Origin of the sequence: Terrimonas rubra, assembly GCF_042686025.1 — a bacterium.
Classification (GTDB): Bacteria; Bacteroidota; Bacteroidia; order Chitinophagales; family Chitinophagaceae; genus Terrimonas; species Terrimonas rubra.
The window spans coordinates 2,190,845-2,248,515 of sequence record NZ_JBHUOZ010000003.1 but is presented as its reverse complement, the minus strand read 5'-3'; the positions used below and the strand labels follow the sequence as shown (position 1 = coordinate 2,248,515).

Genomic DNA, 57,671 nt, shown 5'->3' with positions numbered 1-57,671 from the left:
AACACCTGCGATCAGCATGGGTAATACTACAGGCGAAAAACCACCTAAAATATCATCGCCGAAAGGAATCACGGTTTGCTGACCTAATACGATGGTTGCTAAAACAGTGGCTACATAAGAACCAAAAAGGTCGGCACCCATACCGGCCACGTCACCTACGTTATCACCTACGTTGTCGGCAATGGTAGCAGGGTTACGGGGATCATCCTCCGGAATACCGGCTTCTACCTTACCTACTAAATCCGCACCAACGTCAGCAGCCTTGGTATAAATACCACCGCCTACACGGGCAAACAGGGCAATGGATTCGGCACCTAATGAAAACCCGGTCAATACCTCGATGGTTTTCAGCATCTCATCGGAATTAACCGATGCACCGTTTGCAAATATTTGTTGAAATACAATGTATAAACCTCCTAAACCTAAAACAGCCAGGCCTGCCACACCTACACCCATTACAGCACCACCGGTAAAGCTTACATTCAGGGCTTTACTCAGGCTGCTGCGGGCTGCCTGTGCAGTACGTACATTCGCTTTGGTAGCGGCACGCATGCCTATATAACCGGCCAGTGCGCTTAATACGGCACCAATTACAAATGCAATGGCAATGCTCCAGTGCGAGTGGGGGTTAGCACCGGCCATTACGGCCAATAAAATGGCAACAATCACCACGAAATAACCTAATACTTTCCACTCGGCTTTCAGGAAAGCCATGGCGCCTTCGGCAATGTAATTACTGATCTCTTTCATACGGTCGCTACCGGCATCTTGCTTGGCAACCCAGTTAAATTTGGCTAAGGTGTACAGCAATCCTATAATTCCCATTGCCGGCACCAGGTAAATCAATTTGTCCATAAGTTGGTTGTCTTAACAAATTTTTAAAGGAGGGCAAAGATAGGGTTTGCCCCTCAGATTTTATATATAGGTATAATAATACATCGTTTATCGTAAAAAACAATACGTAATTATTCGTAATTAACTCATTTCCAGGCTTATCCGGTGCTTTGCAGGATATATCTGCATACTAATTCCTATATACTATTATCTAATATCTGCATACTATTGTCTAATATCTCCATACTACTATCTAAAATCTGCTTATTTATCAGGGGCTGTCAGCAGCAGTACAGGGCCCGGCAGCAGTCCCGGCTTTCCGCTGTACCCCTTTACTGCGTGCGGGGTGCCGCTGCAATCCGGCAGCCTTTCAACAATTGGCTAGGCTTCAGCAGGAAAGCAGTATGAAATGTAATAACCACTGAGTAACACTGAGGTATTTCACAGAGGTATGCGGAGAAAACCCTGTGAAACTCCGTGTTGTAACTTTGTGCCACTCTGTGGTAAAAGTGGGAGCTTATAAACACAAACCAATTTGCTTCGAAAGGCTGCATCCAAACCCTTCAAGGTAACATTAACTACTACAAAAAAAGCGACAGGCAAGGCCCATCGCTCTATAAAATCCTAAATCTTAAATCGAAAATCTTAAATATTAAATCAAAACCCTTTCTTCTCCGCCGACTTCAGCGCCGGTAATTTAAAATTATCCAAAGGCGATTTTTCACTCATCAGCTTTTCAATATCGGCAATGCTGCGCGGCGAAAAGATAGATAACAATTCATATCCGTCTTTGGTGATCAATGCATCATCTTCAATACGCACCGCAATGCTCCACCATTTTTTATCGCAATTGCTGCCCTGGGGTATATAAATACCCGGTTCAATTGTTATCACCATATTCTCTTTAATGGTACCGTATGATCCTTTATCATGCACATCCAGGCCAATATGATGGCCCAGGCCGTGCGGGTAATAACGGGCCGCGGTTCTTTCATCAGGCGCTACGCCTAACTTAACCAGTCCTTTTACAATTACCGATTGGGCGGCACTGCTGGCCTGTGCCCAGTTACTGCCATCTTTTAACGTAGCAAAAGCAGCTTCCTGCGCATCATACACCAGTTGATAAATTAACTTCTCTTCGTTGGAGAACTTTCCTTTTGCCGGTATGGTACGGGTTACATCGGCAGTATAACCATGGTACTCAGCACCTACATCCATCAATACCATCTCGTTGCCAATTTTTGTTTTGGTATTCTCTGTATAATGTAAAATACAACCGTTTTCACCGCCGCCGATAATAGAGCCGTAACCAATGCCTTCGGCACCATACCTTTTGTGTACGTACTCGTGAAGGCCCTGTATCTCCAGCTCGCTCATACCGGGGTGGGCGGCTTTCATTACTTCGTTCTGTGCCCGGCATGATATTTCCACGGCCTTACGCAGCAATACGATCTCTTCCGGGGTTTTTATTTCACGCAGGTCGGCTGTCAACTTATTAAAACCTCTTACATCAAAGCGGGGCTTGCTGGTATAATCAGCAGGTATATCGGCTTTCTTCTTAAAAGTTTGTATTAAGCCATAAAGGTCATCACCGGCACGGCCTTTTGCCGCAACATCATCAGAAAAGCGGTTAAATAAAATTTTATCCAGTTTGCTGAAATCAATGCTCAGGTTCTTGAAATCTTTGGCGTTAAAAGCATGCGTAAAGCCCAGTTTTTCTTTTGCACCTTCTACACCCAGGCGTTTACCGGTCCATTGTTCGGCCTGTGCGTTTCTTTGCTGTACATACAATATCTCGTTATAGGTATTGCCGGCACTATCCGTTTGTGGTTCTTTAAAAATGATCAGCAGGGAATTAGGCTCCTTATAACCCGAAAAATAATAGAGGTCGGGGTTCTGGTGATAATTATAATCCACATCGTTGGAAAAATTGCGCTCGGGATAAGCAAACACTACTAAGGCCGAATTAGCGGGCATTTTCTCGCGGGCTGCAGCGCGGCGGCCGGCATGAAATGCGGCACTCAGGTAATCGGTGGGCAGGTTCTCGCTGGTCTGCGACAATAATATATTAGCGGTGCCGGAAAGCAGGCATACCAACATTAAGAACCGGGCAAAGGATGACTTACGCATAAAGTTTAAATTATGTTGCGTAAAATAACCATTTTTGCATGTTTACAGGCTATAAAAATTGTAACTGGCAATATTTCAGGATAAATATTATGGTAACCGAAAAATCTCACGCCCATGTATTATGAAAATAAAGTGGTATTCATTACAGGTGCCAGCTCGGGTATAGGAAAAGAAATGGCAGTACAGCTGGCTAAACAAAAAGCTAAACTGGTACTTACTGCCCGCCGTGCCGATGTATTGGCGGAAGTACAACAACTTTGCCTGCAATACACCAGTCATTGCGATACCATTGTGTTCGACCTGTCAAAAACCGACCAGATAGGGCAGCTGGCTACAGAGGCGTTGGCCAAACACGGTTATATAGATGTACTGGTGAACAATGCAGGTGTAAGCCAGCGGTCATTAACTATTGATACCGATATATCGGTTGACAGGCGCATTATGGAGCTGGATTACTTTGCCACCATTACTTTAACCAAAGCCCTGTTACCGCAATTTGTACAGCGGGGACATGGACATATCATTGTTATCAGCAGTGTATCGGGTTTAATGGGTTTCCCCATGCGTTCGGCTTATGCCGCTGCTAAACATGCCCTGCATGGTTTTTTTGAAACCCTGCAAACCGAAAAGCCGGCCGAAAAATTATATGTTACCATCGCCTGTCCGGGCAGGGTCAATACACCTATCTCCATGTCGGCCTTAACCGGCGATGGCAAGCCACACCAGGTAATGGATGATGGACAGAAGAACGGTATACCGGTAGATACCTGTGTACGCAAAATTTTAACAGCCGCGCAAAATGGTAAACGGTTAATTAAAATTGCCAGGGCCGAGGGCCTGTTGTTATTTATTAAACGGATAGCACCCGGACTGTTTTTTAAAATTGCCCATAAAAAAGGAATGCAACCGCATTAGAAGGTGTAAGGGAGAAGGCATAAGGTATAAGGTAGAAGGTCAGGTTGCTGGCATTCCGCCTTAAGCATTCTGCTTTAAGCTTTTCGCTTTACGCTTTCTGCCTTCTGCTTTCAGCATTAACCTTTCCGCTTTCCTTCTAAATCTCTATTTTCGCAAAAAATCAAACAAGCATAAAATGTCACAGGCCCCTCATAAACAATGTATCACTGGTGTTCAGCAAATTGGCGTTGGTGTAAAAGACTTGCAGGTATCTAAACTATGGTATAAAAAATACCTGGGTATGGAAGTTCAGGTATTTGACGATAAAGCAGATGCTCCTTTAATGACACAATATACAGGCGGTACCATTCATTCACGCCATGCATTACTTACTTTAAATATTGCCGGGGGCGGTGGTATGGAAGTTTGGCAATATGTAAGCCGTACGCCGGTGCCTGCTGATTTTACTCCTGTATTTGGCGACCTGGGCATATTTGGTGCTAAAGTTAAAAGCGATGATGTAGCGGCTTCTTACGCGTTTCATAAGGCTGAAAAACTAAACGTATCGGAACTGTTAACCAATGCCAAAGGTGATAAACATTACTGGCTGGCCGATGCGCATGGTAACCTCTTTAATATAGTGCAGGGACATCAATGGTTCCGTGCGCCTAAAGCCGGTAACCATATGGGTGGTATTTATGGCGCTGTGGTAGGGGTGTCGGATATTGACAGGGCACTAAAACTATACCGCGATGTACTGGGCATTAACGAAGTGGTATATGATGTAAACGGCAAATTCACTGATACACCGGATACGCCGTCCGCACAAAACAATTACCGTAGGGTACTATTGCGTAAAGCAGGTACGGCACAGGGCGCTTTCAGTAAATTACTGGGTGGTGTGGAAATTGAACTGGTACAGGTACTGGACAGGACACCTAAAAAAATATTTGAGAACAGGTACTGGGGCGACCTGGGTTTTATCCACCTGTGTTTTGATGTTATTGATATGGATACGTTAAAAAAACAGGCCACCGCAGCAGGCTTTCCTTTTACCATTGACAGTGCCGACTCTTTCTCCATGGGCCAGGCTGCCGGCAGGTTTGCCTATCTCGAAGATCCTGACCAGGCTTTGATAGAGCTGGTAGAAACCCATAAAGTACCCATCCTTAAAAAACTGGGTTGGTACCTTGATCTGAAAAAACGCGGGGTAGAAAAGCCATTACCCAACTGGATGATCGGTTGCATGGCTTTAAGTAAAGTGAAATAATACAGAAAAATATAAAAAGAAAAGTGGACCCGAAGGTCCACTTTTTTATATATCCTGCTTCTTGCTCAATACTGTCTTTTTATTGCCTTTTCCTTTTTTACGCCGGCCTTTCCAGATAAGAAAACCGGTTACCGGCAGGGAGGCCGCGATAAGACTGGCAAAAAAGGCCAGTATCTTCCCGGTAATACCGCCAATGCTGCCAACATGAATATAATAATTCATCCGCCTGATCTGTTCACCATTACTATGATCGGCAAACTTATGTTCTCCTAATAGTTTACCGGTGAATTGATCGTAAACATATTCATCCGTTCTTAAATAATTGGATCCTTTTTTTGTTTCTATTTCAAAACGTAATACATCCTTTGCCGAGAAAGGTTTATATACCCTGATGCCATTTATACTGCCGGTGTTTGTAACATGCAGGGCAAAAACACTATCGATAACTTTATAATCAGGGCCCACCCATACATTACCGCTGAACCCGGTGGTGTCCGATTGTAGTTTTTCTTTTTTATAGGGAATGGTCTTGCCGCCGTTAGCTACCCATTGCACAGAATTATTCATCCATTCAAATGACCATACCAATCCTGTTAAGGCAATAAAAATGGCCACCCAGCTCATGTAAAAACCCAGCACATTATGCAGGTCATAATTCAACCGCTTGCCGGATGCGTTCCACTTAATGGTAAAGCGCTGTTTATACCCTTTTTTACTGGCCGGCTTCCATAATATAATACCGGTGATCATTAAAATAATAAAAATAAGGGTGGCATATTTTATCACTATTGTCCCCGGCTCACCTATACCCAGTGAAGTATGTAAATAAGTAACAACGGCAAAAAAAGAACTTTTATAAGCATAGTTACCTATTACCTGTCCACTATAAGGGTTTTGTAATACAGCGTGGTATTGACGCGATGAGTCCAGCGCCCAGAATGCATTTACCCTGGGTTTATTTACCGAAACAATATAATAAGCCCTCGCCACTTTTTTACCGGCCAGTGCTTTATCAGCAGTGCTAAAAACGGTGGAGGGTGGGGCATAGGGGGCTTCTTCTTTTTTTACCTGTTTAAAAACACCATAATCCAAAAGGGTACATATCTCTTCTTCAAAAACCAGCAGGCAACCAGTAATACCCAATACCAGTACAACCAGTCCCGATACCAGTCCCAGCCACAGATGAATTTTACCCGTTATTTTTTTAAGCTTCATATTTGTCTAGCGATGCAGTGTTGATATAAATAACATATTCCGCACCGTTTACAGTGCGGAATATGATAGAGAAAAATGGTAAATGTTTATAACGTATAACCTACACGGAACATGATATTCCTGGGTGCCCCGGTATAAAACCTTTCAGTCTGGCGCACAGCCCCTGTATAATATCTTTTATCAAAAATGTTATTGATATTCAGGTTGAACGTAACCTTGTTAATGCGGTACATAATGGCAGCATCTGCCACACCATAACCTGGGGTAGCTATGGCAGGAGCCTGCAACAAAGGCGTTTCGGAAGAAAAGCTGGCGCCAACACCAATACCCAGGCCGTTCCAGATACTGTTATTCACTATCTCGTATTTGGCCCATATATTACCCTGGTGTTTGGGCGACAGGCCCAGTCTTTCACCTACTTTAGCTTCATTAATATCATTGGTAATGCGGGCATGGTTATAATTATAAGCGGCACTCAGGGAAAATGATTGGCCTATCTGGCCGTTTGCTTCCACTTCCACACCTTCCGACGTAACTTCCCCTAACTGGCGGTATAACCTGTCTGCAGCATTAGGCACCGTTGGATTGATCAATTGGGTAAGGTTTTTCTTTTTTATCTGGTATACCGCTGCGGTTACCAATAAATTTTTATTGAACAGTTCCTGTTTTACACCTATTTCAAATTGATAACTGTTCTCGGCCTTAAACTTTCCTTCGCCTTCCAGTTTTCCAAAACCACCGGCCAGTATCCGGGACGATACCGGTTCAAAGCCCGTTACATAAGAAGCATAGATATAGGTGTCGCTGGGTAAATGATAGGTCAAACCAACCTTAGGTAACCATACGGATTGCGATACTTCATTCTCCGTTGGTGTTTTATAGGCCAGCCTGTAGGTATACTTTTCGTAACGTAAACCCAGCAATAATTTAAGTTGCGTCAGAATACTGATCTGGTCCTGGAAATAAATGCCATTGGCATAATCCCTTGTCTGGTTCGCCCTGTCGTAATTCGTAACGGTTAAATTATACAGGCTGCGGTCAAGGGTAGAACTTTTTGCAGGGTTATATACATTTACCACGCCAACACTGTCATTGTAACGGAAAGTTCCCCAGTTAAAAAGCGAAACATTAAAATCGTAACCCAGTAAAGCTTTATGTTTCAGGCGGCCGGTATTAAAATCGGCAGTAAAATAGCCGGTTATATTATCGGAGTTCATCCTGGTTTCCCATTCCGCATAACTTACACTAACAGCACTGTCCGACACCCAAGCCCTGTCGCCATAAAAGGTACTGGGATCATGCTTTCTTTCTTCCCAGCTTAAATTGTCTTTCAGGTACGACATATTGAAGGCAATATTTTTGGTAATGCGCTGGCTCAGGGAAAGATTTAGGGATGTGGTCGTGGTATTATTCCTGTCGCCGGCTTGCAGCACGGTAAAATGAATGGGTGTTTCGTCAATCGGTTTATTCCTGAAGGGGAAAATACCTACATTCTCCATCGTAGTAAGCCTGGTATGGTTCAGGTCAATATTGATACGTGTTCCTTCACGGGGTAAAAAAGAAATGGAAGGTGCAACGGTCAGTGCATTGTCTTTCATATTTTGCAGCCAGGTATCGCTTAACTGTCCAAAAATGTTCAGGCGGTATAATACGGTACCATCATCTGTCAGTTTACCGGTAAAATCCATATCACCACGCAGGGTATTAAAACTGCCGGCGCTAAAGGAGAGGGATTGTTTTTTATCGGCCAGTGGTTTCTTTGTAATGATATTTACCACACCACCGGGGCTCATATTTCCAAACATGGAGGAAGAAGGACCTTTCACTACTTCAAAACTTTCTACCACGGGCGTAATAGAAGAAAAGCGATAATTGGGCGACAGGGTGCGTAAGCCGTTAATTAATTTGGTACCGTTATCAAATCCACGGATAATGATGGAACGGCCGGTATTGGTTACTCTCACGTTGGTGTTGCGGGCCACTTCGTCAAAACGTACGGCCTGCCTGTCTTTTATCATCGATTGGGTGATAGTGGAAACGGTAGACGGAATCTCCACTACAGGAATGGCTATTTTAGTAGCCGCAAAAGAATAATTGGCTTTATAACCTTCTGTTCTGCGGCCGGTCACTTCTACGGTTTGCAGCTGGCTGGTTAGCGATGTAAGTACAATTTCTATATCAGTAGGCCTGGCGCTAACATATACAGTAATTGTTTTTGATTCATAGCCAATGGAGGATACTACCAGTTTTTGTTTGCCGGTGTTCACGCCTGTTATTTCAAACCTTCCCGCCTCTGATGAAACAACGGTTGTACCGTTTAAAGAAACAGAAGCATTGATAACGGGTGTGCCCGATTCATCTTTTATAATCCCCTGTATATTGACTTTTTCCTGTGCTGTAACGGTAAGCGAAAGACATAATAAAATGAAGATGCTTACCACCGGTTGTACGATCCTGGTTATCATTTCTGTTAGTTTTTTAGGGCGCAAAAATATTCGGAACAAACAAGGCTTTATTGCGAGATGAGGAAAAATGATTTACGATAAACGTCAATTACAGTAAGGCTTCCAGAAGAAAGTATGTTAGGATTGTCAGGGAATTGTAATATTTAAAATTTGTAATGATACATTACGGGTAAATAAATAACCAACCGGGTTTATTTTAAGCTATGCGGGCCGGTGATCTCACTACTTTACAGTTTGCTATTATCATCCTTTCTTTTTTTATTAGCGGGATGATGACAAATTCTCCTGCAGCAATTTTTGTACAATATGAATCGGTGAAATGTGTACAGGCTCCCTGTTGGTAAGAGCATAGTGATGAAAGGAGGTAATAAGCCGATATACAATGATATGCCGGCTACCAACAGTTGTTAGGGTTTAAAGATCAATGTTATCATATTATGTATTTATTAAAGTTAATACTGCGTTAACAAAAAGTTTACACAACGCTTCTACATTCGCACAGTCAAAAAATCACCAATTAATTTATTGCATTAACCTAAACGCGGTACAGTTATACACTGCCGGCGTAACAGGTATTTTATGCACTCACTACCAAAACTTTTCTTTAATGAAACGTTTATTGTTTTTCTGTATGGTGCTGCAACTGGGCAGTTACGCAAGCGGGGCTGATAAAGTGCCCGGCAAAAACGACCGGGATCGGATCACAAATAACCGGCCTGTTGAGGACATTGTCATCAGGGGTAAAGTAGTTAACGAAAACGGGGATGCCATTGCGGGTGTAAACGTTCAGGCGAAAGGATTTCCTAAGACAGTTATTACCGATAACAAGGGTAATTATATGCTGGTAGTACAATTGGATACGGCAGAAATTGTTTTCTCTTATGCAGGGTATGCAACACAAACGATTAAAGTGGAGAAAGCAAGGGTATTAAATGTAAAGCTGGTACCTGATGCAAGGGATATGGATGAAGTAGTAGTAACCGCTTTAGGTATTAAACGCGAACAGAGAGCTTTAGGTTATTCAGTTACTACAGTAAAGGGAGAAGAACTGACTGAAGCGTTATCCAACAACTGGATGGATGCTTTATCCGGTAAAGTAGCCGGTTTAAACCTGTTACGTTCCAACGCCGGCCCTGTTGGCGGTACAAAGATCATATTAAGAGGCGAGAATAATCTTACCGGCGAAAACGAAGCCCTGATCGTTGTGGATGGTGTGGTGATCAACTCCGGTTCCGGCCGCAGAACGGGCAGCAGCGCGGCATACGGAACAGGAAGTGATAATATGCCTGTGGATTATGGTTCCAGCATGGACGATATTAACCCGGAAGATATTGAGAACCTCACCGTTTTAAAAGGTCCGAGCGCTGCAGCCTTATATGGTTCACGTGCGGCCAATGGTGCTATTATCATCACCACCAAAGCGGGCAGTAAAAAAGGAAAAGGTATTGGTATTACCCTAAACTCAAACGCATCTTTTGAAAGTGTGAACCGCTGGCCTGACCTGCAATACGAATACGGCCAGGGCTTAAACGGTGCGGCACACTATTCCTATGGTACTACTGTTGACGGACCCAGCACCTCAGGTACTTCCTCGGCTTACGGACCAAAGTTTGACGGCCAGTATTTTTATCAATATGACCCTGCCAGGCAAAACGTAGGTACCGAACGTACATTATGGAAAGCTTATGATAATATCACTGACTTTTTTGAAACCGGCAGAACCTTAACCAATACTATCTCTATTGACGGTGGCAGTGATAAAACATCGGCCCGTTTTTCGGCTACCAATGTTAATAATACCTGGATCATGCCCAACACCGGTTATAAAAGAACCACGCTGGCATTATCGGTGAACTCAAAAGTAACTAACAAACTTACGGTATCGGCCAAAGTAAACTATGGCAACCGTAACAGCGATAACCTGCCCGGCGCCGGTTATGGCAACCAGTCATTGATGTACTGGTTTATTTTCTGGCAGCCGAATGCTGATTTAAACTGGTTAAAAAATTACTGGGTAAACGGGCAGGAGCAGAAAAAGATCGCTTACCCGTATTCTACTTACCCGGAAAATCCTTACGCCATTTCTTACGAGTTTATTAATGGCAATAACCGTCATACCATCAATGGTAATGCGCAGGTGAACTACCAGTTTACCAGGGAGTTTAATGCTATGGTGAGAGCTTCTATTGACCAGAGCAGTGAAGACCGCTACCAGGACCGTCCATGGGATGCAGGATCAAGATTACCGGAGGGCAGCCATCGTACACAGGATATTTTCTCAAGAGAAGCATCAGCCGATTTCTTATTAAAATATGCAAAGAATATCACTAAACATATTGATGTTTCTGCAACAGTGGGCGGCAGTACCTTAAGGAACCAGTACCGCATTACCAGCCTCATGTCAGATGGCCTCATGTTCCCCGGTGTGTACAATCATAACAACTCCAAATACGGCGTAAAAACAACCCAGGAGATCCAGAACTTTGAAACAAACAGTTTCTACTACCTGGTAACAGCGGGTTATAAAAACTTCTTATTCTTTGATATGACCGGTCGCTGGGATTGGTGGAGCACGCTGGCTTCACCCCAGTTCCCTGATAAAAAAGTATGGGGTTATTATCCTTCTTACAATGCCAGCTTTGTTTTATCGGAAGTAGTGAACCTGCCTTCAGTAATTGATTTTGTAAAACTCAGGGCTTCTGTGTCCGGTGTAGGTTCGGGTGTACAAAAGCCTTACCTCACACAAAACTACTATGAAAGTCCCAATACGCTGATCGGTGGTTCTTTAGCCAATAACAACTTATTATCAAACCCGCTGATCAACCCGCTGAGAACACGTTCTTTTGAAGTAGGAACTGATATCAGGTTATTTAAAAGCCGTGTAAGCCTGGATGTAGCCGCGTACAAAGGCAATACTTATAACCAGCATTTGCAAAGGATCATCGATGCTGCTACCGGTGCCCAGCGCAGGCTCACCAATATTGGTGAGGTGAGTAATACCGGTTTGGAAATAGGCTTGACCACCAAGCAACTGGTAAGCAAAAAAGGATTGAACTGGTCTACTACCTTTACCTTCTCTACCAACCGTAACCGTATAGAAGAACTGGCCGATTCATCCATTGTATTACAGCAACGTTCTATCGGTGCATCACAGATAGTAGGTAAAGTAGGTGGCAGTATGGGCGATATGTATGGTATAGGTTACCAGCGTGCCCCGGACGGACAAATCATTTACGATGCTGCAACCGGGTATGCCTTATTAACGGAAGAAGTGATCTACTTAGGCAATACTATTCCTAAAGGCAGGGCCAGTATCGGCAATACTTTCTCTTATAAAGGATTCCGTTTAAACTTCCTCTTCGATACACAATGGGGCGGGGTAGGGCATTCACAAACCAATCACAAATTATCAGAGCAGGGCAAACTTAAACAGACTTTACCCGGCCGTTACAGCGGTATCATTGGTGAAGGGGTGGTACGCACAGCTGATGGCAAATTTGTACCTAACACAACTATCGCTACCAATATTGATGAGTACTATCGTACACACTGGGGCAGTAACCAGGGCGAGGGTAATACCTTCCCAACCGACTTTATCAAATTCAGGGAAGCAAGGATCGATTACACATTTGAAAAGAAAGTGCTTGCCAAACTGGGCCTGCAAAAAGCTTCTGTTGGTATTTATGGCCGTAACCTCTTCATCTGGTCAAAATGGCCTGCATTTGATCCTGAGTTCGGCACACTGGACGGGTCGGACATTGTAAAAGGATTTGAAATAGCGCAATTCCCGTCTACCAGGAGCATCGGGGTGAATTTGATTGTTGGATTCTAAACTAAAATGACTTTGAAAATGAAAAAGATATTAATTCCCTGTCTTGCTGTTATTATGGCATTACAGGCCTGCGATAAAGGGTTTATAGATTTAAATACAGATCCTACCAAAACCACGAATGCTTACCCACAGCAGTTCCTGGCCAATGCGCTCATGAAATCGGTAGAGTATAATATGATACGTAACCGTAACCTGAATAATGAACTGATGCAGGTTACCGTTGATATAGGTGACGGCGATGGTAAGGTTTTTCGTTATGACTTCAGGAGAAACTGGGCCGATTATTTATGGAACGGGCATTTTACCAATATGTCCAATTACCGTGATATGTACCTAAAGGCAGTGGAGCCTATCAACTATAGCCGCGCCTACCAGGCCGTATCACTTATCTGCCAGACCTGGACCTATTCTATCCTGACAGATACCTATGGGGATATACCTTATTCACAGGCAACATTAGGCCGGGACTCCCTGATACTGGAACCAAAATTCGATAGCCAGAAAGATATCTATATTGATATGATCGCCAAGCTGGATTCGGCAAATACATTACTACGTTTATCACCTTCTACCGAGTTAATTGATGCGGAAGCCGACCTGGTGTATAAAGGCGATAAAACCAAGTGGAGAAAATTCGGTAATTCTTTAATGCTTCGTTTATTGCTGCGTATTGCACATAAGCCGGAGATGGCAGCTTACGTTACCAAAATGCAGGAGATGTTTACCACCAATGCTGCCAACTATCCTATCATGACCAGCAATGCGGATGCGGCCATACTGCGCTGGACAGGTATCGGGGCCTTTGTGTCACCCTACAGTTTATTAAGGGTACAGGACTTCAGGGCAGTATCCATTGCTTCTTTCTTTATCGACTTCCTGAGGGACTCTTATGATCCCAGGATGGATATTTCTTTGTACAATACTTTATACGGCACAACGGGCTCTTCTAACAACCGTTGGGGTATTTCTCCGGTGTCGGGTAACTATGTGGGCATACCTTCCGGTTATGCGCCCAATGGCGGTGAGTACACCAGGCAGTCTTACTTCTATTCGTCCGATCAAACGGCGGCGGTAAGTTTACAAACCGAACCCATGACCGGTATGATAATGAACTTTGCGGAAGTGGAATTCATCAAAGCAGAGTTAGCTTTAAAAGGCCTGCTGGCCGGTGATCCCAAAACTTTCTTTTACAGCGGGGCACAAAACAGTATCACATTATGGATGCCGGGTTGGACAAAACCTATACAGCAGCATTTATCAGAATCTGATATAGACTGGGATGATAACGATTCTTTCGAGGACAAGATGGAACGTATCCACAAACAAAAATACTTCGCTCTTTTCCTGGTCGATATGCAGCAATGGTTCGAGTATCGCCGTACAGGTCACCCTGTGCTGCCGAAAGGGAACGGTTTAAAAAACAATGGTGAGATGCCGGCCCGTTTATACTACCCGGTATATGTACAATCCTCAAACCCTACCAGTTATAAAAATGCGGTAAGACAGCAGGGGCCAGATGAAATTAACACAAAAGTGTGGTGGCAAAAACCATAACCAAAACTAAAAGTATTGTTATGAAGCATAATATCAACAAACTATTCGTATTGATCATAACGGCAGTAATATTTGCCGGTTGTTATAAATCAAAGCTAAATTACCCCGGTGGTAAAGTAAGTCCTTATATTGCTATTTATGATGTGCGTAACCTGTATAAGGGTAAACCTGTTGAACTGACAGAAGGTTCACTGGATGGTTCTTCTAAAATAGCCTGCGTGGTGGTTTCTGATCACAGGACAGACAATTTACCGGAAGGGTTACTGATTGTACAAAATAATCCACGCTTAAGTTTCTTAAGAGGCCTGGCTATTAAAATTGGTGACCAGGCAGCTAATTATTTTCCCGGCGATTCACTGGTGATTGACCTGGTGGGAAGCCGCCTGGAAAAAATAAACGGTACATTACAGGTAACCAATATTACCGAAAGTAAAATACAAAAAGTGGCCGGTGATAAGCCTATCGAAGTAAGCAGGGTAAATATTGATAAACTATTAGCCCGTCCTGACGATTACGAAAGTACACTGATCGCTATTGTAAAAGGAGGTTTTACTTACCAGCCGCAGAATGGCCAGGTAATGAGCGGTGAACAATCCATTAACGATGGCTTTGGTATTGTAAACGTGAATACCAATGTCAACTCTCCATTGGCGGCCTTACCGCAATACAAAATGGCTAACTACTACGGTATTGTGTTTGTGCGTGAAGCCGAAAACCTGCGTATTCCTTACCTGAAATTCAGGAATGCCAATGACCTGGTGGAATTAAAATCTGTATACAAAACACCCCGTATCATTATTTCCGGCTGGAACAATGACCCGCAGAATACGGATGCCAACAACGAATACATCCAGTTCCTTGCAACGGAGGATATTGACTTTTCGGTTACTCCTTTTTCGGTAGTAACTTCTAATAATGCCAATGCAGCTACCCCAACCGGCTTCCCCATCAATGGCTGGGCTACAGGGCAGGTACGTACGTATAAAATAAATATTACTTCGGGCTTTGCACCAAAAGGAACTTTCTTTTATGTAGGGGGCACCAATAAACTCATCAACAGTACTGGTTCTACGAGTATGGCTTCTTCCAATTGGGTGTCTACTTATGCTTACCATACGCTGGCAGGCCAGGGCTTTGGCACGGCCACCACCAACCTGTTGGCCAACTCAGGTAATGCTTATGGTGTAGCCATTTTTGAAACAACCACAGTTACAGCGGCTTCTATCCCTGAAGATGTGATGTTCTGTGCTTCCGGCGGATCCTTGGTTGGTAATGGCTATGGATACCGCATCTGTAATAACGATTACTATGATATCATTAACCCCTTGACATTGGAAGAGCAGCCTTTTTACCGTTCCGGTAACAATACAACGGCTATTACCTATAACACACCTTCCGATGCGGGTTTGTTTAATGTGCTGGGCGGTGAGTTCAATATGACATTGGGCCGCTGGACAAAAGCCCGTGCAAAGATCGCTTACCAGCTTACCAAGACCTCTGCGGTTGCCGAAATTGAAAACCCTGAGATTGCAACAAAACTGGTTTATTAATTCATCCGATCCATAACCCTCATAAAAAAGCCCCTCGTAAAATGATGCGAGGGGCTTTGCTTATCGTTATTGCTTTATGAGATAAATAAGAGTACTGTTATCATCGCCTGTTGCGGCCCGTACACTTATACTGCGCCAACATTATTCAGCAGGCTGCAATGTGGCAGGGGCGGCAGCGCGGTTAATGTTCAATAATAAAGCGGTTAACTCTTCCTGAACACCAAGTCCTTTATCTGCATTATACCAAAGCTGTAATTCAGTTTTTACCTTTTCAAAATCTGCTTTTTCTGCCGTTAGTCTGCTATATATTTCCTGGCAGGCAGCAGGGCGGGGGCCCCAGGTAGCCAGGTCTTTTCCTTTATCGTCTCTTATCACCAGTTTGGGTATTGATTTACCGCCATTGGTCAGGTAGTTGTTTATCCGGAACGGCTCGCTGTCTCTCAATTCATAACTCACGGTTAACAGCGGGTTCAACCGGCTGATCATTTCTAAAAAAGGCACACTATGGGCCGCATCACCACACCAGGGTTCTGTGATAATGATCCATTGCTGCGGACTGTCAATAGCTTTTATCGCTTCTGTCATGGCATCCGTTATCTTGCCGGTCTTTAACCAGCGGTTCATACGGCTCCAGTTTAATTTTGTATAATCAAAATAATCGGGATTATTGTAAGGTGCGGTTTGTTGTTCCGGGCTTTTCTGTATGATAGACTCAAAATATTGGTGGTACGCTTCAAATGTCATCAGGTGTGTTTTTTAGTTTCTGTAAAATCATCGCAAAGTAATAACAAAATGGGATAAGGATTGTTTACGAAGCAGTAACATCTGTGGTACTGTATATATGAAACGCTTATTTGTTTACTTTCGCAGGACTTTTATCAGTAATAATGGCGAAAATCCCGGAAATACGAACGGTTTCGGTTACACGTTATGTAACACCCCTGCGTGAGGGAGGGTCCCTGCCGGCCATTGCCGAAGCAGATGATGGTTTTTTGTATGCTTTAAAGTTCTTTGGTGCCGGGCAGGGGGTAAAGGCACTTGTTGCCGACCTGATAGGCGGGGAACTGGCCAGGCTCTTAGGCCTCAGGGTACCGGAAATAGTGTTTGCCAACCTCGATGAAGCATTTGGACGCAGTGAGGGGGATGAGGAGATCCAGGAGCTGTTGCGTAAAAGCGAAGGGTTGAACCTGGCCTTACATTATTTAAGCGGGGCGATTAGTTATGATCCCACCGTGGATAAAATTGATCCGCTTACGGCTTCCAAAATTGTATGGCTGGATAGTTTTATTACCAATGTAGACAGAACGGCAAGGAATGTAAACATGCTTAGCTGGAACAAACAACTCTGGCTGATAGATCATGGAGCGGCATTATACTTTCATCATTCCTGGCCCGACTGGGAGAAAGCAGCTGTACAGCCTTTTGCCGCCATTAAGGACCATGTATTATTACCGCTTGCCTCAGAACTGGACGCTATTACCCCGGTTATTAAAGCCATTCTCACCCCGGAAGTAATAAAAGATATTATTGACCTTATACCCAAAGTATGGCTGATGGACTATGCTTATACCACGGATATTGAGACCACCCGGAAGATATATTTTGATTTTTTAACCCATCGTCTTCACCATTCCGATATTTTTATAAAAGAAGCACAACATGCAAGAGCGTCACTTATATGAGTATGCGGTAATACGCATTGTGCCTCGTATAGAAAGAGAGGAATTCATTAACGTGGGGGTTATACTGTATTGCCCGAAACAAAAATTCCTGGGTACCAGGATCAGTTTCAATGCACAGCGTTTACAGGCATTATGTCCTTTAACCGATACCGCACTGGTAAAAATACACCTTGATGCATTTGAACAAATAGCAAACGGAACAGCAATTCATAGTCCTATTGCCAGGCTGGATATAGCTTCCCGCTTCCGTTGGCTGGCAGCCACACGCAGCACCATTATTCAAACTTCCAAAGTACACAGCGGATTATGTTTACAGGCGCAGGCCACTTTGGACCAGCTGCATGAACAACTTATTTTATAAGCTGGTCATTAATGCCCGTTCTGCGGCTTTTCCTTCATCTCCATACCGGCAGTTTTCATAATGGCTTCTAATATGCCTTTACAAATAAGGGTGAATATAGAACGGTTGGTATCACGGGTATAATCTATTTCTACTTCCCTTGCAGGTTTATTCTTTGTGGGGTTGTCACTTTTGATCAGTGTATTGGCGACCAGTGTCAACAGGGGCTTTTTCTTCATCTCTGTTTTATCCTCGTCCTGTTTTAATATGGCAACTTTGGCATCTTCGTATAATATTTTTAACTGCCCTTTAATTTTATAATCGTCTCCTTTTGTATTAAGCCAGATACTGTTGATGGTACCTTTCTGCACTTTTATTTTTGTGAGAGCCTCGGTAATAGGGGAGGCTACGGTTGCGGGCATACTGCCCATGGAAGCTTCAATATCAAAACGGCCGTTGGGATTGCCTAAATAAAAGGTCCACTTTGTTTTAAGTGCCCCGCTGTTTAAAAAATTGGTATTTAAATCGGCAATGGCCAGGTTGTTCTTTTGCAGGCTGTCATTGATATTTGTCAAATTAGTGATGGTGCCATTTGTACCTGCAAATTGCACGGCTGCTTTTTGTTTGGTCTGGTAACTCTTCTCCTTGTATTCAATGAACACATCCTGTACGGCCAGTTGTTTGATAAAGACAGGCAGCGGTGCTTTTAACAATAATTGATGCGGGTAGGTGCCCACCCGGTTTTTCTTATCCCGTAAAAAGTTTTTGTCACGGTATATTTTTAATGATCCTTTGGGAATGATCATCTTGTCTGCAATGATCTTTTCCTGGGATAACTGTGAGAAGGAAATATTTTCCAGCTGTAAATTACTTACCTGTACATCAAAGCGGTCGCCCTGGAAGGGCATCTTATGCGGGAAAGTGGCTTCATCATACTGGGGTATGGCTTTTACGCTGTAGATTGCCAGGTGCTGTTGCCGGCTGTCAAAATTCAGGCCTGCAGCCACCAGGCGGTATAAATTATCGGTTGTTTTCCATTGTACACTGTCAATTGCGGCGCTGATACCTTTTGCAAATAAGATCCGGGTGGTATCGGCATTGGCAATACTGTCCACGGCCACATCGGTCAATATGATAGTGGCATTCGACATACGCACGATCTCACCCTTGCTTTTACGGGTTTTGGTAACCAGTGTAATGCCCGATAATTCAATAGTATCTATTTTTATCAGGTTTAAATTACCCAGCAATTGACGGTATAATTTACTGGTGGGTACATTTTTAGCGGAATCGCTGCCCAGTCCCGTATAGGTGATACCGATGGCCGCATCAGTGATCTTTATTTTAGTGCCGATGATCTCTTTATTCAGTAAAGCGGCCGGTGTTTTTACTCCTGATACTTCGAGGGAGGGGATCTGCACGTCAAAAAGAATGTTTGGCGCTTCGTTGAGTTGCTGCAGGCTGTCAAACTTTACACTATCAGATAACAGGCTGATATTTTTAATGCTCAGGTTGCCGTTGATCTCATCCAGGCTAAGGTCATCGTATTTTAACTGGTATAAACCGTTGGATTTATTATCCACCAGGCCGGTTATTTCCTTTTCAATGATCCTTTGTTTATGTATATACCAATAATATACGCCGGCGCCAATACCCAGTAATACCAGGCCTAAAATAGTAAAAGCTACGATCTTTCCTTTTGGGGTAGCAGTTTGTTTCCTGAGTTTTTTTATTAATCCCTTCATGTTTAGGTGGCTTTTGTGGGAATACTATACCATAATGATACCGAAAATTGTTGGTACACTTTTTTCTATATAAATTTAATCATTAATCTAAACAAGTATGCCATCCTTTAACAACCGCATCAGGCAAGTGCTTATACTGGGCATTTTGCTGCTTTTAATTTTTGTTATTATAAAAGAATTGTTCTCCTTCCTGCCCGGTATATTAGGGGCAATTACTTTTTATATACTCAGCCGGAGGCAATATTTCATATTTATTTATAAAAAAAATATGAAAAAAGCCAGGGCTGCCTGGCTGTTCATCCTCTTTTACCTGGTGCTCATTGGTATACCTTTCTATCTGGCTATTACACTCATCAGTCCCAAAATAAATGCTGTTTTAGCTAATCCTACCGAGGTAATGCAAAAGGTGCAGGAAAGCATCAATGTGATACAGGACAGGGTAGGCGTTAAGTTGGTATCCCAGGAGTCATTGTCGAAATCTTTAAATGCGGTTATTGACTTTTTACCCGGCATGTTAAACAGTACTGCCATGTTGGTCACCAACCTGGCCATTATGTTGTTCTTGTTATATTTTATGCTTATCAACGGCCGCGACCTGGAAAAATACCTGAATCGTATTACACCGCTTAAACAGCAGAATATTAATAAACTGGCTGCCGAAACCAAAAGGGTAGTAAAGGCCAATGCGTTGGGTATTCCGCTTATCTCCATTATCCAGGGTATAGTGGCAACCATAGGTTACCTGATTTTTGGTGTGAGTGACTGGGGGTTATGGGGCTTTCTGACCGGTGTGTTTGCTTTCTTCCCGGTGGTAGGTACCGCCATTGTCTGGATACCCCTGGTGGCATTTACATTTGCTACAGGTGAAACCTGGCAGGGCCTGGGTTTATTATTATATAGTGTAATTATTACGGGTAATGTAGACTATGTTGCCCGGGTATCTTTATTAAAACGGTTAGGTGATGTTCACCCGGTTATTACCATACTGGGTGTATTGGTGGGTTTGAACCTGTTTGGTTTTATTGGCCTGGTATTTGGCCCCTTACTGATAAGTTACCTGCTGGTATTATTTGAGATTTATATGAACGAATTCGTAGACCCGGAGTTATCCAGTGATCTTGATGCGATAAAGCCGGTCACGGAATCGCCGGATGAGGATGCTAAAAAGGAATAATAATAATGGGCTGTTATGCAGCCCATTATTCATTTCAGTTGTCAGAGGTATTATTTATTCATGGTAATAAGGTGTATGTTACCATCCTGTATACCGGCTGCTATTGCTGTTAAAAGATAATATGATGAATGATGTTAAGGACATTACTGCCGGTGAAAAGTTTGATTTCTGCCTGCTGATCCCCTGTTTCAATAACAGGGAAGGGCTGGCGGCGTCTTTAAAGAGTATTGCCTATACTTCCAGCTCTTTTTTAATTGTTATTGTTGATGACGGTAGTACCATGCCTGTCAGTGCCAGGGAGATGGCCGGTTATACAACGGGTGCAGTAAAAATTATCCGGCTGGTACAAAACGAAGGTATCACCCGCGCCTTGAATAAGGGATTGCAGTGGATCGTGGACAATGTAAATACACCATATGTGGCAAGGCTTGACTGTGGAGATATATGTCATCAGGAAAGATTTATAAAACAGGTGGCGCTGCTTGATAAAAATCATACAATAGTTTTATCGGGCAGCTGGTGTGCTTTTGAAGATGAGGAAAAAGGACAAAAATTTACCTACCGGAGTCCGCGGCAGCATAATGCTATCATCCGGGATATGTACTTCAGGAATTCATTTATGCACGCCAGTGTGATGATGCGGTTGACTGCCGTAAAAGAAGCAGGCTTTTATCCTGTTGATTATGAATATGCAGAGGACTATGCTCTATTCTGGATCCTGTGCAACAGGGGTGAAGTGTACATCATACAGGAGCGTTTAGTTAACTGTATGTTAAATAGAAAAGGGATCTCTTTTAAAAATAAGAACAGGCAATTAAAGGCCAGGCTGAGAGTAGTACGTAATCTGGCACCAAATTCGTTATATAAATTGTTTGGTATACTTAAGCTATACTGTTTACGGCTGATGCCAAGGGAATTTATTCTGCGCTTAAAAATATTTGTGGACAAGATGCAACGGGTGTAAAATTTATGTTGTCAGGGTCGCAGAATTGAATATATAAACTGTTCAAACAGTAAATAAGGTTTTAGGTTGGATGAGTGTCAGGCTACTGAATAGGAATGTTTCTTATTTTATTTCACTTTTTATATAAACAATAATGTTTATATAAAAACGCTTCCTCATTTTATCATACCGGGACGTATAAATTACACGTTAATTTACTGTTAACTAAATTGATTTTTCGTGCGAAGGATCGTGATAAACTAATATATGGTTGTAGTACATATTATTGAACCATTTGCTTCCGGTGTAGCATTATTTGTAAACTCGCTGACAAAAGTATTAGGCGATGATGAGCATATTGTGATACATGGGGAAAGAAAGGATGAAATTGAAGCCCACCTGGTGAAAAAAGGATTCAATACATCCAATGTTAAGTTTATTCCCTGGAAATCAGCCCACCGGAAAGTAAATATGGTTAAGGACGTGCAGGCGCTTTTCGAGATCCATTCTATTTTAAAACGCCTGAAGAAAGCACAGTTATGTGACGTGGTACATCTTCACTCAGCGAAGAGTGGTTTTCTGGGAAGAATTGCCTGCAGGATGCTGGGCATAAAAAATGTCTTCTATACCCCAAACGGCGCCTCCTTTTTATCTACCGATTCCGCGGTTAAACGATTCTTATTCAAAGGCCTTGAGGTTTTTGCCAATAAATTGTGCGGAAAAGTGATCTGTAGTTCTGCCTCGGAGTTTAATGAGTATAAAAAGCTGGGTATAAAAACTTTATATGTCAATAATGGTGTAGAAACCGTTGCCCGTCAGGATGAAACGGCCAGAAATACTTCTGAAAAATTCAGGATCATCACTTGTGGTAGGATTGTTGCACAGAAAAACCCGGAGTTATTCAATGAAATAGCATCTTATTTTGTTGGTTTGGACAATTTTGAATTTGTGTGGGTGGGCGATGGACCCGATGCGGACCTGCTGCATGCTAAAAATATTAAAATAACCGGGTGGCTGGATAAAAATGCCGTATACGATCTTATCAAAAGTGGGGATGTATACCTGTCCACCTCACAATATGAGGGCTTGTCTTTTGCAGCGCTGGAAGCCATGTCATTAAAAAAAGCATTGTTATTGAGTGACTGTGTGGGTAATCGTGATATTATCAGGCAAGGTGTGAATGGTGACCTGTTCTCCAACAAAAGAGCGGCCATCACTAAAATAATACAATATCAGAATAACCGGGAAATGCTGGAAGTAATGGGAGCCTTGTCTAAGGATATTAAGAAAACAGAGTATGATATGCAGCATAACTTCAGGATATATAAAGATATCTACCTGGGCAGGCCATACATCAGTAATACCCTGATGAAACGATGGACTTTTAATTAGTGTAAGATATTAATAGCTATAAATGGAGAATATTAAGGTTATAAAAATTGATGAAGAGAAAGAACTATCAGAAATAAGCGCTGTACGGCAGGCGCTTATTGCTATTAATAAGCAGATGGAACAACTGGTTGCCAGTCACAAGGCAAGTATGGAAAAAGCAGAAGAAACGATTATTCAGTTGTTACAGCTGGTTAATAAAAAAGAAACGATCATTGAATCCCTGGAACTACAGAACAAGGAGTTGAGCCGTAAAGGTGAAGGTGAAAAACAATTGGTGAATAAATTGTTAGGTGATATTGAACGGTTAAACCAGGATATCGGATGGTATAAAAAAACCTATGAAAAACGAAGTTTATTGGGAACGATCAAACAAAAACTGTTCAATACTAACAGGTGATTCCGCATTACCTGCGTTCCTGTAAATAACAGCGTAATGATTGAACAGCTTATTTCCTGTATAACTAAACTCATAATAAAGGGGCGTTTTTAATAGGGAACAATTTATTAAAACAGGCAGGATAAGGTTTATCCTGTTCTGCATATATTCAGTACTTATTTTGTTAAAGCAGGGTGGCATTGGTTACCTGTAATTCAAGCCCGGTGATATAATGAAAACAAACACATTAAACAACAATATTATTGTAAGAGGATATACAGGCTCTTTAAGCCTGATGCAGACAGATCCTTCTTTAAACACCGATTTATTTCCCCGCTTCGATCATAATGGCAAGGACCTGACCATTGTTATCCTCAGTTTTAACAGGGTTGCCCTCACACTACGCTTACTCAATTCTATACTCAGGTGTATGCCCGGCTACGAAGGCCGCATATTAATTGCCGATAACGGATCAGCAACAGAGCAGTTAACCTTATTGGAGGAAAAAATAGCCGGGATGAAAGCCCTTCGCATAGACCTTATAAAATATGGCGAAAACAGAGGGGTGGCAAAGGGAAGAAATGATGCCATGGCTTATGTAAAAACGGATTGGGTATTGTCGCTTGATAATGATATTTACCTTATTGAAAACCCTTTGAATGCTATTGCGAAAGCTATAAGAATGCTGGGGGCTTTTTATATCAATGTACCCCTGTTAAAACCGGATGGCCAGACCGTAGATGCCTATGGTGGTGACCTGTGGATAGAGCCTTATGGTAACCGGTATCATATAAGTGGCAGCAGTAGTTACCAGCAGATCAGTAAAAATGCATTTCCGCAAAAACTTCCTTTCTTATCAACCTTTGTATATGGAGGAGCTTCTGTTTTTTATAAAGATCATTTTTTAAAATTTGGAGGTTACGATACCAATATGTTCATTGGTTTTGAGGATACGGAACTTTCGCTGCGGTTATATAAAGAAGGGGTGAAAGTAGGCAATGCAGCAGATTTTTGCTTTGTTCATGCCCATGATACACCGGTAAACCAACAGGATGCAGATGCCGAAAAGATCAGGTTCTCTTCTGAAGCTATTAAAAATTCAGGAGAATACTTTCAACAAAAACATGGATTTATTGTCTGGCAGGAAGGAATTGATGAATGGATCAAAACCCGGTTTAAAGAACTGCAACTGAACCAGGGTGAGAATGGCCAACCGGATAATACTGATATAGCGGAATTAACAGATCTTAAACCCCGGTTTACGCAGGAGGGCAACGGGGCCAAATTTGCAGAACTGGAAATAATGAAGAGAGAGGTGCAGCGGCTGCAGGATAAAATTGAGGCCATGGAAAGCAGCAAATTCTGGACACTGCGTAAAAGCTGGTTCAACCTCAGGAAAAAACTGCGTATTGCCAATGATGGTTACTCTATTCTCGATAAAAGGGCCTACCAGAAAAATAAACGTTCTTTATCCGTAAAGGATCTGAACAGTTATCCTTATCAGTATGATAAATTGATGAAGGATATAAAAGTGAACAGCCAATCTGCTGATGCTGTATTGATATTTATTCCTTTTATGGTAGTGGGAGGTGCAGAAACAGCGATCCTGCATGTGATCAAAGGATTTATTAAAAACAATATACCGGTAAGCATCATTGCAACCGACCGCAGTTATCCGGAGATGGGGGATACTTCCAGGGAGTTTGCGGCAGTTTGTCCTGATTATTACTTTTTAGAAGATTACACTGATCTCTGGAACGATCCCGACCAATGGAAACATTGGAAAAACCTTACTTACGAGATCATTAAATCCAGGGGGATCAACAATATACTGATCAGCAATTCCTCTTTTGCTTATTCAATTTTAAAGGAATTGAAAACAGATTTTCCTTTCCTGCAGGTGATTAATCCGGTATACAGTACCGTCGGGCATATGATCGATAATATCAAACAGGAAAAATATATCGATTTAACCATTGTTGAAAACCCGAAAGTGGAAGATTACCTGGTGACCATGTGTCAGCGGCCTGCAACAAAAGTATTGCGTATAGAAAATGGCGTGGATACTGCTATGTTTAAAAAAATACCAGGCAGGGCAGATCAGCTGAATAATTTTACGATCCCTGCGGGTAAAAAAATAGTGACTTTCCTCGGGCGTTTATCGGATGAGAAGGGCCCTGATATTTTTGTGGAAATAGCTGCACGCTTGAAGGAGCAATCGCATATTCATTTCCTGATCGCCGGCGGTGGCCCCATGGCTGCAACCATCATTGCACAGATAGATAAATATGGCCTCCAGGATAATGTGACCTATATAGGTTATGCCAATGCCTTCGAGGTGCTTTCAGTGACCGATCTGCTGGTAGTTCCCTCCCGTATGGATGGCCGGCCAAATGTAGTGCTGGAGAGTCTTTCTATGGGAGTGCCGGTTATTTGTTCAGATGCAGGTGGCCTTCCCTGGCTTGTATCCGAAAACCTGCATACAGGCTTTTGTTTAAACCTGAATTCGCTGGCTTCGTTTGAAAAAGCCATCCTGCAACTATGTAATGATGAGGAGCAATATAGAAAATTCTCTGTGGCCTCCAGGAAATTTGCTGAAGAAAAACTGGATGTAAGCCTGATGCAAAAAGCGTATCATAAAGTTCTTGAAAAAAGAGAGCGTATGGATAAGAAAGGTACCCTTGTATAATAAAAAATAACCGGCGCTGAGCAGGAATGCCGAGGCAATATAGGAAGATGAAATATTGGATACTTACATCAGAATACCCGCCTTATTACGGGGGCGGAATCGGGACATACTCGTATCACCTGGCACAGTTATTACATAAACAGCAGGTAAACGTAAGTGTATTTGTACCCGATAGAAATATCAGCCATATTGTTGAAGAGGTATTAGATGGTATCAGGATTATCAGGTTTTCGCCTTATTATGCTGATAACTCGGGGTTTTTAGGGTATGAAGCGCTTGTCAGTTATTCCTTTACAGCAGTGATTGAAAAATACCTGGGAGCAGAAGAAACGCCGGACTGGATAGAAGCGCAGGAGTATGATGGTATTGCTTATTATTTATTGCAAAAAAAACACCTGGGATATCCTGTTCTTAAAAATATAAAGGTCATCATTACCTGTCATTGCCCTTCGTTCATTTTACTGTCTTATAACCATAAAAGTAATTATGCTTTACCCGCTTACTGGATCGGGGAAATGGAGAAGTTTTGTATTGAATCGGCTGATATCTGTTTTTCGCCAAGTCATTACCTGGTCACTGCTCTTCAGAAAGCGGGTATCATGCGTAAAGATATCAGGGTGCTGCCGAATCCCTGTCAGCTAACTCCTGCTTCCACCGGAGAAAATACTGCATTACCGGATGAACTTCTTTTTATAGGTAAGGTTTCTCCTGCAAAAGGAATTATAGAGCTGCTGGATGCCATGCGTATACTGGGCCGTACAGGAAGGGCTGTTAAATTGCATATCATTGGCGACGCTGATTTTTACCTGCACTCGCGGAAAAAAATCATGAGTCTCTATCTCAAGGAAAAATACCAGGATCTTTTTGAAGCGGGTCTTGTGGTACTCCATGGTACAATGCCTGCCGCCATGGTACACCAATATATCAGAAGGGCCTCCTTACTCATACTACCCAGTAAAATGGAGAACCTGCCCTATGTTGTACTGGAATCTATGAATGCCGGTACACCTGTATTGGCTTCAACAAAAGGCGGGCAGGCAGAAATAATAACGCATAAAAAAAACGGGTTCCTGTATAACCCCGATGAAGAGAATAGCCTGGTACGTGAAATAGAGACCATCCTGGCACTGGATGAAGAGGTCTTATCGGTAATTAAAAAAAATGCGGTACAGCGTGTAAAAGAAGCGTACAGCCCGGAACAACATTATCAAGCCAAGATGGAACAGCTGGGTAGTTTTGTACAGGGTGAAAGCCCGCGGTTCCCTTTTGCCCCGGTTATCGAAAATAAGATCAGGCCGTTACCGGAAAAGGATATAACGGAGCCGCTACTGTCTGTCATCATCCCGTTCTACAACCTGGGTAGCTATCTCCAGGAAACAATCGACTCCATCCGTAAGGCTGATTATAAAAATACAGAGATCATTATTGTTGACGATGGTTCAACCGATACTGCCAGTATCCGGGTACTGGAGGAGCTGGAAAGCAGGCCGGGTCTGAATATCATCCGGAAAGCAAATGAAGGGCTGGCTATTGCAAGAAACACGGGAGCGGCTCATGCAAAAGGCCGGTTTATCAGCTTTCTCGATGCAGATGATAAAGTGCATGCAACGTATTATACCAAAGCTATACAGGTTTTAAGGGAAAAGGAAAATGTACATTTTGTTGGTAGCTGGGTACAGTATTTTGAGGGTTCAGAAAAAAGCTGGGCCTCCTTCACTCCTGTATTTCCCTATATCCTGTTTCATAATATGATTAACTCGAGTAGCCTGGTGTATAAAAAAGCCTCTTTCTGCGAATATGGCTTAAATGATCCGGGGTTTATTTATGGAATGGAAGATTATGACAGTGTGATCAACATGATGTCAAATGGGTGTAATGGTGTTGTGCTTCCGGAGCGGCTGTTTTTATACAGGGTGCGTAAAGATTCTATGTCAAGAGGGTTTAATGATACAAACCAGCAATACCTGTATGAGCTGATCGCAGAGAAATATGCGGCAACCATATCCCTGTTCGGAAGCCAGCTATACGGGCTTCTGAATGCGAATGGACCGGGTTATAAAATAGAAAATCCTACGATGTCGTCGGTAAACTATTCGGCCAACAGGTATATGAATGCGATCAGCAGGAAACTGGCAGAAAAAGTAAAACGAAGTCCCAAAATAAGATCAGTGCTATTAAAATTAATGAGTAAAAGAAGATAAAATGTTACAGATAATTAAAGGTTGGTTCGGGGGCGAGAATAAATTTGAGCGCATCTGGCTCCTGGCAAAAATTGAGTTTAAGTTACGTTACTATGAGAACAAGCTGGGGCTTTTATGGGCGCTGCTGAAACCCATCATGGATATCTGTATTTATTATGTGGTGTTTAAGGTGATCATGAAGACCGATGTACCGGCTTTTGCTTCCTTTCTTTTTATCGGTCTTATATTATGGAACTTTTTTGTAGAGTCTACCACCGGCACTATCCAGATACTTCAGACCAAAAAGTACCTGTATGAGTACAGTAATATGAATAAAATTGAATTATACATATCACAGCTATTCAGTAACTCGATTGGATTTTTCTTCAACTTTCTCATGTTCCTCATCTTTTACAACTTCCTGGAAAAAGAGAGTATGGGCATGTCCTTACAGGCATTCTGGATCATTCCTATATTTATCAACTTATTTATTCTTTCTCTGGGAATAGCTTTAATACTTTCCAGCATTTATATCATTGCAAAAGATATTACACAGATATGGCAGGTATTTGTTTCGCTGCTTTTTTTCCTGTCGCCCATACTTTACAACCTGAGGGTGTTTAAAGATGCCTTACCCACTTTTCATTACCTGAACCCGATTGCCGGTATCATTATTAACGGGCGCAGGGTAATGATGGAAAAAATGCCGCCTGATTATGGGTTATTGGCCTGGGATATGGTGTATGCTTTGTTTTTCTTTTCCATTGGCTTGCTGGTATTGAATAAACTGGGTGCAAAAGCAGCTGAAAAACTTTAAATTTTATGAGTAACAATATCATACTTAGCGCAAAAAATATCAGTAAAACTTTTGTCATCAGCGAGGATAGTCACAATACGGTTAAACACCGGCTTTTCAACCTGTTTAATCCCCCGCGCAGGAAGAGGGTGGAAGCTATTAAGCCTATGTCACTGGAGATACAAAAAGGTGAATCTATCGGGTTGATAGGCAGGAATGGCTCTGGTAAATCGACCCTGGTAAAAGTGCTGGCCGGTGTATACCCGGTTGATACAGGCCAGTTAAAAATAAACGGCTCTACCATGCTGATGAACCTGGGGGTAGGGATGAGCCATGAATTAACAGCCCGGGAGAATGTATATATATCGGGTTCGGTACTGGGATTGAAGATCAAACAGATCGATGCCATTTTTGATGAGATCATTGATTTCGCAGAGCTGAGAGAGTTTGTAGATACCAAGATCAAGTTCTTTTCATCGGGTATGGTAGCCCGCTTAGGATTTTCCATCGCAGTAAAAGCCGGTGCGGATATCATGTTTCTTGACGAAATATTTGCTGTGGGTGATATGAAGTTCCAGGAAAAAGCAGTAAAGGTTTTTGAAACCTCATGGATCGCGGGTAAAACCGTGATACTGGTGAGCCATACCATGGAAACAGTACGGAAATACTGTAACCGTACCATGTATATGCGGCATGGCGAACTGGTTTATTTTGGCGATACAGCAAAGGCCATTGAATTATACGAAGCCGATAACCACTAGGTAACACAGGCTCAGCCTGCCGCCAGGCTTTGTTTTCTCCGGCTTCCGGCCAGGAGAAAAGGAATAAAGAATCCAAAGAGGATAGCGCCGAGGCTGCGGTCAAAATATACTTCGGTTATCATGGCAAAGGCAAAAGTAATACTGATAAGAATGGCCAGGTAATCCTGTTGTTTAATAAAAAAACAAAGGGGAAGTATAAACCAGCCGGTAAGAAAAAGAAGTAGACCGGTAATGCCGGTACTGTACAGGATATCTAAATAGTTGTTATGAACATTTTTGCCGGTGTCAATAGCAAACCAGAATTTTTTTTCCCGGTACAGTGCATTGAGCTGGCTGGTTTTGTCGCCAAGGCCTACGCCGGTAACAGGGTGCTGGGTAAAAAGCTCCCAGCCGCATTTCCAGGCGGCTATCCTGAAATTAGCGCCATTCCATTGCTCCTGGGTCAGTACACCACCATAATGACTTTCCGGGGCAGTGTTATCGTACCGGTAACCGGTAAACCCCAGTTCTTTAAAACGATTGAAGGTTTTGGGAAATAACAGGAAAACAAGCAAAACGGTAACGATCAGGCCGGTTAACAAACCTATTCCCTGCCGCCATTTTTTATGTTTATATATATAGAAAATGATTAATAAAATAGCGGTCCCATATAATTGAAGCATCATGATGCGGCTTGCCAGGAGGTAACTGATGATGAATAAAAAAGCGATAGCGATTATTAACAAAAGCTTATAACTATGGCTTTTATAACGGATGAACAAAAAATAGGTAAAAATATAAATAGACAGGTTAACCAGCAGTGAAGTATAGATAGATTGTTGTTTTATAAAGAAAGACAATGCATCGTTATATAACCAGGCGTTGTCCTGCTTATTGATAGCCTGAAATATGGCATAATTTAAGCTTATAAAACAGGAGATAGTGGTAATAACCGCCATTTGAAGTAACAGGCCGTCTCTCTTTTCACGGGAAAATGACAGGAAGAAAAAAATAAGCGGAAATACAAATAAGGGCATCCTGATCCTTAACGAGCGGAAACCATCTGTTTGATCGGAGAGCAGGAAGCTGAACAGCAGGTAAAGAAGAAATAAAAAAATAAACAGGAATGCATAGGCATGTGTAGAAAAACTGAATTTTCGTGGCCGTTGTTTTATAGCGATATAAACGGAAGCCACGGCAAAAGCGCCCATGAAAAAATAGCGGAGGGCCTGTCCCGATGGAAAAAACAATGAAGCAAAAAATAAGAGCAGCAGTACGGACCACAGTGATTCCCTGGTAAGCTTAAATGTTGTTGTCGGATACATGTACCGAAGGTAAGAAGAAAGAGAAACGTTGTTTAGCTGGATGTGTAAATTATTACCAATAAATTTAGATTCAACCCAAATGAAAACAATATCAGTAGTTATTATAACTTATAATGAAGCAAAGAATATTGCCCGCTGTATCAATTCGGTAAAATCAATAGCCGATGAGATCGTAGTGGTTGATTCCTTCTCATCAGACGATACCCTGAGCATTGCCGAAATGCTGGGTGCAAAAACCTACAAGCATCCTTTCTCCGGTTATGTTGCCCAAAAAAATAAAGCATTGGAGCTGGCTACACATAATTATGTGTTATGCCTGGATGCCGATGAACAATTGAGTGACCAGTTAATCGAATCAATCAAAAGGGTAAAAAATGACCTGCATTTTGTGGCTTATTCCCTTAGCCGATGTGCCTATTACCGGGGCAGTTTTATTAAATACGGTACATGGTATCCTGAAAGAAAAATAAGACTGTTTGATAAACGTTATTTGAAATGGACCGGCGATTATATACATGAACAGGTAATTGCCAGACAAGGTATGGCTGTCTACCCGCTTGCCGGCGATATTTTGCACTTTGTCTGCGATTCAAAAAAGGAACATACTGAACGAAGCAATAACTTCAGCAGTATTGCTGCTATGTCTATGTTTAAAAAAGGCAAACGCGCCAGCTGGATAAAAATGTTAGCCAGTCCTACCTGGTTCTTCCTGGTCGATTATTTTTTTCGCCGTGGTTTTATGAATGGCTGGAGAGGCCTGGCCATTGCTACCGAACAAAGCCGCTATCATTATCTCAAGTATAAAAAACTAAGGGCTTTATATAATAGTAAGAATATAGAAAAGTATAAAACTGTTGAAAAGATTTTAAACATCAAGCCTTCTACGGCCAATAAAAATCTTATTCACGCGGTTAATAATAAAGTTCAGTCCAGCGACAGGTCGCAGATAGCAAATGTTTAATCAGTCGTTTTATGATGACCATAACTCCAGCCAGTCTATCATACGGCTGGTAAAGCCATATTCATTATCAAACCAGGCAATGATCTTCACCTGTTTTCCGGCTACGGAGGTAAGTGAGCCATCAATAAGGCAGGAATGCGTATTGCCTTTTACATCCAGCGATACCAGTTCTTCTTCCGTATAATCCAGTACACCGCGGTATTCATTGGCTGCCGCGTGTTTGAATAAATTATTTATTTCTGCCGGTGTAACCATCCGTTGCATCTCCACGGTAAAATCGGCCATAGCACCATTGGCTACCGGCACACGTATACTTAGTGTAGCCACCTTATCTTTTAAACCAGGCATTAACCGTTCCAGCGATTGATAAAGGTCTACTTCTACAGGGATAATGGACTCTGCTGCGGCCCGCCCCCTGCGTGGTTGTTTATGCCAGGTATCTACCAGCTCCTGCCTTGTTGTATAAGAATGTAATACATTGATCTGGGCCGATGCAATGCCGATGGATTGTAGAAGGTATAAAATATGGGTAGAACAATTGGTCATACAGCCACCCGGAGATACAATGTCCAGCTTGCTGCTATCTTTTACATGGTTATGCCCGTAAATCAGCAGCGGAATATCACCGGCACCGGTAGTAGACAATAAAACCTTTTTGGCTCCCGACTGAATATGCTGGCCTGCCAGGGGGGCTGTACTGAACATACCGCTGCATTCCAGCACTGTATGAACCTGTAATGCCTCCCAGGGCAGTTGCAAAGGATCTGCCTTTTGTACATACAATATGGAGCGGTCACCCACAACAATATGGTTGTCCGCGATCGTAACTTTTTCCGCGAATGTTCCGTAAACCGAATCATACTGTAACAGGTATGCCAGGCTTTCAATGGGCATAATATCGTTAACTGCTATAATCTGTATGTGTTGGTGGTGTAATAAGCGCCTGAATAAAAGCCGGCCGATCCGCCCCATTCCGTTGATGGCTATACGCATGAGATAGTGTATTTAGAAAATATATTATTAATATCCGTTAAGACGCAAGCATTGCGTCTCCTTATTTGTTCATAATTGTTCTTAAAACAATCATTCATCCAGTTTGTTCTTCAACTCTACCGGGTTATGTGTTTTACGCATCCGCATATTTAATATTTCTACCAGCAGCGAAAATGCGATCATAGAGTAGATATAACTTTTAGGTATTTCCTGGTGAAAGGCCTCAGCTACCAGCATTACGCCGATAACAATCAGAAAAGCCAGTGCCAGCATCTGCAGTGTAGGGTTTTTATTAATGAACCGGCTCACTGCACCCGCAAATGCCATCATGATGGCAATGGATATCACCACAGCTACGATCATAATAAACACTTCATCCACCAGTCCGATGGCCGTTAAAATGGAGTCAAATGAAAAAACGGCATCAATCAAAACAATCTGTACGATCACCGAACTTAAAGTGGCGTAGATCTTTTTTGCCGTGGTATCCTGTGGTGTTGGCTTTTCCAGCTTATGATGTATCTCCAGGGTACTCTTTACCACGAGGAACAAACCTCCTGCCAGTAATATCAGGTCCTTCCAGCTTAACTGCAGGTCGGCCCCGGTTAATTTATCCGTTATAAAAGGTATGGTAAGGATGGGATCTTTTAGCTTCATGATCCAGGTAATGGTCAGTAATAAACCGATACGGAATATCATGGCCAGTGCTAATCCTATATTACGGGCTTTGCGTTGTTGCGATGGGTCCAGCTTATCCGAAATAATTGAAATAAAAATAATATTATCAATTCCCAGCACGATCTCTAAAAAAGTGAGGGTTAATAAACTTAGCCAGATGGACGGATCGGAAAAATCGGGAATATGCATAGCCAAAAATATTAAAGTACAAAGAAAAAGCTTTTTGTAATATTGCCTGTGCCAAATACACTAATAAAAAATATTAAAACCCTGGCTGGTGTACAACACCGGCAACAGGCCTTACGTGGAGCTGAGTTGGCAATATTGCCCCAGTTGCAAAATGCGTACCTCATTATAGAGGATGATATAATTGCGGAAATAGGCTCCATGGATAATTTGTCCCTTGCTGCCAAAAATATTGACGAACAGGTGGATGCCACGGGCTGCCTGGTATTACCGGCCTGGTGCGATTCGCATACGCATCTTGTTTTTGCTGCCAGCCGTGAAGAGGAGTTTGTGGATAAAATAAAAGGACTTTCTTATGCTGAAATTGCGGCGAGGGGTGGGGGTATACTCAACTCGGCCCGTAAACTGCACCTGGCAACCGAAGACCAGCTTTTTAACCAGGCCTGGCAACGTTTACAGGAGGTAGCAGCCCTGGGCACAGGAGCCATTGAAATAAAAAGCGGCTATGGCCTGTCGGTGGAAGATGAAATAAAAATGTTGCGGGTGATTAAACGCTTGCAGCAAAAATCATCACTGGCTATTAAAGCCACTTTCCTGGGCGCACATACTTATCCTGAGCAATATAAAGAGGATCACGAAGCCTATATACAACTTATCATTAACGATATGCTGCCGGTAATTGCTGGCGAAAAGCTGGCCGATTATATTGATGTGTTCTGCGAAACAGGCTTCTTTTCGGCAGCCGAAACCGAGCGTATCTGCCTGGCAGGTATGCAATACGGCTTAAAACCCAAGCTGCATGCCAACCAATTGAACCTCTCGGGTGGGGTAGAAGTTGGGGTAAAACTGAAGGCCGTATCGGTCGATCACCTGGAAACGATGGATGATGCGGCTATTGATACTTTGGCTGGTTCTGACACTATGGGTACTTTGCTGCCTACAGCGGCTTTCTTTTTACGTATGCCTTATCAGCCTGCAAGACAGTTAATTGACAAGGGCTGTGCCATTGCCCTGGCTACGGATTTTAACCCCGGTTCTTCGCCCTCCGGCAATATGAACCTGGTAGTGGCGCTCAGTTGTATTCAAATGAAAATGCTGCCCGAAGAAGCCATAAATGCCGCTACTATCAACGGGGCCTTTGCCATGGAGGTACAACATACGCATGGCAGTATAGCAATAGGTAAAAAAGCCAATATTATACTTACCAAACCAATACCTGGCCTGGCTTACCTTCCCTATGCTTTTGGCGCCAACAATATTCAGCAGGTGTTTATTAATGGGCAGCCTGTCCGGCCTTTATAAAATCTGGGGCTATTGGCTGTAGTAACACTGCTCAGCTTCAGTTCCCGCCTTCTGCAGTAGTGCAAGCCACACCCCCCTGACCCCTGAAGGGGAACCACCGCGCATTTGCAGCTACTGCTGCCAGTCGGGCAGCCTTTCAGCTTTGGCCTTAAGCATTCAGCTTTTTGCTTTTAGCTTTCAGCCTTCAGCTTTCAGCCTTTCTTTGCAACTTTATGCCTATCTTGGCTCGTCATAAGAATAACAATTTTAAGCAACATACAATGAGAACAAGTATAGCGTTTTTGGTCACTTTTTTAACGGTTTTTACTGCTTTGCAGGTAAAGGCGCAAAAACGGTTGACCGAGGCCACTATTACCTACAGTATTGTTATCAATACCAATAATCCCTCGCCCAAGGCTTCGGATATGCTGGATGGCGCTACCAGTATTATTTATTTAAAAGGTAATTCCAGCCGTTCAGATATGGTAAGCTCGCTGGGTACACAGTCCATTATTAACGACGGTAAAACCGGTGATGTGACCATTTTAAAAGATTATGGCCAGCAGAAATACATGATCAGCCTGACAGCCGATAACTGGAAACAGTATAACCAGAAATATGAAGGGGTGACTTTTACCTACGAAAATGAATATAAGACCATTGCCGGTTATAAAAGCCAGAAAGCTATTGGTAAGCTGGTGGATGGAAGTACATTTACCGTGTACTTTACAAAGGAATTGTTGCCTGTAAACAAGGATTTTCAATACCTGAACAAAAACCTGCCCGGCCTGGCCATGGAATATGAGGCTACCCAGGGTGGAACCAAGGTTACCTATACGGTGTCAAATATTAATCTGAACCTGGTACCCGCCGCAAAATTTGATATTCCTAAAACAGGCTACCGGGTAATGACCTATGAGGAAAGTACCCGTGGAGGCCAGTAATGATGATTTTAGTTTTTTATTAGTGATAAAAACACCCGCAAAATAATGGCGGGTGTTTTATTTTGTACCCGTTCAAATATATTTGCACCGGCATTTTGCATAATTGACTGGCTATCATTGATAAATGCGTAACAACGGATAAATCATTGTTAACCAGGGTAAATAAGCGTTTTTTAATTAAGGAACACCGGCAGCATGAAAACAACTACCCCTTTACCGGACCACAATACAAGCCCGAAAGTGTATTATTCAATAAGATTTTTCTACTTTCGCACAAATGTGTACCTTTTACACAAAACTATTTCTAAGAACTTAATAATCAGCGATTGCGATGAAGCTTAGTTTTTATATAAAATATTCCACAGCATTTGGGGAGACGCTTTTTATATCGGGTAATGTGCCCGAGTTGGGCGGGCTGGATATTAACCACCTGGTAGCCATGGAATATGTGAATGAATTTTTCTGGAAAGCAGAGGTAGAAATAGACCGTACCGATTTTAATAAAAACCCGGTAAAATATAAATACTACCTGCGGTCGCAAAACGGCGAACTGATCGCGGATGCGGCGCTGGACAGGGCTGTGGATATAGCGGCAAAGGGGTATGAAAGTTTTACTTTTTCCGATGTATGGAACCATGCCGGCGATTATGAGAATGTATTTTTCACAGCGCCATTTGCCAATGTATTGTTGCCGCAGGCAACCAAAACAAAAGCAGGTAAAACAACAGGTACCACCCATATTTTTAAGGTGAAAGCGCCTTTACTGAATAAACATGAGGTGATATGTTTAACCGGTGCAGGCGAAGTACTGAAGAACTGGGATACCGAAGCGCCCGTATTGCTGAGTCATGATGGTGTTTGGTGGACAACCCGGCTGAACCTTTCGGAAGAACGTTTTCCGCTTACTTATAAATATGGTATTTATAATACCAAAGAAAAAACATTTGTGGCCTATGAAACGGGCGATAACCGTATTATTCACGGCAATACCGGGGCCGGCCATTTATCTATTTTGCATGATGGCTTTGTACAAATAAAAAATAATAACTGGAAGGGCGCCGGTGTGGCCATTCCCGTATTCAGCCTGCGGTCTAAAAACAGTTTTGGGGTAGGCGAGTTTGCCGATATTAAGTTACTGGTGGACTGGGCAGCCAAAACAGGTTTAAAGCTGATACAACTGTTACCGGTAAATGATACTACTGCCACGCATACCTGGATGGATTCATATCCCTATGCAGCTATCTCAGCTTTTGCTTTACACCCGCAATATATTAACCTGGCCAGAGTAGCCGGGAAAAAACACCAGAAATTAATAGGTTCGGTTAAAAAGAAACAGAAGCAGTTAAATGAACTGGCCACGGTTGATTACGAGGAAGTGATGAAGTTTAAACTGGCTTTACTGAAAGAGCTGTTTGAGGAAGATGGCAAAGAGTGCCTGGCTTCTGACGATTATAAAACCTTTTATGAACAGAACCAGCATTGGTTAAAACCCTATGCTGCTTTTAGTTATTTACGCGATAAAAACGGCACGGCCGATTTTAATGAATGGAAGACCTACAGCAGTTATAATCCTGCACAGGTAAACCGTTTATTTACCTCATCGGCCGGCAGCAGGCAGGTGCAGTTTTTTTGTTATGTGCAATACCATTTGCACCTGCAGTTAAAAGAAGCCACTGATTATGCCCATAAAAAAGGTATTGTGGTTAAGGGTGATATTCCTATTGGCGTGTACCGTTTTGGCTGTGATGCCTGGGTAGCACCGGGTTTGTATAATATGGACCAGCAGGCCGGTGCTCCGCCTGATGATTTTGCGGCCGTGGGTCAGAACTGGGGTTTTCCTACTTATAACTGGAAAGCCATGCAGGCCGATAATTTTGCCTGGTGGCGCCAGCGTTTCCGGCAGATGAGTAATTATTTTGACCTCTTCCGTATAGATCATATCCTGGGTTTTTTCCGCATATGGAGCATTCCTATCAATGCCGTACAGGGTATTATGGGACGTTTTGTTCCCTGCATAGCCGTACACTATGTGGAGTTTGGCGAAAATGGTATCTGGTTTGATCAGGACCGTTATTGCAAGCCCTTTATAAATGACCATATACTGTATGATACTTTTAACGGCCATGCTGATACGGTAAAAGCTAATTTTTTACAGGGTAACGACCGTGGCGGGTACGATCTGCTGCCGGCATATGATACCCAGCAGAAGGTGGAACAGCATTTTGCTACATTGGAACAGACGCCGGATAATGAAAGAATAAAGCTGGGCCTGTTTGATCTTATTGCCAATGTAATATTGTTTGAACAGGAGGGTAGCCAGGGCCAGGAGTTTCATTTCCGTATTGCCATGGAAAAAACCTCCTCCTTTAAAAACCTGATCCCGCATGTGCAGGATAAGTTAAGAGAGTTATACATTAATTATTTTTATCGCCGCCAGGATGGTTTCTGGAGAAAAGAGGCGATGCAGAAGCTGCCGCCTTTAAAAGAAGTGACGAATATGCTCATCTGCGGCGAAGACCTGGGTATGGTGCCTGATAGCGTACCGCAGGTAATGCAGCAACTGGGTATATTAAGCCTGGAGATACAGCGTATGCCTAAGGATGCGGCCAAACATTTTTTCCTGCCATCCGAAGCACCGTATTTATCGGTCATTACACCCTCTACGCATGATATGAGTACGGTACGTGGCTGGTGGGAAGAGGATCAGCAAAGAACACAGGCTTTTTTTAACCAGATGCTGGAGCAACATGGTCATGCGCCTTATTTCTGTGAGCCCTGGATCAACCGTGCTATTATACTGCAGCATTTATATTCCCCCGCTATGTGGAGCATATTCCAGTTACAGGATATTTTGGGCATGAGTGAAACATTGCGCCGTGATAACCCGGCCGATGAAAGGATCAATATACCCGCTAATGCCAAACATTACTGGCGTTACCGGATGCACCTTAACCTGGAAGATCTTATTAAGGAAGATGATTTTAACGGAGAACTGAAAGGTTATGTAGTGAATAGCGGCAGGTAATATTGCAATCAATATACTGAAAGGCCCGGGTTAACAAGCCCGGGCCTTTTTATTGAAACGATCCATGCAGCAAACCATTCATCACTAAAACCGGTCACTGGAAAAAGTGTTTTTATTAAAATGAGACCAGCACATTAACTTACTGCTGGTTACCGCCTGCGGTGATAACGTTTCCAGTCGTGGTACTGCTGGTGATGGTGATAATTACGGGTTACATAACGACTGTCAATGTAATAACGGTTACCGGGGCCGGGGCGGTAGATATAACCCTGCGGGCTGCGGTAATAGGATCGGCCACGGGGCTGCCTTACCAACACATAACCCGGACCAGGCGTGTTAATAATGAGCGATACCGAAGGCCGGGGTGGCGGAGGCGGTGCGTACACCGTACGGCTGCTGCGGCAGGCCGAAAAAAACACCACGAGCATTATTAAGGCGGCGGACGTAAAAAGGGCGTATTTTTTCATAATGTTTCTTTTTTTATTTGACGATAAAAGAAACAAATCGTTTACCATAAAACTGTTGTATGAAACACTTTATCATCCTGTTAACGTTAGTTTTGGTTTTTATTAATACAAAGGCGCAATCCGGTGAAGATTCTGTTAAAGCCACTATCAATGCCTTGTTTACGGCCATGAAAAATGCGGATAGCGCAACCGTAAAAACCTTATTCAACAGTAATGCTATGTTGCAAACCATCAGCGAACATCCACAGAAAGGAACCACTGTGCAAACGGAAACGGTGGACGCTTTTGCCGGCATTGTGGGCAAGATGCCAAAGGGTAGCTGCGACGAACAGATCGTATTTGAGGGGGTTAAAATAGATGGTGCTTTGGCACAGGTATGGACACCCTATAAGTTTTATTATAACCAGCAGTTCAGCCACTGCGGAGTGAATGCTTTCCAGTTAGTACGGTTGAAGGATGGCTGGAAGATCCAGTATATTATTGATACCAGGCGAAAGGATAATTGTAAGTAGATACTGACATGATGTTCGCAGGAGTACAGTGTACTTCATGCCTACGCAGGAGGCATCTCCTGGAAATCAAATAGCTATTGGCGTTAATTGGCCTCTTCATTGTTGAGGCGACGGCATTACTTATTTAATAGTTCAGCTACCTGTATAGCTAAGTATTATCAGCGTGTGGGCGTACACTAACGCCGATGTGCGACCCCGCTGGGGTCAGAGATTTATGTGTGTTGGTATGTTATAAATATATGATGCCGCTGGCATCAAAATATCTCTTGCGTTATGTTCCGTGTTGTTAACAGGCGGGAATTTGAATGCTTGAGATAACAAATCATTGTTTCGAAAAGATACAGAGACGCTGATGTGCGACCCCGCTGGGGTCGGAGATTTGTGTGTGTTGGTATGTTATAAATATATGATGCCGCTGGCATCAAAACATCTCTTGCGTTATGTTCCGTGTTGTTAACAGGCGGGTATTTGAATACCTGAGATAAGAATCATTGTTTCGAAGTGATACATGGACGCCGATGTGCGACCCCGCTGGGGTCGGATGCTTATTTCTGGGACGTATTATAAACGTATGATGCCGCTGGCATCAGAAAAAGTATTGTTGAATCGTTTATTCCCGCAGAGTCCGTTAATCGGTTAACTATCTTTATTCCGGAGAGGTAACATTTTATAGCATATTGGGCTGTAACGAATGTGTACGTTCTCGATGACGTTGGAAGTTTATTTGTATAGGACATGTTATAAACATATGGTGTCGCTGGCATCAGAAAAAGTATTGTTGAATCGTTTATTCCCACAGAGTCCGTTAATCGATTAACTATCTTTATTCCGGAGGGGTAACATTTTATAGCATATTGGGCTGTAACGAATGTGTACGCTCCCGATGACGTTGGAAGTTTATTTGTATAGGGCATGTTATAAAGATATTATGCCGCTGGCATCAGAAAGATTATTGTGGAATAGTTGGTTTCCGGAAAATGCCCGTTAATAGGGGCTTTATCTTTATCCCGGAGGGATAACATATTTATAGCTTATGGGCCAGCGAGAATGCGTACGACCCCGGAGGGGTCGCATGTTTATTTATATCGCCGGGATATATATTCGTATATAGTGCACCATACATGCCTGTTGGTGTAACATAGTAACCCATAGTGGTTCTATTGCTGAAGGACTGCCGGATACGGAGGGCGGCGACCAGCGGGAGCCGGTGCGCAGCAAAGCGGAGCACGGTACCCCGGAGCAGCCGGAACTGCAGCTGATAAATGGTATGCAGCTGATAGCCCCGGAAAATATCAACTGATTATTTAAGCCTGTATTTTTTGTTTACTTTACGGCTGTTGAAGTAACGGTCAAGATCCTCACGTGACATTTCCCTTACCATTTCAATAGGCACATCGCTTAACTGCGCCTGGGTTTGTTTGTACTCGCTTTTGAGGGTTGCAATTTTTTTAGCAATATCAGGATCCTTATCACCAATGATCATGTTATCGTTTAACATGTATACCAGGCGCTTGGTAGCCGAACGGATCAGCGTTGCCTGGTTTTGTTCCACTGTTTTATTGGGTGAAGTAGCTTCTTTGATAGGGGTTAAGGCCACGCCTACACTGGGTAATACTTTACCCGTATTCTGCATGCCTTTATCGGTTGATGTATTAAGGATAGTGCCGGTTAAAGCGGCTGTACCTGCAGTAACATCAAAGCCGGTGCGGGTGCCCTTGGTCTTACGTACCTGTTTATCCAGTTTAAAGAAAAGGTATTGCAGTTTGGTGATATAATCGTTGATGGTACTGTCGATGGCTTTATGCTCCTGAACGGCACGGGGATAGTTGAGGGCATCACGAACGGTTACCTTGATGCTGGCCGTATCCCGTACATGCTGGCGGGTAGAGCCGATAAAGGTTAATACCACATCTTTTTTCTTGCCTTCATCGCCTTCGCCCACAAAATCATATGGAATGTCCCACTCAAAAACATCATCGCAGCGTTTTACCAGTTTAAAATTGCCAATGGGCACACTGCTGGAGAATAATATGTTCTCGATAGGGAAGTTACCGGCTTCGCACAGTACCTGGAAGGAAACTTTCTGGCCTTCGTCAATTAACAGGGAGCTGCCGACAGTGAGTTTTATTTTAGGCTGTACTATTTCGGTGTTAAAGAAAATAAGGGTGAAGCTGGTATCGACCCTTTCGCTGGGGTTGGAAAGGTTTTGAACGCCAAGGTTTACAATGTATTCCACATCGTATTTCAGCTTACCGGATAAAAAATAAGTTTTTTCGGCCTTGAAGGACAGGAGACCATTGTCTTTATTGATACGCAGGCCTACCGGGGAATTTTTTAAGTACCAGTAATATTTTTTCTCATCCTTATTAATATTCAGCTGGTAGTTTAAGGATGAGTCCACGTGCAGGGTAATGAACGGGTTAAGGTTCTGGATACGTAAAGGAGTGTCCAGGATTACGGGGGTGGGAATATGCACCGTAGTGTCAATTTTTACCGGAATTGTGTCAGTTGTCTGTGAAAAAGCAGGTAAACAGTACCATAGCATTAAAATAACAACAAGGCCTTTTTTTAGCATATTTTTCATCCTTTACAAGATGCAATATTACTTCATTTGGTTGTAAATAACGGCTTTACATGAAAGTTAAAGCGATATATGTGTGTAAATAGGATAAAAAAAGTCCCCATCGTAGAAACGGCGGGGACAAACCAAAACCAACTGCTTATGAGAAATATTTAATCCTTAATTACTGTATCTCTATTTGTTTAGACGCCGGCTTTTCAATTTGCTTTTTGGGTAAAGCAAGGATTAGCACTCCGTTAACATATTTGGCATCTATACCTTCCACATCAATTTTTTCATTCACAGTAAAGCTGCGTTTAAAGCTTTTAAAGTTGTATTCCTTCCTGATGTTTTTACCTGTTTTTTCCTCTGTATTGCTTTGTTTTTCCGCAGCAATGGTCAGTAACTGCTGATCCAGGGTAATGGAAAAATCAGCTTTTTCAAACCCGGGGGCCACTACTTCTAACTGGTACTGGTTTTCGGTCTCGGTTATATTCACAGGAACAAAACTGCTTTTCCCGTTGGCGCTATCGTGCCTGCTGATGCCGGGAAATTCATTAAAGAAGTTGTCAAGCAGGTTAGTGAACTGATTGTCAAAAGGCTGGGGTTTAAATTTTACCTGATTCATGATTATTTGTATTTAATTGTTTAAAAATTTTGTACAAACTCATGTGGTCAAATTGCGGACCAATGCCAGAAAAATCATTTTTGGGTGTCTTTAAGACGGAGTTTTGATTTTTATTGAGACAAAATGTCTTTATTGTAGGTTTTTAGCAGACATAAAGTCATGTACTGGGTTGTTTTTCCCGCAGATCAACGCTGATTGGTAACGCAGATTTTCGGGGATATGGAAAGGTGTTGTAGTAAACTGGTACTTTTTCAGCGTAGATCAGCGGTGTTTTACATCTGTTTAGATCAGCGGGCTATTTTCGCTGCCGGTATTCCTGCAGATCATCGCTGATTGGTAACGCAGATTTTCGGGGATATGGAAAGGTGTTATAGTAAACTGGTACTTTTTCAGCGTAGATCAGCGGTGTTTTACATCTGTTTAGATCAGCGGGCTATTTTCGCTGCCGGTATTCCTGCAGATCATCGCTGATTGGTAACGCAGATTTTCGGGGATAGGTAAGGGGGTTACTGTAAGCTATTATTATCAGCGTATATCAGCGGTGTTTTATATCTGTGCAGATCTGCGGGCTATTGAATCTCTCTTAATGCTGATAACAGGTTTTTTCCTTGGCTGATAGCCAGTGCCAGGGGCCGCATATTGCTGATCATTGTTTCATATTGTGCAGGTGTAATGTTATCAATAGCTTCCTGCAGTTCGGCAAGACTATTAACGGTAATACCGATCTGGTATTGGGTTACTAACTGACCGGATGCGGATATGCCCGCGGCAATAACCGGTAGCCCCGCCAGTATGTAAAGCGAGAGTTTATGGTGCGTCATGTATGGCATATAGGAGGCAAAAGAACCTTCCATTTGTTCAGGGTTGGGGCCATCCCAGATCAGGCCGAAAGAACCTTTTATTACCGAAGGCATTTGATAGGAAGGATAACTGCCTTCATAGCGAATATTCCGGTCTGGAACAACAGGTGTTTCGCCGGGGCCATAAATATGAAAATGTAAAGCAGGTTGTGTTGCTGTGATGCTGGGTAGCCGGTGTACAAAACTGCTTTTGTTAAGGTTGCCGGCAAAAGCAATAGCATAGGTTTTTGAACGGCTTACCGTGGCCGGGGCGGTAAGAAAATCAAAGAACCGGAGTGTACCATAATTAACCTGGCCCACGTGGTTTGCAAGCCAGTCCGCCATGCCCTTATTATGGACAATAAAATGCCTGAATTTTTTTAACTCTTTAATTTCCTGTTTTAGCTGCAGGCTGTCATCATCTTTAATGCCATCAATATCCCCGATAATACAGATGAGTTTGATGTCTTTGCGTTTGCTTAGTTTGTAAATGAAGTGCTGAATGATCCTGGCATAAGCGGGATATAGAAACACTACCTCGGCATGAGAAGGTAACTTACGCAGGCTGCGATACAGGAATAAGAACCGTCTTAGTTTGGCTATAGGGCCGGTATCGTTATGATACGGGAATTCGATAGGAAGATAATTATTGCGCTGTAATATGATCTCAATATCACTATAACCTACACCGCCATGTTGGTACTGCTCAAAACTATATTGTTTAATGAAGTATTTTTTTTGCATGGCATTAATCAATTTGGTGATCGCGTTGCTGTATGGAGCGGTATTGTTCGGGTGATACTTCCATGTATTTTTTAAACAGGCGTGAAAAATAATAGGGATCCTGGTAGCCCAGTTCTGCCGCCACCTCTTTTACTTTTTTGGTGGAATTGAATAAGAGTAAACAGGCTTTCTGCAGCTTGAGGTGTATAAAATAATCCAGTGGCGACATGCCCGTAGCCTTCCGGAATAAGGTGGAGAAATGGGATGCAGAACGGTTGCTGTGTTTGGCCATGTCATCCACCGTTAATACATGATTAATATGCTCACGCATGAACAACACGGTATCGTTGATCAGGTCCTTTGATTCCCGTTTTTTCTCATTTACATGTTTACCCGGGTACAGGAAAGTGGCAATCAGATGGTAGAGGCACATATTGCTGTAAGTGATATTCTCTGTACTATAACCCATTTCCAGGCTCTGGTACATGGTTTCCCATATCTGTAAACCTTTTTCGTTAAAGGTTATTTGTTGCGGACCATCATACAAACCTATATGATAACTTTTATTGAACTGGTTAATATTATCGCCGCTGAAATGTACCCAGTAAATGGTCCAGGGATCCTGTTCGTCGGCACCATAGCTCATGGGCAGGGTAGTGGCGGGTACTAAAATAAATTCGTTCACCTTAACAGTGAACCGTTGGTTTTTAATGGTAAACCAGCCTTTGCCTTTCAGGCAATAGATGAGTATATTATCCTCACAGCCTTTTTTGCGCTCGCGGTAATGGCCAACGGCTTTGGGGAAGTAACCAATATGTTTAATGTACAATTGTTTTAACAGGGGATTGAGCCGGTTGGCTTTTTTCCATATTGCATTGGGAATACTGATAAATTTTTCTCCCTCAAAGCCATCTTTTTTCTTTAATGCCATGGTTATACCTACTGAATTAACCTGTTAAAAATTTTGGGTGATGAACCGAAATTTAAAGATACAAAATTGTAATAGGATAATCCATTTTTATGCTCAGGTGTTATTCCCGGCATATAACACTGTCATAAACCATGTATAACAAAAGCCGTAATGGTATGGCCCCGGGTATGGTATAAAGGTAATGTGAGAAGTAGTGCAGACCTGGTTGTTAAACAACCTGCCGGTAGGCATGGGTTTCACCGGTGCTCATTGAGGTAAACCTTAAAATAATTGCCGGGTGCAGTAGAATAATCCATCATATTCCGAGAATAAGCTATTGTTGCGCTCTGACCACTGGTTTACTTTTGGTTCAGGTATTACGATTGATACCCCAAACTTGCTGTATATGAAGAAACTTTTTTGTAAGGTGAAACGGCCCTCCTGCGCCGTTATGCTTTTATTTTTCTCTTTTCTTTTTGCCGGTAATACAGGATTACAGGCACAGGTTACCCAAAAAATAACGGTGAGCGGTACGGTGGTTGACACGGCCGGTAATCTTATTGACGGCGCCAGCGTAATGTCTGATAAAGATGTAAAAGTGGGCACCAATACCGATGTGAACGGCCGGTTCATATTGGAGGTAACGCCCGGCACCGTACTGGTGATAACCTATGTCGGTTTTCAACAACAAAGGATCACGGTTACCGGCAGTATTACTACATTCTCCATCCGCCTGGTACCTTCGCCCTCTTCTTCCGATGATGAAGTGGTTGTGGTGGCCTTTGGTAAAAAACAACGAAAGGAAGCGATCGTGGGTTCGGTAACCACGGTACAACCGGGTAATTTAAAAATTCCGTCCAGTAACCTTACTACTTCCTTAGCAGGACAGGTAGCGGGTATGATCGCTTACCAGCAAAGTGGACAGCCTGGTTTGGATAATGCTACTTTTTTTATACGTGGTGTAACAACTTTTGGTTACAAACGTGATCCGCTGATCTTAATTGATAACGTGGAATTAACGGCCAGTGACCTGGCCCGTTTACAGGTGGATGATATAGCCAGTTTCTCTATTTTAAAGGATGCAAACGCCACTGCATTGTACGGCGCCCGCGGTGCAAACGGGGTAATACTGGTTACGACCAAGGAAGGTAAAGCGGGTAAACCCAATATCAACCTGCGGGTGGAGCAATCCATGTCGCAGAATACACAAAGTTTAAAATTAGCTGATCCTATCACCTACATGAACTTATTTAACGAAGCAACGGTAACCCGCGATCCTTTACTGCCTTTGCCTTTTTCGCCCAATAAGATCATTAATACCCAGGCTACTATTGATGGTGCACCGGGCAGTAACCCCTATGTTTACCCGGCGGTGGATTGGCTGGATATGTTGTTTAAAAAACGTACGTCTACCCAACGTGCTAATTTAAGTGTAAGCGGCGGCGGCGGTGTGGCCCGTTATTATATCGCGGGATCGTATAATGTGGACAATGGAATTTTGAAGGAAGATAAGATGAACAATAACGACAATAATGTCAAGTTCAGGAACTACCAGCTGCGTTCCAATATCAATATCAACTTATCAAAAACCACTGAGTTGATCGTTCGCCTGTCCGGTAACTTCAGTGAATACAACGGGCCAATGACGGCGGATGGAGGTTTCTCTACCGACCTGTATAATATAGCCACGCATACCAGCCCGGTATTATTCCCGGCTTTCTTTCCCAGGGATTCTGCCAGGGCCAATTCCAAACATATTTTATTTGGTAATGTAGGTGGTGACGGAGCCAATTCTATCCGTTACAATAATCCTTACGCGGCTTTATTACGCGGACATAAAAACTCCTCACAATCACGTATGTCGGCACAGCTGGAATTAAACCAGCGACTGGATTTTATTACCCAGGGCCTGACCTTCCGGGGTATATTTAATACCAACCGTTATTCCTACTTCGAATCTTCCATGGCTTACTCGCCCTTTTATTATAATGTAGGCACTTACGATAAAATGAGCAACAGGTATACCCTTAACTGGTTAAACTCACAGCCTACAGGCTCCAATGTGGCACAGGAGTATTTAACATACAATCCGGGTTATACCGATCTTAATACCTTCTTATACTTCCAGGGTGCATTGGATTATAATAAACGTTTAGGAGATCATAATATCAGTTCTTCCCTGATCGGCGCGGCCCAGCAAACCAGTTTTGCCAATGCTTCCACTTTATTTAAAGCCCTGCCTTACCGTAACCTTACACTGGCAGGCCGTGCTACTTATTCTTATTTGAACAAATACTTTGTAGAAGCCAGCTTTGGTTATAATGGTTCTGAACGTTTTTCAAAAAATAACCGTTTTGGTTTCTTCCCCACCATTGGTGCGGGTTGGGTAGTATCGGATGAAAAGTTTTTTGAGCCGGTTAAAAATATCATCAGCCGCTTTAAATTAAGAGGCAGTTATGGTTTGGTAGGTAATGATGCCATCAGTGAAAGAAGGTTCTTCTACTTATCCGATGTTAACCTATCCGGCGGTGGTAACTATGCTTATTTCGGCACCCTGAATGCTTACCAGCGCAGTGGCGTTTTTATCAATAACTACGAAAACCTGGATGTAACCTGGGAAACCTCCAAACAAACCAACCTGGCTTTGGAGATGACCATAATGAAGAACCTGAACTTTATTGCGGAAGTATACAATTATGACCGCGAAAATATATTAATGAACCGGGCCAGTATTCCTTCCACTCTGGGCCTGGAGTCGGCCATTACTGCGAATTTAGGTAAGGCGAGGGCAAGGGGTATTGACCTGTCACTGGATTATAAACAAAGTTTTACACCCGATTTCTGGGCTGCTGTGCGGGCCAACTATACCTACGCCACCAATAAGTATACGTTATATGAAGAGCCTAACTGGGCAGAGCCCTGGCGTTATGTAACAGGCCAGCCTATTAACCGCCGCTGGGGTTATATAGCAGAACGTTTATTTGTGGACGACCTGGAAGCTGCCAACTCTCCGCAACAGGTATTTTCGGTAAATGGTAATGCGCCCAAAGGCGGTGATATTAAATACCGTGACCTGAATAACGATGGTATCATTGATGGTGCCGACCAAACCTTCCTGGGCTTTCCGGAAGTACCGGAGATCGTATATGGTTTTGGTTTTACCAGCGGGTATAAAAGTTTTGACCTGTCCGCTTTTTTCCAGGGCCAGGCTAGGGTATCTTTCTTTATCGACCCCAGGCGTGTGAGTCCTTTTGTGCCGAGTCCCGATGAATATATATGGGGCAATACACAACTGTTACAGGAGTTTGCCAACAGTCACTGGAGCGAAGACAACCAGGACCTGTATGCTGTATACCCGCGTTTGGGCACTACGGCTGCAGAGATTGAGAATAACTTACAAAACAGCACCTGGTGGATGCGGGATGCTTCTTTCCTGCGTTTGAAATCGCTGGAAGTAGGGTACACCGTACCGCCGCGTATACTCAAACGTTTAAAGATCACCAATTGCCGCGTTTACTTTAATGGACTGAACCTGTTAACCTGGAGCAAGTTTAAAATGTGGGATCCTGAATTAAGGGGAAATGGTTTCAGCTATCCCATTCAGAAAGTATATAACCTGGGCATTAATATCAACTTATAATTTTTGTTTACCGGCCGCAGTTCCCTGGGGAGCTGATGTTGCGACGCTCCGTTCATCGTTCCGGCCATTGGTCAGCAAAACAATACAAACCTGAGATAAATATAGAATCGTATGAAACGCTTTGTAAAAATAGTCATGATGGTATTGGTGTCAGCCTCCTTTGCCTCATGCAAAAAATACCTGGATGTAACCCCGGATAATGTGGGTACACTGGAATATGCATTCAGGAACAGGAACGAAGCAGAAAATTATCTGTTCTCCTGTTATGCCTACCTGCAGCGTTTAAGTGATGTGGCCCGTAACCCGGGTTTCACTACTTCTTCGGAATTAATATACCCGAATAACCTGACAGATTTTTTAAATTTTAACCGCACCGGCTTTAACCTTATTAACGGTACCCAGAATGCTGCATCGCCGGGGTTGAATGTATGGGATGGTGATGGTGACAATGAAATTTACAGCCTGTTCCGTTCTATCCGTATCTGTAATATCATGCTGGAGAATATTGATAAACCGGTTGATCTTTCGCAAAGTGAAAAAGCAAGATGGATAGGAGAGGTGAAATTTTTAAAAGCTTATTATCACTATTATCTTTTCCGTATGTATGGCCCCATACCTATTACAGATGTTAACCTGCCTATTACCAGCACACCGGAAGAAGTAAGGGTAAAACGTGATGCGGTGGATGATGTGGTGAACTATATTGTAAAACTGCTCAACGAAGCGGCTGAGGCTTTACCGGTGCGTATCGATAACCAGGCCCGCGACCTGGGACGTGTTACCCGGCCTATTGCAATGGCGGTAAAAGCGGAAGTACTGATGACCGCTGCCAGTCCTTTATTCAATGGTAACCCTGACTATGCTTCTTTCACTGATAAAGGTGGTAAGGCACTTTTTCCGCAAACCTACGATGCACAAAAATGGGTGGCAGCAGCCGATGCCTGCCGCGAAGCTATTGAAGCATGCGAAGCGCAGGGTATGAGTTTATACCAGTTTGTACCACCGGCCACCATCAGTAATATCAATGATGATATTAAACGCGTGCTGACCATACAAAACGCGGTAACCGAAAGATGGGACCTTAATCCCGAGATGATCTGGGCGCAGAATCCTTATTTCTCTTACCAGGGTCATGCATCGGTGCGTTTAACCTCGCGTTCGGTGGTGAATGCATTTTCTAACCCATCTACTTTTTCTGCACCCATCTCTACCCAGGAACTTTTTTATACCAGCAATGGTGTGCCTATGAACGAGGATAAGAACTGGAACTATGCCAATCGCTACCATTTAAAAATGGCTACCCAGGCCGATAAAAACTATCTACGTCCCAACTACGAAACCGTGGAAGCGCATTTTGGCCGTGAACCCCGGTTTTATGCCAACCTGGCTTTTGATGGCGCTGCCTGGTTTGGTAATGGTAAAATGGACGCTAATGATATGTACACCGTACAGGCACGTGGTAACAGTGCATTGGCCGGCCCCAAAGACCGTATACGTTTAAATATTACCGGTTACTGGCCTAAAAAACTGGTGCATTATTTATCTGTTTATGACGATGGGTTTCAACCCATTCATTTCCGGATGCCCCTGATGCGTTTGGCCGGTTTATACCTGTTATATGCCGAAGCCCTGAACGAGGTGAATGGCCCAAATGCAACGGTGTTTGAATATATTGATAGGGTAAGAACCCGTGCCGGCTTGCCCGGGGTACAGGCTGCCTGGACCAATTCATCGCGTAACCCGGCTAAACCAAATTCAAAAGATGGCCTGCGTGAAATTATACACCGCGAAAGAAGGATAGAATTATGTTTTGAAGCACAGGCCGGCTGGGATTTAAGGCGCTGGAAAGAACTGCAGCAGGTGTTAAGCGTGCCTTTGCAGGGGTGGAATATTTACCAGCCTGAAGCATCCAACTATTACCAGCAGCAGATACAGTTATTACCGGTGTTCCGTTTACGGGATTATTTATGGCCCATTAAAGCCAATAACCTGATCATTAATCCCAACCTGGTACAAAACCCATATTGGTAAAATCATAAGCAGTAATTGAACTGTACAACCATAATACTGATTGCTTAATACTGAATATACAATTATGAAAAATAAAAAACTGAGAACAATACCCCTGCTTGTAGCGTTGGCGGCCGTATTGTTTTCCTGTACCAAGGATAAAAATTATAACGAACCGGCTTCAAACGATAAAACCAAACCGGGAGTGGTAACCAATATCCGGGTAGAGAATTTTAACGGCGGAGCGCATATCATTTACACTTTGCCTAATAGTCCCAACCTGTTATATGTAATGGCCGGTTACGAGATCCGCAAAGGTGTGAAAAGAGAAACCAAAGCCAGTTACTATACTGATACCATTACGGTACAGGGCTTTGCTACTGCCGGTGAATACCAGGTAACCCTGGAAGCAGTAAGCCGCGCCAATATAAAATCAGATCCCGTACAGGTAACCGTGCATCCGCTGGATCCTTATTACAAATTATCTGCCGCTACTATTCAGTTATCAGCTGATTTTGGAGGGGTAAATGTTAAAGCACAAAACCCCAATAAGCGGTCATTCGGTTATATTTTACTGGAACTGGATCCTGTTACGAATGAATATGGGATTGTGGAGCAACATTATGATGCGGGTGAGCATGTAAATTTTTCTGTAAGAGGTTATAATACAGAAGCCCGCCGTTTTGGAGCTTATATCCGCGATGAGTGGGGCAATACTTCTGATACGGTTTTTGCCCAGATCAGTCCTTTGTTTGAAACACAGCTGAACAAGTCCTTATTTTTTAAATATGCTTTGCCTTCCGATACGGAAATAGGGTATGGCTGGGACCTGCCTTATTTGTGGGATGGTAAGACCGATGGATATTCCAATGGCTGGCATACTAACCCCGGAGGCAGTTATCCGATGGTATGTACGTTTGGCCTGGGGGTATATGCCAAGCTGAGCCGTTTTGTATTATACAATCGTCCTTTACAGTTTGCTTATAGTCATGGTAACCCCCGCAAATTCTCATTATGGGGCACCGATAAGGTATCGCCACAGAATGCGGTATTACCGGCTTACTCCGATGAAGGAACGGTAGTAGGTGACTGGGTGAATTTAGGCAACTTTATCTTCCCCGATCCGCCATCAGGTTTAATGCCGGGGGCTACCAATGCCAGTGATGAAGCTTTTGTGGCGGCAGGTGTCAACTTTAATATTCCCTTGGTTAGTCCAAAAACAAGATATATCCGGCTGAATGTAGCGGAAACATGGTCCGGTGGCGACTTTGCACATGCTATGGAAATAACATTTTTTGGTGATCCTGATTAATATGATTCACACTTAATTCAAGTAAAATGACAAAGCTTAATAAAATATATTTCTTGGTTATATTGCTGGTAACCGTATGGGTAGCCGCCTGTGATAAAAGCGATAAGGAGTTCAGGAATTACCTGGACGATAAAGAACTGATCTACCCCGGTGTGCCTTTACAGGTAAAAGCCCGGGCCGGTAACGGAAGGGTAATGGTGTACTGGAAACCCAGCCCTGACCCGTCTATTCAAAAGTATATTGTGTACTGGAATAATAAAGCCGACTCTGTAGTGGTTCCCGCTACAAGAGTTAGTGGCCAGGATTCTATCAGCACCATCATTCCAAACTTGTTTGAATACACTTATTCCTTTACCGTACATGCCATTGATACAAAGGGGAACCGTTCTATACCTTTGGACCTGAATAATGTAAAGATATACGGTGCTGTATACCGGGGTGGTTTAATAAACCGTTTTCCCGATAATGCCAATCCATACGAAGTACAACCTAACGGCGATGTATTGTTACGTTTTGCGGCAACAGATACCAGCAATGTTGGTACTACCATTACCTATACCAATAATAATAACCAGCAGGCTACCGCTTTCCTGTCGCAGTTAAATAATACGGTTACGCTGGTTAACTATAAAGCCTCTACACCTGTAACTTATCAGTCGGCCTATGTGCCGGTTACCAATGCATTGGACACTTTTACAGTAAACAATGCGGAAACTTTTCCCACTATTTACACCAATGTATTGTGCAATAAATCCATTTTTGCGGCCCTCAACCTGCCTTACGATGTACAGCCTTACGAGTCGCAGACCAGTATTGCTAAATTATGGGATGGTTCTGTTGGCCCCCAGGGTTATCCGAATATTTTCCATAGTAATGGCAATAGCCAGTTACCGCATCATTTCACTTTTGATATGGGCGCTGTATATAACCGCCTGGGTATTATGGAAACCACGGGCAGGGATTGTTGTCATAACCCTACCGAGTATGAAGTATGGGGTATTGCCAATATTACCGGAGCTGAAACAACCGTGCCCGGTAATGATGCCAACTGGAAAGCCAATGCCCTTGCAAAAGGATGGACTTTATTAAGTGATGTAGTACGTTCGGACGACGGGAAGGGGCCTTACAGGATAAACTTAATGGAGAACCCGCCACCCGTGCGTTATATACGTATACGTGTTAAAAAAGTGGCATCCGGTGAAAACGCTTACAGTAATTTAAGTGAGCTTAGTTTTTGGAATCGCCAGTAATCAATCATTTTATTCCATAGAAAAATCCATGCGCAGTATCATTTAATCCATTTATTGTTGATGCAGGAATGGATAGTTTTGAGCACCTGATTTTCTAACGATTAATACTATTTGTACTCATGAGATTGCGTTTGTTGTATGCCGGTTTTCTTTTGTTGTTATCATCATTTGTCCAGGCCCAGACTAAGCCTTTAAAAATATGGTTTGATAAACCTGCCGCGCAATGGGAAGAAACATTACCCCTGGGTAACGGAAGACTGGGTATGACACCGGATGGGGGTGTACAATCGGAGAAGATCGTTTTGAACGATATTACCATGTGGTCGGGTGGACCGCAGGATGCCAATAATTATAATGCCTATAAACAATTACCGGCTATTAAAAGCCTGCTGGACCAGGGTAAAAATGATGAAGCACAAAAACTGATCGATAAGGATTTTGTTTGCCTGGGCCCCGGCTCCGGCGGTAAACAATGGGGATGTTTCCAGTTGCTGGCCAATTTACAGATTGACTATAACTATGGCAATGCCTCTGCCGCAGCATATACCCGGTACAAACGTGTATTATCATTAGACAGTGCATTAGCTACTACGCATTTTTCGCTGGATGGTGTTCAGTATAAACGTGAATACTTTACCAGTTTTTATGATGATGTGGATGTGATAAAAATTGAAGCGGATAAGGCCGGGGCTGTAAATTTTGCTGTAAGCATTAACCGTCCCGAAAAAGGTACCGTACAACTGGTGAACAAAGCCTTACAACTAAGCGGGCAACTGGACAATGGCACAGATGGTAAGGGCATGCAGTATTTAACCGAAGTACAGGTAAGAAATACCGGCGGTACGGTTATGTATGAGCATGATAAACTGGTGGTGAAGAACGCTAACAGTGTGATCATATTTATTTCCACTGCTACCGACTTTAAAAACCCGGGTTATAAAACAACCGTCGCCAAAAACATGGCTGCGGCGTTAACCCGCTCTTATGCGCAGCAAAAACAACAGCATATTACCCGGTTCAGGAAATTGTTTAACCGTTTATCCATTGACCTGGGTAGCGGACCGGCCGAAGCACTGACCACCGACAAGCGCCTGGCGGCATATTATGAGAACCCCCAGAACGACCTGGGTATGCCGGCCTTATTCTTCCAGTTTGGCCGTTACCTCACCATCAGCAGTACCCGTGTAGGTTTATTGCCGCCCAATTTACAGGGCTTATGGGCGCACCAGGTGCAAACGCCCTGGAACGGTGATTATCACCTGGATGTGAATGTGCAGATGAATCACTGGCCGGTGGAATTATCCAACTTATCGGAATTGAACCTGCCATTGGCCGAACTGGTAAGGGGATTGATGAAACCCGGTGCTAAAACCGCTAAAGCTTATTATAATGCTGAAGGGTGGGTAGCGCATGTAATAACCAACGTATGGGGATTTACGGAGCCTGGGGAAAGCGCTTCCTGGGGTATCAGCAAGGCGGGATCGGGGTGGCTGTGTAATAATTTGTGGGAACATTACGAGTTTACCAACGATATTAATTACCTGAAAAGTATTTATCCGATCATCAAAGGCTCGGCAGCATTTTATAACAGCATTTTAGTGGAACATAAAAAAACAGGCTGGCTGGTTACCTCACCATCCTCTTCACCGGAGAACTCTTTTTATGTGGCCAATGGCAATCATGCCAGTATAACTGAAGGCGCTACCATGGATAACCAGATCATCCGGGAAATATTTAACAACGTGATCACTGCTTCTAAAAAATTAAATATTGATGCGGCTTTCCGTAACGAGTTAATACAAAAGTTACCCAAGCTGCCGCCGCCTGGTGTTATTGCACCCGACGGCCGTATTATGGAATGGATAGAGGATTATAAAGAGACCGATCCGGAGCACCGGCATATTTCACATTTATATGGCTTATTCCCTGGCAACTTAATTACACCAGGTGCTACTCCTGATTTAGCAGCGGCGGCCAAAAAAACACTGGAAGTACGTGGTGATGATGGCCCCAGCTGGACCATTGCCTATAAACAATTATTCTGGGCCCGGTTATTAGATGGTAACCGTGCGTTTAAATTGTTAAGAGAAATTTTAAAACCAACATTACGTACCGATATTAATTATGGCAAAGGCGGTGGTGTATATCCCAATATGTTCTCGGCCGGTCCGCCATTCCAGATAGACGGCAATTTTGGTGCAGCAGCCGGTATTGGTGAAATGTTATTACAAAGTCATGCCGGGTATATTGACCTGCTGCCGGCTATTCCTGATCTCTGGAAAAGCTATGGCAAGGTAAAAGGATTGAAAGCCCGCGGCAATTTTACGGTGGATATGGAGTGGAAGGATGGAAAAGTGATTAGTTACAGTATACGATCGGTAACACCTAAAAAAGTAAAAGTGAAGGTGAATGGGGAGATGAAGACGGTGATGAGTGGGAGATAATTATGAATGATGAATGTGGAAAGCAAAAGCTTAAAGCTAAAAGCAGAAAGCTGAGTGCCGAATGCTGAATGCTGAAATCTGAAACCTGAAAGCCGGAACTACTGCTGAGAGGCTGTAAAAAAGAAATTTAAAAAATGATCACATCGATAACAGTACAGGATAAACGTTATCCGTTAGGTAAAGGTGCGGGAAGTGATGCCATACACAGGGATCCTGTTTATTCGTATGCTGTTACCGAACTGCATGATGACAGCGGACATACAGGAATAGGACTGGCTTTTACCTTAGGCGAAGGCAATGACCTGGTATGTAAAGCAGCGGCATTTTATGCGCAGCAATTAAAGGGCAAAGATATTGAAGGGGTGATGCGGCAATTTGGTGTGTGGTCTTACCAGGCATCTAATGAACAGCAGTTTCGCTGGCTGGGGCCACACAAAGGCGTAGTACAGTTGGGACTGGCATCGGTAACCAATGCCTGTTTTGACCTGTGGGCAAAAAAAAGAGGCCTGCCTTTATGGGCTTTGCTGAACAGTTTAAATGCTGATGAAATAGTGGCCCTGCTGGACCTCTCGTACCTGGAAGATGAATTGACCGCCACAGAAGCTTTACACCTGATCAATCAGAAAACAGCCGGGAAGGAACAACGGAATACTATTTTACAAAAGGGCTATCCCGGGTATGATACATCTATAGGCTGGTTTAATTACAGTGATGAACAGGTAAAAGAAAACGTAGCCCGGGCGGTAGCTGCAGGCTTTACGGCCATGAAATTAAAAGTAGGATCAACTGACCCGGAAAGAGATATAAGGCGTGCGCATATTGTAAGGGAAGCGGCAGGTGAAAGGGCGAGTATTATGCTGGACGCCAACCAGCAATGGACCTTGCCCCAGGCTTTGTATATATGTAATGCATTAAAAGGGATGGATCCCTTCTGGATAGAAGAGCCCACACACCCGGATGATGTTATAGGCCACCGGACCCTGGCCAATGCTATTGCCCCGGTAAAGCTTGCGCTTGGAGAACATGTGCCGAACCGGGTGATCTTTAAAAACTATTTACAAACCCAGTGCGCCGGTTTTATGCAGGTGGATGCTGTGCGGGTAGGCGGGGTAAGCGAGTTTATCACCGTAAGTTTATTATGTAAAAAATTCGGCATACCCGTAGTGCCGCATGTAGGTGATA

The 57,671-nt window shown here is 43.1% G+C and carries 40 protein-coding genes (2 of these 40 running past the window's edge); 26 read left to right on the top strand and 14 right to left on the bottom strand.

What is annotated here, in order from left to right; genetic code table 11:
* On the bottom strand, positions 1 to 855 hold the 5' portion of the coding sequence (locus ACFS6H_RS18635; protein ID WP_386102651.1) for a sodium-translocating pyrophosphatase. 1,413 nt of this gene lie to the left of the window's left edge; only the first 855 of its 2,268 coding nucleotides appear in the window; its start codon is at positions 853 to 855; its stop codon lies beyond the left edge, outside the window.
* Between the two features lie 636 nt (positions 856 to 1,491).
* Complete coding sequence (locus ACFS6H_RS18630; protein WP_386102648.1) at positions 1,492 to 2,964, bottom strand: aminopeptidase P family protein; 1,473 nt, start codon at positions 2,962 to 2,964, stop codon at positions 1,492 to 1,494.
* A gap of 114 nt (positions 2,965 to 3,078) precedes the next feature.
* On the opposite strand from ACFS6H_RS18630, the gene ACFS6H_RS18625 reads away from it, so the two are divergent.
* Both ACFS6H_RS18625 and ACFS6H_RS18620 read left to right on the top strand, forming a co-directional pair.
* Positions 3,079 to 3,879, top strand: coding sequence for an SDR family oxidoreductase (locus ACFS6H_RS18625; protein WP_386102645.1), 801 nt, complete (start codon positions 3,079 to 3,081; stop codon positions 3,877 to 3,879).
* A gap of 175 nt (positions 3,880 to 4,054) precedes the next feature.
* Complete coding sequence (locus ACFS6H_RS18620) at positions 4,055 to 5,128, top strand: VOC family protein (RefSeq protein WP_386102642.1); 1,074 nt, start codon at positions 4,055 to 4,057, stop codon at positions 5,126 to 5,128.
* A 45-nt stretch (positions 5,129 to 5,173) separates the two neighbouring features.
* Here the strand turns inward: ACFS6H_RS18620 and ACFS6H_RS18615 are convergent, their stop codons facing one another.
* Positions 5,174 to 6,343, bottom strand: coding sequence for a PepSY-associated TM helix domain-containing protein (locus ACFS6H_RS18615; RefSeq protein WP_386102639.1), 1,170 nt, complete (start codon positions 6,341 to 6,343; stop codon positions 5,174 to 5,176).
* Between the two features lie 86 nt (positions 6,344 to 6,429).
* Positions 6,430 to 8,808, bottom strand: a complete 2,379-nt coding sequence (locus ACFS6H_RS18610) for a TonB-dependent siderophore receptor (protein WP_386102636.1) — start codon at positions 8,806 to 8,808, stop codon at positions 6,430 to 6,432.
* Between the two features lie 607 nt (positions 8,809 to 9,415).
* Between ACFS6H_RS18610 and ACFS6H_RS18605 the strand changes: the two genes are divergently transcribed.
* From ACFS6H_RS18605 to ACFS6H_RS18595, 3 genes are read left to right on the top strand one after another with little or no spacing between them, the layout of a single operon-like run.
* Positions 9,416 to 12,640, top strand: a complete 3,225-nt coding sequence (locus ACFS6H_RS18605; protein WP_386102633.1) for a SusC/RagA family TonB-linked outer membrane protein — start codon at positions 9,416 to 9,418, stop codon at positions 12,638 to 12,640.
* A gap of 18 nt (positions 12,641 to 12,658) precedes the next feature.
* A complete protein-coding gene (locus ACFS6H_RS18600; protein WP_386102630.1) occupies positions 12,659 to 14,194 on the top strand; it encodes a SusD/RagB family nutrient-binding outer membrane lipoprotein in 1,536 nt (511 codons plus the stop codon).
* A gap of 20 nt (positions 14,195 to 14,214) precedes the next feature.
* Complete coding sequence (locus ACFS6H_RS18595) at positions 14,215 to 15,744, top strand: DUF5689 domain-containing protein (RefSeq protein ID WP_386102627.1); 1,530 nt, start codon at positions 14,215 to 14,217, stop codon at positions 15,742 to 15,744.
* A 141-nt stretch (positions 15,745 to 15,885) separates the two neighbouring features.
* Here the strand turns inward: ACFS6H_RS18595 and ACFS6H_RS18590 are convergent, their stop codons facing one another.
* Positions 15,886 to 16,488: a thioredoxin family protein gene (locus ACFS6H_RS18590; RefSeq protein WP_386102624.1), complete on the bottom strand. Its 603-nt coding sequence runs from the start codon at positions 16,486 to 16,488 to the stop codon at positions 15,886 to 15,888.
* A gap of 143 nt (positions 16,489 to 16,631) precedes the next feature.
* Here ACFS6H_RS18590 and ACFS6H_RS18585 point away from each other — a divergent pair, with 143 nt between their 5' ends.
* A complete protein-coding gene (locus ACFS6H_RS18585) occupies positions 16,632 to 17,426 on the top strand; it encodes a HipA family kinase (protein WP_386102621.1) in 795 nt (264 codons plus the stop codon).
* Positions 17,404 to 17,787, top strand: coding sequence for a DUF3037 domain-containing protein (locus ACFS6H_RS18580; RefSeq protein ID WP_386102618.1), 384 nt, complete (start codon positions 17,404 to 17,406; stop codon positions 17,785 to 17,787). Before ACFS6H_RS18585 ends, ACFS6H_RS18580 begins: the two co-directional genes overlap by 23 nt.
* Positions 17,788 to 17,795: 8 nt before the next feature.
* On the opposite strand, the gene ACFS6H_RS18575 is transcribed toward ACFS6H_RS18580, so the two are convergent.
* Entirely contained in the window at positions 17,796 to 19,511 is a 1,716-nt protein-coding gene (locus tag ACFS6H_RS18575) for a hypothetical protein (RefSeq protein ID WP_386102615.1), read from the bottom strand.
* A 97-nt stretch (positions 19,512 to 19,608) separates the two neighbouring features.
* Here ACFS6H_RS18575 and ACFS6H_RS18570 point away from each other — a divergent pair, with 97 nt between their 5' ends.
* From ACFS6H_RS18570 to ACFS6H_RS18535, 8 genes are all read left to right on the top strand, one after another.
* A complete protein-coding gene (locus tag ACFS6H_RS18570) occupies positions 19,609 to 20,685 on the top strand; it encodes an AI-2E family transporter (RefSeq protein WP_386102613.1) in 1,077 nt (358 codons plus the stop codon).
* A 121-nt stretch (positions 20,686 to 20,806) separates the two neighbouring features.
* Positions 20,807 to 21,649: a glycosyltransferase gene (locus ACFS6H_RS18565; protein WP_386102610.1), complete on the top strand. Its 843-nt coding sequence runs from the start codon at positions 20,807 to 20,809 to the stop codon at positions 21,647 to 21,649.
* Between the two features lie 246 nt (positions 21,650 to 21,895).
* Positions 21,896 to 23,020, top strand: coding sequence for a glycosyltransferase (locus ACFS6H_RS18560; RefSeq protein WP_386102607.1), 1,125 nt, complete (start codon positions 21,896 to 21,898; stop codon positions 23,018 to 23,020).
* 22 nt (positions 23,021 to 23,042) lie between these two features.
* Complete coding sequence (locus ACFS6H_RS18555; protein WP_386102604.1) at positions 23,043 to 23,417, top strand: hypothetical protein; 375 nt, start codon at positions 23,043 to 23,045, stop codon at positions 23,415 to 23,417.
* A gap of 211 nt (positions 23,418 to 23,628) precedes the next feature.
* Positions 23,629 to 26,085: a glycosyltransferase gene (locus tag ACFS6H_RS18550; RefSeq protein WP_386102601.1), complete on the top strand. Its 2,457-nt coding sequence runs from the start codon at positions 23,629 to 23,631 to the stop codon at positions 26,083 to 26,085.
* 47 nt (positions 26,086 to 26,132) lie between these two features.
* Complete coding sequence (locus ACFS6H_RS18545; protein ID WP_386102598.1) at positions 26,133 to 28,286, top strand: glycosyltransferase; 2,154 nt, start codon at positions 26,133 to 26,135, stop codon at positions 28,284 to 28,286.
* 1 nt (position 28,287) lies between these two features.
* Positions 28,288 to 29,082, top strand: a complete 795-nt coding sequence (locus ACFS6H_RS18540; RefSeq protein WP_386102595.1) for an ABC transporter permease — start codon at positions 28,288 to 28,290, stop codon at positions 29,080 to 29,082.
* 5 nt (positions 29,083 to 29,087) lie between these two features.
* On the top strand, positions 29,088 to 29,822 hold the full coding sequence (locus ACFS6H_RS18535) for an ABC transporter ATP-binding protein (RefSeq protein WP_386102592.1): 735 nt from the start codon (positions 29,088 to 29,090) through the stop codon (positions 29,820 to 29,822).
* An 11-nt stretch (positions 29,823 to 29,833) separates the two neighbouring features.
* Here the strand turns inward: ACFS6H_RS18535 and ACFS6H_RS18530 are convergent, their stop codons facing one another.
* A complete protein-coding gene (locus ACFS6H_RS18530; RefSeq protein ID WP_386102589.1) occupies positions 29,834 to 31,126 on the bottom strand; it encodes an O-antigen ligase family protein in 1,293 nt (430 codons plus the stop codon).
* A gap of 79 nt (positions 31,127 to 31,205) precedes the next feature.
* Between ACFS6H_RS18530 and ACFS6H_RS18525 the strand changes: the two genes are divergently transcribed.
* Positions 31,206 to 32,087, top strand: a complete 882-nt coding sequence (locus ACFS6H_RS18525; protein ID WP_386102586.1) for a glycosyltransferase family 2 protein — start codon at positions 31,206 to 31,208, stop codon at positions 32,085 to 32,087.
* Positions 32,088 to 32,096: 9 nt separating this feature from the next.
* On the opposite strand, the gene ACFS6H_RS18520 is transcribed toward ACFS6H_RS18525, so the two are convergent.
* A complete protein-coding gene (locus tag ACFS6H_RS18520; RefSeq protein ID WP_386102583.1) occupies positions 32,097 to 33,080 on the bottom strand; it encodes a type I glyceraldehyde-3-phosphate dehydrogenase in 984 nt (327 codons plus the stop codon).
* Between the two features lie 90 nt (positions 33,081 to 33,170).
* A complete protein-coding gene (locus ACFS6H_RS18515) occupies positions 33,171 to 33,947 on the bottom strand; it encodes a TerC family protein (RefSeq protein ID WP_386102580.1) in 777 nt (258 codons plus the stop codon).
* A 48-nt stretch (positions 33,948 to 33,995) separates the two neighbouring features.
* Between ACFS6H_RS18515 and hutI the strand changes: the two genes are divergently transcribed.
* The 3 genes from hutI to ACFS6H_RS18500 all read left to right on the top strand — a co-directional run bounded on the left by hutI (position 33,996) and on the right by ACFS6H_RS18500 (position 39,194).
* Positions 33,996 to 35,246, top strand: a complete 1,251-nt coding sequence (gene hutI / locus ACFS6H_RS18510; RefSeq protein ID WP_386102577.1) for an imidazolonepropionase — start codon at positions 33,996 to 33,998, stop codon at positions 35,244 to 35,246.
* 260 nt (positions 35,247 to 35,506) lie between these two features.
* Positions 35,507 to 36,169, top strand: coding sequence for a hypothetical protein (locus ACFS6H_RS18505; RefSeq protein WP_386102574.1), 663 nt, complete (start codon positions 35,507 to 35,509; stop codon positions 36,167 to 36,169).
* Between the two features lie 331 nt (positions 36,170 to 36,500).
* Positions 36,501 to 39,194, top strand: a complete 2,694-nt coding sequence (locus tag ACFS6H_RS18500; protein WP_386102571.1) for a 4-alpha-glucanotransferase — start codon at positions 36,501 to 36,503, stop codon at positions 39,192 to 39,194.
* Positions 39,195 to 39,343: 149 nt separating this feature from the next.
* Here ACFS6H_RS18500 and ACFS6H_RS18495 read toward each other — a convergent pair whose 3' ends face one another.
* Positions 39,344 to 39,661, bottom strand: a complete 318-nt coding sequence (locus tag ACFS6H_RS18495; RefSeq protein WP_386102568.1) for a hypothetical protein — start codon at positions 39,659 to 39,661, stop codon at positions 39,344 to 39,346.
* Positions 39,662 to 39,720: 59 nt separating this feature from the next.
* On the opposite strand from ACFS6H_RS18495, the gene ACFS6H_RS18490 reads away from it, so the two are divergent.
* Positions 39,721 to 40,173 (top strand): hypothetical protein, encoded by a 453-nt coding sequence (locus tag ACFS6H_RS18490; RefSeq protein WP_386102565.1) that lies wholly within the window; start codon positions 39,721 to 39,723, stop codon positions 40,171 to 40,173.
* A gap of 1,300 nt (positions 40,174 to 41,473) precedes the next feature.
* Here the strand turns inward: ACFS6H_RS18490 and ACFS6H_RS18485 are convergent.
* The 4 genes from ACFS6H_RS18485 to ACFS6H_RS18470 form a co-directional block, all read right to left on the bottom strand.
* Complete coding sequence (locus tag ACFS6H_RS18485) at positions 41,474 to 42,757, bottom strand: hypothetical protein (protein WP_386102562.1); 1,284 nt, start codon at positions 42,755 to 42,757, stop codon at positions 41,474 to 41,476.
* Positions 42,758 to 42,917: 160 nt separating this feature from the next.
* A complete protein-coding gene (locus ACFS6H_RS18480; RefSeq protein WP_386102559.1) occupies positions 42,918 to 43,361 on the bottom strand; it encodes an Hsp20/alpha crystallin family protein in 444 nt (147 codons plus the stop codon).
* Positions 43,362 to 43,930: 569 nt separating this feature from the next.
* On the bottom strand, positions 43,931 to 44,944 hold the full coding sequence (locus ACFS6H_RS18475) for a hypothetical protein (RefSeq protein WP_386102556.1): 1,014 nt from the start codon (positions 44,942 to 44,944) through the stop codon (positions 43,931 to 43,933).
* Between the two features lie 4 nt (positions 44,945 to 44,948).
* Positions 44,949 to 45,854: an AraC family transcriptional regulator gene (locus ACFS6H_RS18470; protein WP_386102553.1), complete on the bottom strand. Its 906-nt coding sequence runs from the start codon at positions 45,852 to 45,854 to the stop codon at positions 44,949 to 44,951.
* Between the two features lie 385 nt (positions 45,855 to 46,239).
* On the opposite strand from ACFS6H_RS18470, the gene ACFS6H_RS18465 reads away from it, so the two are divergent.
* The 6 genes from ACFS6H_RS18465 to ACFS6H_RS18440 all read left to right on the top strand — a co-directional run.
* Positions 46,240 to 49,473, top strand: coding sequence for a SusC/RagA family TonB-linked outer membrane protein (locus tag ACFS6H_RS18465; protein ID WP_386102550.1), 3,234 nt, complete (start codon positions 46,240 to 46,242; stop codon positions 49,471 to 49,473).
* A 111-nt stretch (positions 49,474 to 49,584) separates the two neighbouring features.
* Entirely contained in the window at positions 49,585 to 51,504 is a 1,920-nt protein-coding gene (locus tag ACFS6H_RS18460; protein ID WP_386102547.1) for a RagB/SusD family nutrient uptake outer membrane protein, read from the top strand.
* A 64-nt stretch (positions 51,505 to 51,568) separates the two neighbouring features.
* The gene (locus tag ACFS6H_RS18455) at positions 51,569 to 52,795 is read left to right on the top strand and encodes a DUF5000 domain-containing lipoprotein (protein WP_386102544.1); all 1,227 of its coding nucleotides are present in this window, start codon (positions 51,569 to 51,571) and stop codon (positions 52,793 to 52,795) included.
* Between the two features lie 26 nt (positions 52,796 to 52,821).
* Complete coding sequence (locus tag ACFS6H_RS18450) at positions 52,822 to 54,045, top strand: DUF4998 domain-containing protein (protein ID WP_386102541.1); 1,224 nt, start codon at positions 52,822 to 52,824, stop codon at positions 54,043 to 54,045.
* Positions 54,046 to 54,164: 119 nt separating this feature from the next.
* A complete protein-coding gene (locus tag ACFS6H_RS18445; protein WP_386102538.1) occupies positions 54,165 to 56,489 on the top strand; it encodes a glycoside hydrolase family 95 protein in 2,325 nt (774 codons plus the stop codon).
* A 134-nt stretch (positions 56,490 to 56,623) separates the two neighbouring features.
* On the top strand, positions 56,624 to 57,671 hold the 5' portion of the coding sequence (locus ACFS6H_RS18440; RefSeq protein ID WP_386102535.1) for an enolase C-terminal domain-like protein. It continues 173 nt past the right edge of the window; only the first 1,048 of its 1,221 coding nucleotides appear in the window; it begins with the start codon at positions 56,624 to 56,626; its stop codon lies off the right edge, out of view.

Excerpts from the sequence above, each read along its gene's own strand:
- ACFS6H_RS18630 (WP_386102648.1), bottom strand. The coding sequence starts at position 2,964 with ATGCGTAAGTCATCCTTTGCCCGGTTCTTAATGTTGGTATGCCTGCTT.
- ACFS6H_RS18625 (WP_386102645.1), top strand. The coding sequence starts at position 3,079 with ATGTATTATGAAAATAAAGTGGTATTCATTACAGGTGCCAGCTCGGGT.
- ACFS6H_RS18620 (WP_386102642.1), top strand. The coding sequence starts at position 4,055 with ATGTCACAGGCCCCTCATAAACAATGTATCACTGGTGTTCAGCAAATT.
- ACFS6H_RS18615 (WP_386102639.1), bottom strand. The coding sequence starts at position 6,343 with ATGAAGCTTAAAAAAATAACGGGTAAAATTCATCTGTGGCTGGGACTG.
- ACFS6H_RS18610 (WP_386102636.1), bottom strand. The coding sequence starts at position 8,808 with ATGATAACCAGGATCGTACAACCGGTGGTAAGCATCTTCATTTTATTA.
- ACFS6H_RS18605 (WP_386102633.1), top strand. The coding sequence starts at position 9,416 with ATGAAACGTTTATTGTTTTTCTGTATGGTGCTGCAACTGGGCAGTTAC.
- ACFS6H_RS18600 (WP_386102630.1), top strand. The coding sequence starts at position 12,659 with ATGAAAAAGATATTAATTCCCTGTCTTGCTGTTATTATGGCATTACAG.
- ACFS6H_RS18595 (WP_386102627.1), top strand. The coding sequence starts at position 14,215 with ATGAAGCATAATATCAACAAACTATTCGTATTGATCATAACGGCAGTA.
- ACFS6H_RS18590 (WP_386102624.1), bottom strand. The coding sequence starts at position 16,488 with ATGACATTTGAAGCGTACCACCAATATTTTGAGTCTATCATACAGAAA.
- ACFS6H_RS18585 (WP_386102621.1), top strand. The coding sequence starts at position 16,632 with ATGGCGAAAATCCCGGAAATACGAACGGTTTCGGTTACACGTTATGTA.
- ACFS6H_RS18580 (WP_386102618.1), top strand. The coding sequence starts at position 17,404 with ATGCAAGAGCGTCACTTATATGAGTATGCGGTAATACGCATTGTGCCT.
- ACFS6H_RS18575 (WP_386102615.1), bottom strand. The coding sequence starts at position 19,511 with ATGAAGGGATTAATAAAAAAACTCAGGAAACAAACTGCTACCCCAAAA.
- ACFS6H_RS18570 (WP_386102613.1), top strand. The coding sequence starts at position 19,609 with ATGCCATCCTTTAACAACCGCATCAGGCAAGTGCTTATACTGGGCATT.
- ACFS6H_RS18565 (WP_386102610.1), top strand. The coding sequence starts at position 20,807 with ATGATGAATGATGTTAAGGACATTACTGCCGGTGAAAAGTTTGATTTC.
- ACFS6H_RS18560 (WP_386102607.1), top strand. The coding sequence starts at position 21,896 with ATGGTTGTAGTACATATTATTGAACCATTTGCTTCCGGTGTAGCATTA.
- ACFS6H_RS18555 (WP_386102604.1), top strand. The coding sequence starts at position 23,043 with ATGGAGAATATTAAGGTTATAAAAATTGATGAAGAGAAAGAACTATCA.
- ACFS6H_RS18550 (WP_386102601.1), top strand. The coding sequence starts at position 23,629 with ATGAAAACAAACACATTAAACAACAATATTATTGTAAGAGGATATACA.
- ACFS6H_RS18545 (WP_386102598.1), top strand. The coding sequence starts at position 26,133 with ATGAAATATTGGATACTTACATCAGAATACCCGCCTTATTACGGGGGC.
- ACFS6H_RS18540 (WP_386102595.1), top strand. The coding sequence starts at position 28,288 with ATGTTACAGATAATTAAAGGTTGGTTCGGGGGCGAGAATAAATTTGAG.
- ACFS6H_RS18535 (WP_386102592.1), top strand. The coding sequence starts at position 29,088 with ATGAGTAACAATATCATACTTAGCGCAAAAAATATCAGTAAAACTTTT.
- ACFS6H_RS18530 (WP_386102589.1), bottom strand. The coding sequence starts at position 31,126 with ATGTATCCGACAACAACATTTAAGCTTACCAGGGAATCACTGTGGTCC.
- ACFS6H_RS18525 (WP_386102586.1), top strand. The coding sequence starts at position 31,206 with ATGAAAACAATATCAGTAGTTATTATAACTTATAATGAAGCAAAGAAT.
- ACFS6H_RS18520 (WP_386102583.1), bottom strand. The coding sequence starts at position 33,080 with ATGCGTATAGCCATCAACGGAATGGGGCGGATCGGCCGGCTTTTATTC.
- ACFS6H_RS18515 (WP_386102580.1), bottom strand. The coding sequence starts at position 33,947 with ATGCATATTCCCGATTTTTCCGATCCGTCCATCTGGCTAAGTTTATTA.
- ACFS6H_RS18505 (WP_386102574.1), top strand. The coding sequence starts at position 35,507 with ATGAGAACAAGTATAGCGTTTTTGGTCACTTTTTTAACGGTTTTTACT.
- ACFS6H_RS18500 (WP_386102571.1), top strand. The coding sequence starts at position 36,501 with ATGAAGCTTAGTTTTTATATAAAATATTCCACAGCATTTGGGGAGACG.
- ACFS6H_RS18495 (WP_386102568.1), bottom strand. The coding sequence starts at position 39,661 with ATGAAAAAATACGCCCTTTTTACGTCCGCCGCCTTAATAATGCTCGTG.
- ACFS6H_RS18490 (WP_386102565.1), top strand. The coding sequence starts at position 39,721 with ATGAAACACTTTATCATCCTGTTAACGTTAGTTTTGGTTTTTATTAAT.
- ACFS6H_RS18485 (WP_386102562.1), bottom strand. The coding sequence starts at position 42,757 with ATGAAAAATATGCTAAAAAAAGGCCTTGTTGTTATTTTAATGCTATGG.
- ACFS6H_RS18480 (WP_386102559.1), bottom strand. The coding sequence starts at position 43,361 with ATGAATCAGGTAAAATTTAAACCCCAGCCTTTTGACAATCAGTTCACT.
- ACFS6H_RS18475 (WP_386102556.1), bottom strand. The coding sequence starts at position 44,944 with ATGCAAAAAAAATACTTCATTAAACAATATAGTTTTGAGCAGTACCAA.
- ACFS6H_RS18470 (WP_386102553.1), bottom strand. The coding sequence starts at position 45,854 with ATGGCATTAAAGAAAAAAGATGGCTTTGAGGGAGAAAAATTTATCAGT.
- ACFS6H_RS18465 (WP_386102550.1), top strand. The coding sequence starts at position 46,240 with ATGAAGAAACTTTTTTGTAAGGTGAAACGGCCCTCCTGCGCCGTTATG.
- ACFS6H_RS18460 (WP_386102547.1), top strand. The coding sequence starts at position 49,585 with ATGAAACGCTTTGTAAAAATAGTCATGATGGTATTGGTGTCAGCCTCC.
- ACFS6H_RS18455 (WP_386102544.1), top strand. The coding sequence starts at position 51,569 with ATGAAAAATAAAAAACTGAGAACAATACCCCTGCTTGTAGCGTTGGCG.
- ACFS6H_RS18450 (WP_386102541.1), top strand. The coding sequence starts at position 52,822 with ATGACAAAGCTTAATAAAATATATTTCTTGGTTATATTGCTGGTAACC.
- ACFS6H_RS18445 (WP_386102538.1), top strand. The coding sequence starts at position 54,165 with ATGAGATTGCGTTTGTTGTATGCCGGTTTTCTTTTGTTGTTATCATCA.